Here is a 56,813-nt window from a genome sequence, read left to right as displayed (position 1 = left end):
GGGCCGCCGGGAGGTCGCTGACCGGCTCGGGGGCGGCGGGCTCCGGCTCCTCCTTCGGCGTGACGCTGCCCAGCGAGCCGAAGGTGGGGCGGCTCTCCGGCTGCCGTACCGGAGCCGGCTCCTCACGCTTGGCGGAGGACGAGCCGAGCACGTTGTCCCGGCGGGCCGGCGGCTGGCCGCCGTCGAAGCCGGCGGCGATCACGGTGACCCGGACCTCGTCGCCGAGGGCGTCGTCGATGACCGCGCCGAAGATGATGTTGGCCTCGGGGTGGGCGGCCTCGCTGACCAGCTGGGCGGCCTCGTTGATCTCGAACAGGCCGAGGTCGGAGCCGCCGGAGATGGACAGCAGGACCCCTCGGGCGCCGTCGATGGAGGCCTCGAGCAGCGGGGAGGAGATCGCCATCTCGGCCGCGGCCACCGCGCGGTCGTCGCCGCGGGCCGAGCCGATGCCCATGAGGGCCGAACCGGCCTCGGACATGACCGACTTCACGTCGGCGAAGTCGAGGTTGATCAGGCCGGGGGTGGTGATCAGGTCGGTGATGCCCTGTACGCCGGAGAGCAGCACCTGGTCCGCGGACTTGAACGCGTCGAGCACGCTGACCTGGCGGTCCGAGATGGACAGCAGCCGGTCGTTGGGGATCACGATGAGGGTGTCGACCTCTTCGCGGAGCTCGGCGATGCCGTCCTCGGCCTGGTTGGCGCGGCGCCGTCCCTCGAAGGTGAACGGGCGCGTGACCACGCCGATGGTGAGGGCGCCCAGCGAGCGCGCGATGTTGGCCACGACGGGCGCGCCGCCGGTGCCGGTGCCGCCGCCTTCACCGGCCGTCACGAAGACCATGTCGGCCCCCTTGAGGACCTCCTCGATCTCCTCGCGGTGGTCCTCGGCGGCCTTGCGGCCCACGGCCGGGTTGGCGCCGGCGCCGAGTCCGCGGGTGAGTTCGCGGCCGACGTCGAGCTTGACGTCGGCGTCGCTCATCAACAGCGCCTGTGCGTCGGTGTTGATGGCGATGAACTCGACGCCCTTGAGACCGACCTCGATCATCCGGTTGATGGCATTGACACCACCGCCGCCGACACCGATGACCTTGATGACTGCGAGGTAGTTCTGCGGTGCTGCCACGTCGAAGGCCTCTCGCCTCGAATTACGTCGCCGTCGCCGAGCGGTTGCCCGCACTGTGACGGCAGATGCCGAATGGGACGGTCCGAACGCCGACCCGAACCCTAACCCTGAAGTTTAGGGTTACCAGTGTGTCTGTTCCCTGGACTCTTCCGAACAGGACACTAAGTCGACAAGTGGCGCACGTTCAACGAACACGCCGAACCTCCCGTTTTTCTTTTCACCCTATGTGATCAGCCATAGCGCTGCCCAACCAGGGTGCTGGCCTGCACGGATGCGCGTCAACTCCCTGATGACGCAGGGGCGGTGGGAACCGAGACGTCGAAGTGCCGCGCGCCGGGGGCCGCTTTCATCAGCGCGGTGAGCGCCCGGGCCTTCTGCACGCCCTGTTCGCCGCTGCCCCAGACGACGATGCGGCCACCGCTCAACTCCAGGGAGATGTCGTCATAGGTACGGACCTTGACGGTGCGTGTCTGCCGGGCGACCGCCCGGGGAATGCGCCCGGCGACCCCGACCGCCTCGCGCACCAGGCGGCCCTCGTCGAACCGGCGCAGGCTCGCCGCCGAGGAGGCCGTGCGGGAAAGCGACAATTGAAGGACCGGAACGTCTTTCGGCGCCTGCGAAACCGTGGCGAATCGGACACCTTCGGCGTCGACTTCCACGAACTTCCCGGCCTTTTCCTCGACCAGGACGGCGGTCCGCTCGACCACATTCAGCCCGATTCCGTGGGGCCAGGAGCGGACGACCTCAACCGTGTCAATTCGGGGCAATTCTCTGCGCAGTCGCGCCGCGACCGCGTCGGTGTCGACGGAGATCAACGGCGCCCCGACGGGCACTTCGGCGGCCGCGCGCACCTGCGCGGGGGTGAGGACGCGGGTGCCGGAGACGGACACGCGCTCCACGCGCGTCCACTCGGAGCCGTAGAGGATCCACAGGGAGCCGGCGGCGAGCAGCGCCACGAGCACGGCCAGGATGACGATCGTACGAAGGCGGAGCCGGCGCAGGCGCCTGAGCCCGCGGGCCAGGGGCGGGCCGGACGACTCCTGCTGGCGTTCACCGCGCTCGGCGGTCGTCGGTCCGGCCACGCTGCAAGCCCCTTCGTTCATATGGTCCTAACGGCGCGAGGCGATCGCCTCGTACACCATGCCGACGAGCAGCTCGTCGGCGTCCCGGCGGCCGAACTCGCTCGCCGCGCGGGACATCTGGTACAGCCGGTGCGGGTCGGCGAGCACGGGCAGCACATGGTGCTGCACCCACTCCGGGGTGAGTTCCGCGTCGTCGACCAGCAGACCGCCGCCGGCCTTGACCACCGGCTGGGCGTTCAGCCGCTGCTCGCCGTTGCCGATGGGCAGCGGAACGTAGGCGGCCGGCAGTCCGACGGCGGAGAGTTCGGCGACGGTCATCGCGCCCGCGCGGCAGAGCATCATGTCGGCCGCAGCGTACGCGAGGTCCATCCGGTCCAGGTAACTTACCGGGATGTAGGGGGGCATGCCCGGCATCTGGTGCACCTGCGGCAGTTCGTTCTTGGGGCCGACCGCGTGCAGGATCTGGATGCCCGCCTGCTGGAGCCGGGGCGCGGCCTGCTGCACCACCTCGTTGAGCCGGCGGGCGCCCTGCGAGCCGCCGGAGACCAGCAGCGTGGGCAGGTTGGGGTCGAGGCCGAACATCGCGCGGGCCTCGGGCCGCATGGCGGCGCGGTCCAGGGTGGCGATGGAGCGGCGCAGGGGGATGCCGATGTAGCGGGCCCCGCGCAGCTTGCTGTCCGGGGTGGAGACGGCGACCTGGGCGGCGTAGCGCGAGCCGATCTTGTTGGCCAGTCCGGGGCGGGCGTTGGCCTCGTGGATCACGATGGGCACGCCGAGCCGCTTGGCGGCCAGGTATCCGGGCAGCGCGACGTAGCCGCCGAAGCCGACCACGGCGTCGGCCTTGGTGCGCTCCAGGATCTGCTCGGTGGCCTTGATGGTGCCGCGCAGCCGGCCCGGGACGGTGATCAGCTCGGGGGTGGGCTTGCGCGGCAGCGGCACCGCCGGGATCAGCGCGAGCTCGTAGCCCCGCTGCGGGACCAGCTTGGTCTCCAGGCCCCGCTCCGTGCCAAGGGCCGTGATCCCCACGGTCGGGTCCTGCCTGCGCAGGGCGTCCGCGAGGGCGAGCGCGGGCTCGATGTGGCCCGCGGTACCTCCGCCGGCGAGTACGACATGCACCGAAATTCACCGCTCTCCGGACGAGCGCGCCGCCGAGGCGCGCCGTCGCATCGTGTTCCATCTCCGAGGCTCGGCCCCGGACTCCCGCCCGGACGCCCCCTCGGGCTTCCGGCCGGTCCTCCGGTCCGGCTTCCGGCCCGTCCTGCGACCGGAGGCCGGGCCTCCCGCCCGCTTTCTACCAAAGCGGGGCTGCCGCATGGCAAGTGCCGCCCGCGCAGCGGGCTCGTCGCGCGCGAAGGCGATCAGCAGCCCGATGGCGAACATGGTCGGCAGCAGGGCGGACCCTCCGTAGGAGAACAGCGGGAGCGGGACGCCGGCGATCGGCAGCAGGCCGAGCACCGCACCGATGTTGATCACCGCCTGCGCGGTGATCCAGGTGGTCACACCTCCCGCGGCGTACCTCACGAAGGGGTCCTCCGTGCGTCCGGCCACGCGGATACCCGCATAGCCTAGAGCCGCGAACAGGGCGAGCACCGACAGCGTCCCGGCCAGGCCCAGTTCCTCACCGGTGACGGCGAAGATGAAGTCGGTGTGGGCTTCGGGCAGTTGGCCCCATTTCTCCACACTCGCACCGAGTCCGGAGCCGAAGATCCCGCCGGAGGCGAGCGCGTAGATGCCGTGCACGGCCTGCCAGCACCTGCTCGCGTCGCCGGAGCCGACGCAGGCGAACCGGTCCAGCCGGTTGGGGCTGGTCTTGATCAGGACGGTGCCGATCACGGCGGCCATCGACAGCACGCCCACGAACAGCCGGGTCGGCGCGCCGGCCAGCCAGAGCAGGCCGAACAGGATCGCGGTGAGGATGATCGCGGTGCCCATGTCGCCGCCGAGCATGATCAGGCCGAGCAGCATGAAGGCGACCGGCACGAGCGGCACCAGCATGTGCTTCCACTGCGTGAGCAGCCGCCGCTCCTGCTTGCGCGCGATCAGGTCCGCGCCCCACAGCACCAGCGCCAGCTTGCCGATCTCGCTGGGCTGGATCTGGAAGGAGCCGCCGAGCGAGATCCAGTTCTGGTTGCCGTTGACCGACATCCCTATCCCCGGCACCTGCACCAGCGCCATCAGGAACACGGCGCCCGCGAGGATCGGATAGGCCAGCGCCCGGTGCAGTTTCACCGGCATCCGCGAGGCGGCCACCATCAGCCCGGCCCCGATCACGGCGGCGAGCAGCTGCTTGCGGAAGAAGTACGAGCCCGGCAGCGCCATCTGCAGCGCGGTGATCTGGGAGGCCGAGTAGACCATCACCAGGCCGAGGACGGTGATCAGCAGACTGCCGCCGAGGATCAGGTAGTACGCGGTGAGCGGCCGGTCCCAGGCCTTGCGGGCCCGGATCACCAGGCCGCGTACGGTCCCCGCGCGACCGCCCCGGGCGGCGGCGGGCCGCTTGACGGTCCGCTGCACGGGCGGCCGGCCGGTGCGGCTGCCGGGGCTAGCGGGCATCTGCGCCTCCGCTGTACGTCGGCCGTGAAGGTCGCACGCGTCCCTCCCAGGGTCCCCCGGCAGCGGCAGGCGGCCGGGTCAGGCGCCGAGTTCGCGTACGGCCCGAGCGAACGCGTCGCCGCGCTTGTTGTAGTTGGCGAACATGTCCATGGAGGCGCAGGCCGGGGCCAGCAGTACCGTGTCGCCGGGCCGGGCGAGCCGCCGGGCCTCCTGGACGGCCTGGAGCATCGCCCCAGTGTCGGTCCGGTCGAGGTCCACGACGGGGACTTCGGGGGCGTGTCGCGCGAGGGCCTCGCGGATCAGGGCGCGGTCGGCGCCGATGAGGACGACGCCGCGCAGCCGCTTGGCCGACTCTGCGGCCAGTTCGTCGAAGGTCGCGCCCTTCGCGAGCCCGCCCGCGATCCACACGATCGACTCGTACGCCGCCAACGAGGCCTGTGCCGCGTGCGTGTTGGTGGCCTTGGAGTCGTCGACGTAGGCGACGCCGTCGACGTCGGCCACGTGCGCGATGCGGTGGGCGTCCGGGGTGAAGGACCTCAGGCCGTCCCGGACCGCCTTGGCGGGCACGCCGTAGGCGCGCGCGAGGGCCGCGGCGGCAAGGGCGTTGGCGATGTTGTGCGGGGCGGGCGGGTCGACGTCGGAGACCTCGGCGAGCTCCTGGGCGTTCTTGTACCGGTTCTCGACGAAGGCGCGGTCGACCAGGATGCCGTCCACGACGCCGAGTTGGGAGGGGCCGGGGGCGCCGAGGGTGAACCCGACGGCGCGGCAGCCCTCCTCGACGTCCGCCTCGCGCACCAGGTCCTCGGTGGCCTTGTCGGCCGTGTTGTAGACGCAGGCGACCCGATTGCCCTCGTAGACGCGGCCCTTGTCGGCGGCGTAGGCCTCCATGGAGCCGTGCCAGTCGAGGTGGTCGGGGGCGAGGTTGAGGACGGCCGCGGAGTGGGCGCGCAGGGAGGGCGCCCAGTGCAGCTGGTAGCTGGAGAGTTCGACGGCGAGGACGTCGTACTCCTCCTCGCCGAGCACGGCGTCGAGCAGGGAGACGCCGATGTTGCCGACGGCGGCCGTGCGCAGGCCCGCCGCCCTGAGGATGGAGGCGAGCATCTGCACGGTGGTGGTCTTGCCGTTGGTGCCGGTGACGGCGAGCCAGGGGGCAGCCTTCCTGCCGTCGTGGCCGCGCAGCCGCCAGGCCAGTTCCACGTCGCCCCAGACGGGCACGCCGGCCCGCCCGGCGGCGAGGAAGAGCGGCTTGTCCGGCTTCCAGCCGGGCGCGGTGACGATCAGCTCCGTGCCCTCGGGCAGGGTGTCTCCGTCACCCAGGCGCACGGTGACGCCGAGGGACTCCAGTTCGGCCGCCTGCGCCCGGGCGCGCTCGTCGTCGCCGTCGTTGACGACGGTGACCTTCGCGCCGAGGCCGTGCAGCACCCTGGCCGCCGGGATCCCGGAGACCCCGAGTCCCGCGACGGTGACGTTCTTACCCTGCCAGTCGGTCACTTGTCCGCTGCCCATCCCGCGTAGAAGAGGCCCAGTCCGACGATGACACAGATGCCCTGGATGATCCAGAAACGGACCACGACGAGCACTTCGGACCAGCCCTTGAGCTCGAAGTGGTGCTGGAGTGGCGCCATCCGGAAGACGCGCTTGCCGGTGAGCCGGAAGGAGCCGACCTGGATGACCACCGACATGGTGATGAGCACGAACAGGCCGCCCAGCAGCGCGAGCAGCAGCTCGGTGCGGGAGCAGATCGCCAGGCCCGCGAGCACGCCGCCGAGCGCGAGCGAGCCGGTGTCGCCCATGAAGATCTTGGCCGGGGAGGTGTTCCACCACAGGAAGCCGAGGCAGGCGCCCATCAGCGCGGAGGCCACGACCGCGAGGTCCAGTGGATCGCGCACCTCGTAGCAGGCGTTGGGGTTGGTCAGGGTCATCGCGTTGGCGCAGGACTCCTGGAACTGCCACACGCCGATGAAGGTGTAGGCGCCGAAGACCAGCACGGAGGCGCCGGTGGCCAGACCGTCGAGGCCGTCGGTGAGGTTCACGCCGTTCGACATCGCGAGGATCATGAACAGCGCCCAGATCACGAACAGCACCGGGCCGATGGTCCAGCCGAAGTCGGTGATGAAGGACAGCTTCGTGGAGGCGGGGGTGTTGCCGCGGGCGTCGGAGAACTGCAGCGCGAGCACCGCGAAGGCGATGCCGACGATCAGCTGGCCGGCCATCTTCGCCTTGGCGCGCAGACCCAGCGAACGGCGCTTGACGATCTTGATGTAGTCGTCGAGGAAGCCGACCAGGCCCATCCCGACCATCAGGCCGAGCACCAGCAGCCCCGAGTAGGTCGGGGCGTAGCCGGTGATCACCTTGGACAGGAAGTACGCGGCGACCGTCGCCAGGATGAAGGCGATGCCGCCCATGGTCGGCGTACCGCGCTTGCTGGCGTGCTCGCGCGGGCCGTCGTCGCGGATGTACTGGCCGTAGCCCTTGCGGGCCAGCAGCTTGATCAGCAGCGGCGTGCCGACCAGCGTGAGGAACAGGCCGATGACTCCCGCGAACAGGATCTGCTTCATCATCGGCCGGTGACCTCACCCTCGGCACCGGTCTGAAGGAGCGCCTGGGCAACGCCCTCAAGACCGACCGAACGGGACGCCTTCACGAGTACGACGTCCCCCGGGCGCAACTCGCTGCGCAACAGGTCGATCGCCGCCTGTGCGTCGGACACGTGCACCGACTCCTCACCCCACGAACCCTCGTTATATGCGCCCAGTTGCAGCCAGGACGCTTCCCTGCCCCCGACCGCGACGAGCTTGCTGACGTTGAGCCGGACGGCGAGCCGTCCGACCGCGTCGTGCTCGGCGAGCGCCTCGTCCCCGAGCTCGGCCATCTTGCCGAGCACCGCCCAGGTCCGCCGCCCCTTGCCCATCGCCACGAGCGCGCGCAGGGCGGCCCGCATGGACTCCGGGTTGGCGTTGTAGGCGTCGTTGACGACGGTCACGCCGTCCGGGCGCTCGGTGACCTCCATCCGCCAGCGGGAGAGGGAGCCCGCCGCGGAGAGCGCGGTGGCGATCTCCGTTGCGGACATGCCCAGCTCATGGGCGACGGCGGCCGCGGCGAGCGCGTTCGACACGTGGTGCTCACCGTACAGGCGCATGGTCACATCGCTTGCACCGGAGGGTGTGTGAAGCCTGAAGGAGGGCTGTCCGCTGTCCGTGAGTCGCACGTTCTCGGCGCGTACGTCCGCTTCGGCCGACTCTCCGAAAAGGATCACCTTCGCCTTGGTACGGGAGGCCATGGCCCGGACCAACGGGTCGTCGGCGTTGAGGATCGCCGCGCCGCCCTCCTCGGCCGCCGGCAGGCTCTCCACGAGCTCGCCCTTGGCCTGGGCGATCTGCTCGCGGCCGCCGAACTCGCCGATGTGGGCGGAGCCGACGTTGAGCACGACGCCGATCTTCGGCGGGGTCAGTTCGGTGAGGTAGCGGATGTGGCCGATGCCGCGGGCGCCCATCTCCAGGACGAGGAAGCGCGTCTCCTGCGTGGCGCTGAGCGCGGTCAGCGGCAGCCCGATCTCGTTGTTGAGCGAGCCGGGCGTGAACACGGTCGGCGCCTTGGTCCGCAGCACCTGCGCGATGAGGTCCTTGGTGCTGGTCTTGCCCGCCGAGCCGGTCAGCGCCACGAGGGTCGCGCCGAGCCGGGTGACGACGTGGCGGGCGAGGGCGCCGAGGGCGTTCTGCACGTCCTCGACGACGATCGCGGGCACGCCGACGGGGCGGGAGGCCAGCACGGCGACGGCGCCCGCCTCGACGACGGCGGCGGCGAAGTCGTGGCCGTCCACGCGCTCGCCGGTGAAGGCGACGAAGAGGCTGCCGGGCACCGCCTCGCGGGAGTCCCGGACGACGGGCCCGGTGACCTGGACGGACGGATCCGGTATGTCGTGCGTCTGCCCGCCGACGACTGATGCGATCTCGGCGAGGGAGAGGGCGATCACAAGTTCATCCCCTGGGTCTTGAGGATTTTCATCCCTGGGTGTTCTGGATGGCTTCGCGGAGCACCTGGCGGTCGTCGAAGGGACGCACCACCCCGGCGATGTCCTGGCCCTGCTCGTGGCCCTTGCCGGCGACCAGCACGGTGTCGCCGGGGCGCGCCCGGCCCACGGCGGCGGCGATCGCGGCGGCCCGGTCCTCGAACAGGAGCACCTCGCCGCGCTGGTGCGCGGGCACCGAGGCGGCGCCCTCGAGCATGGCCGCGAGGATCGCGAGCGGGTCCTCGGAGCGGGGGTTGTCGGAGGTCAGTACGGCCGTGTCGGCGTACCGGGCGGCGGCGGCGCCCATCGGGGCGCGCTTGGTGCGGTCCCGGTCGCCGCCGCAGCCGAGCACCACGTGCAGGCTGCCCTTGGTGACCTTGCGCAGGGCCTTGAGGACGGACTCCACGGCGTCCGTCTTGTGCGCGTAGTCGACGACCGCGAGGTAGGGCTGCCCGGCGTCCACGCGCTCCAGGCGCCCCGGCACGCCGGGCACGGCGGCGATGCCGTCGGCGGCGGCCTGCGGGTCGAGTCCGGCGGCGGCCAGCGCGACGACGGCGGCCAGGGTGTTGGCCACGTTGAACGGGCCGGGCAGCGGCGACCTCGCGGAGATCCGCTGCCCCTCGGGGCCGAGCACGGTGAACGTGGAGTCCATCGGGCCGACGTGCACGTCCTGCGCGCGCCAGTCGGCGTCGGGGTGCCCCTCGGCGGAGTAGGTGATCACGGGGACGGTGGCCTCGGCGGCGAGCCTGCGGCCGTACTCGTCGTCGTGGTTGACCACGCCGAGCCGGCTGCGCAGCGGCGTGAACAGCTGCGCCTTGGCCTGGTAGTAGTCCTCCATGCCGGAGTGGAACTCCATGTGCTCCGGGCTGAGGTTGGTGAACACCGCGATGTCGAAGACGCAGCCGTCCACCCGGCCGAGGACGAGGGCGTGGCTGGAGACCTCCATGGCGACCGCCTCGACACCGCGCTCGCGCATGAGGGCGAACAGGGCCTGGAGGTCGGTGGCCTCGGGGGTGGTGCGCTCGGACTTGACGCGCTCCTCGCCGATGCGCATCTCGACCGTGCCGATCAGCCCGGTGGACTTCGCGGTGCGCAGGCCGCCCTCGACGAGGTAGGCGGTGGTGGTCTTGCCGGAGGTGCCGGTGATGCCGATCTGGAGCAGGTCGCGGCCCGGCTCGCCGTAGACGGCGGCCGCCAGCTCGCCCATCCGCCCGCGCGGGTCGTCGGTCACCAGGACCGGCAGGCCGGTCGCGGCGGCGCGCTCCGCGCCGGCCGGGTCGGTGAGCACGGCGACCGCGCCGAGGCTCGCCGCCTGGGTGACGAAGTCTGCGCCGTGGGCGCGGGCTCCGGGCAGGGCCGCGTACAGGTCGCCGGGGCGCACGGCGCGCGAGTCGTGGGTGATGCCGGTGACCTCGGCGGCGCCCTCCGGCTGCTGGGCACCCAGCCGTCCGGCGAGCTCCGCGAGGGGTGTGGCGGAGACCTGGGCCGGTCGCGGCGGTCCCGGATATGTCACGGAAGCGCCCTTCTGGGTGGTTTGGGACTGATCAGCGTGTGGCACGGCGGTGAGCGTACCGGGCGTACCCGCCCCGGAGCGAAGCGAGGGCCTGGGCGGGGGCGGGAGCGAGGGCCCTTCGCCGGGCCCGGGGGTGATCGTTGTCACGGGCTGGTTCCTGGTCGGTCGGTGCGAGGGGTGCGCGACGCGGCGCCGGTCATGGCTTGAAGTCGACGGGCAGGTTCGCGGGCGGGGCACCGGTCGGCGGCACCTGGAGCGTCTTCAGCGCGAACTCCATGACCTGCTTGTAGATCGGTCCGCAGATCTGGCCGCCGAAGTAGCTGCCCTTGGTGGCGTTCTGGATGGCGCAGTAGACGGTGATGCGGGGGTTGTCGGCGGGCGCGAACCCGGCGAAGGAGGAGGTGTAGCCCCGGTATCTGCCGGTGGCCGGATCCACGCGGTTGGCCGTACCGGTCTTGCCCGCGACGCGGTAGCCGGGGATGCGCGCCTTGATGCCGGTGCCCTGCTCGTCGTCCACCACGGACTCCAGCATCTGGGCGATCTCCTTCGCCGTCCGCGCGCTCACCACCCGGGTCCTCGCGGGCTTCTCGGCGGGCGTGAAGCGGCCGTCGGGGCCCTTGGTGCCGCGCACCAGCGTCGGCTGGATCCGCACCCCGCCGTTGGCGATCGTCGAGTAGACGGACGCGGCCTGGAGGGCGTTCATGGAGAAGCCCTGGCCGAAGGGGATCGTGTACTGCTGCGAGGTGGACCACTGGCCGGCGGGCGCGAGGATGCCCCTGGTCTCGCCGGGGAAGCCGAGCCCGGTCGGCTGGCCGATGCCGAACTTGCGCAGATAGGAGTAGAGCACCTGGTTGGCCTCCGGCTGGCTCTTGCCGAGCTGTCCGGTGGCCAGGATGGTGCCGATGTTGCTGGACTTGGCGAGCACTCCGTTGAGCGTGAGGTACCAGGTGTCGTGGTCGACGTCGTCCTGGAAGAGCCGGTCGCCCCGGTGCAGGCGGTTGGGCACGACGACGTGCGTGAGCGGCGTGGCCGCGCCCTCCTGGAGGACGGCCGCCATCGACATGACCTTGGCGGTGGAGCCGGGCTCGAAGGCGTCCTGCACGGCGGCGTTGCCCAGCGCGGCCGGGTCGGCGTGGGTGAGGTCGTTGGGGTTGAAGCCCGGGGAGTTCGCCATGGCGAGGATCTCGCCGGTGCGGGTGTCCTGCACGATGACGTACCCGCGGTCGGCGCCGGACTTCTTCACCTGGTCGGTGATGGCGTTCTGCGCGGCCCACTGGATGTCGCGGTCGATGGTGAGCTCGACGTCGGAGCCGGGCACCGCGGGCGTCTCGGTGGAGCCCGCGGTGGGCACCTCGCGCCCGCCGGACTGGGCGTAGCGGACCTGCCCGGGCTTTCCGGTCAGCTCGGCGTTCAGCTGCTGCTCGACACCGCCGCCGCCCTTGCCCTCGGCGTTGACCCAGCCCAGTATCCCGGCGGCGAGGTCCCCGTTGGGGTACACCCGCTTGCTGCTGGGGTCGGAGAAGACCCCGGCGAGGACGTTGACCGTGGACTTGTCGGTGCGGGACTTCTTGATCAGCGCGGCCTTGAGGTCCTTGATCTGCTTCCACACCTGCGGGGTCTGCCGACGGGCCAGCAGCACGTAACGGGTGTTCTGCGTGCGGAGCTTCCTGGTGAGCGCGGCCTGGTCCTGGCCGAGGATCGGGGCGAGCAGGGCGGCCGCCTGCTCGGGCCCGTCGCCGATCTTGAGCTCGTCGCGGGTGAACATCGTCGGGTCGGCCGTGATGTCGTCGGCGTCCACGCTGGTCGCCAGGGCCACGCCGTTGCGGTCGGTGATGCCGCCGCGCTCGGCGGCGATGGTGTGCACGACGTAGCGGTTCTCGTCGGCCTTGGCGGCGTACGCGCTCGCGTCGACGGCCTGCACCTGGAGCAGCCGTACGGCGAACGCCAGCAGCACCAGGGTGAGCGCGAGGGCGATCATGCGCAGCCGGGGGCGGGGGCTGCCCAGCCGGAGCACGCGCGTGGGCGGCGGCCGCCAGGCCTGGCTCGGGCGGCGGGCCGGGCGGGCGCCGGAGCCGGGACGCTGCCGGGTGCCGGGGCGGGCGGGCCTGGCGGGTCCGGGCACACGGCGGCGCGGCGGTTGCCTGTCGGACACTTCCGTCACCTGCCGGGGGTCGGGGTCGTGGCGGGCTGGGGGGCGAACGGGACGGGCGGCGCGGCGGGCTGGTCGCCCGGCTGCTCGCCGGGCTGGTCGCCCGGCTGCTCGCCGGGCTGGGCGGCGGGCGTCTGCGCGGTCCGGGCGGTCCCCGGCGCGGCGGCGGGTGAGCCCGGCGACTCCTGCGAGCCCGGCGGTACGGCGGCCGGGGTGCCGGTGGGGGACGCGCCGTCCGCGGGGAGCGCGCCGTCCGCGGCCGTGGCGCCCTGCGTGGCCGTGGCGCGGTCCGTGGCCGCGGGTGGGGACGGCAGGCCCGGGGACGGCTGGGCCGACGCGTCCTCAAGGGCCGACTGGTCGGCCGCGGCCGGCGAGGGGACGCCCCGCACCTTGCCGTCGGGACCCAGGAAGACGGGGTCGCCGCCGGGCACCATGCCCAGTTCGCGGGCGCGGCGCTGGAGGGCGTCGGGGGCGGAGTAGGAGTCGATGTCCCGCTGGAGGGCCTGTTCCTCGTCGGTGAGGTTCTTGGTGTCCTTCTTGAGGTCGTCGAGCTGGAAGGCGCCTTCGCTGAGCGCGGAGTTCAGGACCAGCAGACCGATGAGGCCACCGCCGAGGAGGAGCACGACGAGGAGGACGAAGGGGGTGCGGGCGGCCTGTCGCCGGTTCGCCGGGAAGAGCCGCGCCAGCCGTGCGGCCCGGCCCCTCAGTTCGGGTTTCCTGCTCACCTGTCCCCCTGCTTCACTCGACGTCCTCCCTGATGCGCTCGGCGCCGCGCAGCCGGGCCGGCGCCGCCCGCCGGTTCTCCGCGATCTCTTCCTCGCTGGGAAGTTCGGCACCGCGCGTGAGCAGCTTGAGCCGCGGCTGGTAGCGCTCGGGGACGATCGGGAGCCCGGGGGGCGCGCTGGAGGCGGCGCCGGCCGCGAACACCTGCTTGACCAGGCGGTCTTCGAGCGATTGGTACGACAGTACGGCGATCCGCCCGCCCACGGCGAGCGCCTTCACGGCGGCCGGGACCGCCCGTTCCAGCACGGCGAGTTCGCCGTTGACCTCGATGCGCAGCGCCTGGAAGGTGCGCTTGGCCGGATTGCCGCCGGTGCGCTTGGCGGCCTGCGGCAGCGCGTCGCGGATCAGCTCCACCAGCCGGGCGCTGTTGGTGAACGGCTCCTTCTCGCGTTCGCGCACGACCGCGGCCACGATCCGCTTGGCCTGCTTCTCCTCGCCGTAGGCGCGCAGGATGCGGACCAGTTCGCCGGGCGGGTAGGTGTTGAGGACCTCCGCCGCGCTCATGCCGGTGCTCTGGTCCATGCGCATGTCCAGGGGCGCGTCCTGGGCGTAGGCGAAACCGCGGTCCGCCTCGTCGAGCTGCATGGAGGAGACCCCGAGGTCGAACAGGACGCCCTGCACGCGCGGGACGCCGAGCCGGTCCAGTACGGCGGGCAGCTCGTCGTAGACGGCGTGCACCAGGGTGGCCCGGTCGCCGAAGGGCGCCAGGCGCTCGCCGGACAGGCGCAGCGCCTCCTTGTCCCGGTCCAGGGCGACGAGCCGGGCCTCGGGGAAACGGGTGAGCAGCGCCTCGCTGTGGCCGCCGAGGCCGAGGGTGCAGTCGACGGCCACCGCTCCCGGCCGCTCCAGGGCGGGCGCCAGCAGGTCCAGGCACCGCTGGAGCATCACGGGGACGTGTCGGCTGTTGCTCAAGGGGCCCTCTCAGCTCCGGCGCGGGCCGTACGCACCGCCGGGTCCCCGACCGCGGGAAGCGGTGGGCCTGCCGGCGCCGGAAGCGTCGGCCGGCCGGGAGCGGGAGGAGGCCGAGCCGTACGTACGCGCCGCGCACGTGGGGAGACCTCCGGGCGGGTGCCGGGGCCTCCGGGAAATGCAGGTCAGCAGGGAGAGCCGCCCCTCCCGCTTCGCGTCACTTTAGTCCACCCTGTCTCCCGGTCAATCAACCGGCCTGCGCGTCGCCCGGCAGAGCGCCGGCCACACGGCGATTCACCGTGATTCACACGGACGGGTGCGGGTTTGCCCTGTGTGTGGAGTCGCTCACAACAAGCCACCATGGGGTTCTTTGTCCCTTCCGTCAGCGCGCCCCCGGAGGGTGGGACTTGTAACGTCATGGGTATGACGACTTCCGCATCAGTTCCCGCCGGATCCGAGGGCGCCATAAAGGGCGGCTCCGTCACCGACCGCCTGGTCGAGGCCAACGAACGGTACGCCGACGCGTTCACCGACCCGGGCATGGACGCCCGGCCCGTGCTCCAGGTGGCCGTGGTCGCCTGCATGGACGCCCGTATCGACCTGCACGCCGCGCTCGGCCTGAAGCTCGGTGACTGTCACACCATCCGCAACGCCGGCGGTGTGGTCACCGACGACGTGATCCGCTCGCTGACCATCAGCCAGCGCGCGCTCGGAACCCGCCGCGTGGTGCTCATCCACCACACCAACTGCGGCATGCAGACCATCACCGAGGACTTCCGGCACGACCTGGAGATGGAGGTCGGGCAGCGGCCGTCGTGGGCCGTGGAGGCCTTCCGGGACGCCGACCAGGACGTGCGGCAGTCGATGCAGCGGGTGCGCACCTCGCCGTTCCTCCAGCACACCGACGACGTGCGGGGCTTCGTCTTCGACGTCAGGACCGGCCGGTTGCGCGAGATCGACCCCTCCTGAACCGCGGGCCCACCCGGAGACCAGGCACCCGGCACGCCGCCTTCACCTGCAAAAGGTCGTAAGACCCGACATATCGCAGCCAGTTGTCCACAGGCGAGTGACACGAATCGGTAACGGCGGCAAGAATGCGGGGTGTGGCATCGCGCGGAACCGTTCTCGTGTGGTGTCCGTGTTTCGGGGTGGGCCGGTCCGCACAGCAGAGCGTCGGCCCGGAAAGAGGCCGAGGAGGGCCGGGTGACGACCTATGACGATCGAGCGAGCCTCACTGATCTGACAGCCACCGCGGAGCGGGTCCGCGCTTCGGTGGAAGGAGTGATCGAGGGCAAGCCCGAGGTCGTACGGCTTTCGCTGACCGTGCTGCTCGCCGAGGGGCATCTTCTGATCGAGGATGTCCCCGGGGTGGGCAAGACGATGCTCGCCAAGGCGCTGGCACGGTCCATCGACTGCTCGGTGCGGCGCATTCAGTTCACGCCCGACCTGCTGCCGTCGGACATCACCGGCGTGTCCATCTGGGACCAGCAGCGCCGGGACTTCGAGTTCAAGCCGGGCGCCGTCTTCGCGCAGATCGTGATCGGCGACGAGATCAACCGCGCCTCGCCCAAGACCCAGTCCGCGCTGCTGGAGTCCATGGAGGAGCGCCAGGTCACCATCGACGGCCAGACCTACGAACTGCCCAGCCCCTTCATGGTGGTGGCCACGCAGAACCCGGTCGAGATGGAGGGCACCTACCCGCTGCCCGAGGCCCAGCGCGACCGCTTCATGGCCCGCGTCTCGGTGGGATACCCGAGCGTCGAGGCCGAGTTGCAGATGCTCGACGTGCACGGCGGCGTCTCCCCGCTGGAGGACCTCCAGCCGGTGGCGCACGCCCACGACATCGTCAAGCTGGTCGAGGCGGTGCGCGGCGTCCACGTCGCCGAGGCCGTCCGGCGGTACACCGTGGACCTGGTCTCCGCCACCCGCTCGCACCCCGACCTCAGACTCGGCGCCTCACCGCGCGCCACGCTGCACCTGTTGCGCGCGGCCAAGGCGTCCGCCGCCCTGAGCGGCCGGGAGTACGCGCTGCCGGACGACGTGCAGGCGCTCGCCGTCGCCGTCCTGGCCCACCGTCTGCTGCCCACCGCGCAGGCCCAGCTGAGCCGCCGCACGTCCGAGCAGGTCGTCGAGGAGATCATCCAGCACACCCCGGTGCCGGCCGCGGCGGAGCCCGGCGGTCTCGGATCCAGGCACACCACGCCGGAGTTCGGCCGGACACGGCCGCGGAGGCTGTGATGGCCGGCGCGGGCACGCCGTACGCCCAGGACGACCGGGACGGCGGGGGCGGGGTCCGCACCGCGCTGTCCGGTCTGACCACGCGCGGACGCTCCTTCCTGGCGGCCGGGGCCGCCGCCGCCGTCTGCGCCTACGTCCTCGGGCAGAGCGACCTGCTGCGGGTCGGTCTGCTGCTCGCCGCGCTGCCGCTGGTCTGCGCGACCGTGCTGTACCGCACGCGCTACCGGGTCGCCGCCGGCCGCCGCCTGGCCCCCGCGCGGGTGCCCGCGGGCAGCGAGGCGCGGGTGCACCTGCGCATGGACAACGTCTCCCGGCTGCCCACCGGGCTGCTGATGCTCCAGGACCGCGTGCCGTACGTGCTCGGGCCGCGCCCCCGCTTCGTGCTCGACCGGGTCGAGCCGGGCGGCCGGCGCGAGGTGTCCTACCGGGTCCGCTCCGACCTGCGCGGCCGCTATCCGCTCGGCCCGCTCCAGCTGCGCCTGACCGACCCGTTCGGGATGTGCGAGCTGACCCGCTCCTTCTCGGCGTACGACACCCTGACCGTCGTCCCGCGCGTGGAGCCGCTGCCCCCGGTCCGGCTGAGCGGCGAGGCCAGGGGGTACGGCGACGGACGGCAGCGTTCGCTGGCGCTGGCGGGCGAGGACGACGTCATCCCGCGCGGGTACCGCTACGGCGACGACCTGCGGCGCGTGCACTGGCGCTCCACCGCGCGCTACGGCGAGCTGATGGTGCGCCGCGAGGAGCAGCCGCAGCGCGCCCGCTGCACGGTGCTGCTGGACACCCGGGCCGTCGCCTACCGCGGCGCGGGACCGGACTCGGCCTTCGAGTGGGCGGTGTCGGGCGCCGCGTCCGTGCTGGTGCACATGCTGGAGCGGGGCTTCTCGGTGCGGCTGCTGACGGACACCGGCGACTCGGTGCCCGGCGAGGGCGGGGACGGCTTCGCGGGCAGCGGGCAGGAGTCGGCGGACGCGGCCGGGCTGATGATGGACACCCTCGCGGTGATCGACCACTCCGACGGCGCGGGCCTCTCGCGCGCCCACGACGTGCTGCGCGGCGGCAACGAGGGGCTGCTCGTGGCCTTCCTCGGCGACCTGGACGAGCAGCAGGCCGCCCTCGCCGCGCGGATGCGGCAGCGCAGCGGCGGCGCCGTCGCCTTCGTACTGGACAGCGCGGCCTGGACACGGGAGGCCACCGACGTGCCCGGCCCGGGCGGCGCCGGCGGCGAGGAGCGGCTGCGGATGCTGCGCGAGGCGGGCTGGACGGTGGTGCCCGTCCCGCGCGGGGCCGCACTGGACGAGGTGTGGCGCCAGGCCGACCGCACCCGCACGGGCGTGGCCGCGGGCGTCACGACGGGCGGCGCGGGCGGGACGGACGGCGGCACGGCCGGCGGGGCGGGTTTCGGGGAGGCACGGGTATGAGCGGGCGGACACGGCTGGCGCTGTGCGCCGCGGCGGCCACGCTGATGGCGGCGTGCTCGCTGCTGCCCCTGGTCTCCCCCGGGACCTGGATCGTGCAGGCCGCGCTGATGCTGGCGGTGCAGTCGGCCGCCGGCGCGGCGGCCCGGCGGGTGCCGCTCGCCCGGCCGCTGACCGTCGCGGCCCAGGCGCTGGTGATGCTGGTGCTGCTCACCCTGGTCTTCGCCCGCCCCCAGGCCTTCCTGGGGCTGGTCCCCGGCCCGGAGGCCGTACGGCACCTGGTCGAGCTGCTGCGCCAGGGCGGCGAGGACGTGGGCCGGTACGCGACGCCGGCGCCCCTGTCCGACGGCATCCGGCTGATGCTCGTCGGGGGCGTGCTGGTGATCGGGCTGATCGTCGACACCCTCGCGGTGACCTTCCGCACCGCCGCCCCGGCCGGCCTGCCCCTGCTCGCCCTGTACTCGGTGGCCGCGGGACTGTCCGGCGGCCACGGCGCGCACTGGCTGTGGTTCCTGGTCGCGGCGGCGGGCTATCTGACGCTGCTGCTGGCGGAGGGCCGCGACCGGCTCGCGCAGTGGGGCCGGGTCTTCGCCGGGGCCGCGCGCACTCCGGGCGGGGACCCGGGCGGGGCGGTGGCGCCGGTGCGCACCGGGCGCCGCATCGGCGCGGTGGCGCTCGGCATCGCGCTGGTCGCGCCGCTCGCCCTGCCCGCCATGGAGGGCGGCCTGCTGGGCCCCGGCGGTACGGGAGCCGGCCCGGGCAGCGGCGACGGCGGCACGATCTCCGCGGTGAACCCGCTGGTGTCCCTGCGCGACAGCCTCAACGTGGACGAGGACCGCACGGTCATGTCCCTGCGCACCACCGCCACCGACGCCTCCGGCCTCTACCTGCGGATCGTGTCCCTGGACGACTTCGACGGCACCACCTGGAAGCCCTCCCAGCGGCACATCGTCGGCGTGCCCGACCCCTTCCCCACCCCGGCCGGACTCGACGGCGGCGTCAAACGCGCCGAGATCACCACGACCGTCTCCGCCGCCGACTGGTACGCCCAGGACTGGCTGCCCATGCCGTACCCGCCGAGCGGGGTGCGGATCGACGGCAGTTGGCGCTACGAACCGGTGGGCATGACCCTGGTCGGCGACCACGGCCAGAACACGCGCGGGCTGACCTACCGGGTGAGGAGCCTCGACGTACAGCCCACGGCGCAGCAGCTCGCCGCGGCCCCGGACCCGGCGCCCGCGCTCAGGCGCGAGTACACCAGGATCCCCAAGTCCCTTCCGCCCGTGGTCGCGCAGACCGCGCGCGCGGTGACCGAGGGGACGGCCAACCACTACGAGCAGGCGGTCAAGCTCCAGGACTGGTTCGCGCTGAACGGCGGCTTCCAGTACGACACCCAGGTCGAGGTCGGCAGCGGCTCCCAGGCCATCGCCAAGTTCCTCAAGGACAAGCGCGGCTTCTGCGTGCACTTCTCCTTCGCGATGGCGGCGATGGCCCGCACCCTCGGCATACCCGCCCGGGTCGCCGTGGGCTTCGCGCCCGGCACCCCGCAGGGCGACGGCACCATCGCGGTCGGCCTGAAGGACGCCCACGCCTGGCCCGAGCTGTACTTCGAGGGCATCGGCTGGACCCGCTTCGAGCCGACCCCGACCCGGGGCACGGTCCCGTCGTACACCCAGTCCAGCACCCCGGGCACCACTCTGCCCGACCAGGTGCGGCCCTCGGCGGGCGCGAGCAGCGAGCCCTCCGCCGCGCCCTCGGCGAGCCAGAGCTGCTCGCCGGAGCTCAAGCGCCTCCAGGAGTGCTCCGGCCCGTCCGCGCAGGCCGTGCTCTCCCCGCACGACGGCGGCAGCGGCTGGCCCACGGCTCTGGCGTGGACGCTCGGCGCGCTCGCCGTCGTCCTGCTGCCGCTGTCACCCCTGCTGTGGCGCAGGCGCACCCGGTCCCTGCGGCTCGGCGCGCACGGGCGCGGTGACGCGGACACCGTGCCGCACACCCTGGCGGTGTGGCAGGAACTGACCGACACCGCCTGGGACTTCGGGATCCTTCCGGACGACTCGCACACCCCGCGCAAGGCGGCCGCCCGCATCGTCCGTCTCGGACACCTCGACCCCGTGGCCGCGGCCTCGGTGCACCGGGTGGCCGAAGCGGTGGAACAGGTCCTCTACGCGCCCCGGCCGCGTCCGGTCGCCGGGCTCGCGCAGGAGGTGCGCCGCGCCACCGACGGCCTGCGGAGCACGGCCTCCCGCGGCGCCCGGCTGCGCGCCGCGCTCGCCCCGCGCTCGACCGCCCGCCTGGCCTGGGCGGCTTCGGCACGGTGGGAGGCGGCGCGGACCCGTGCGGTGGGCATGCGGCGGGCGGCCCTTCGGCGGATGACGCCACGGCGGGGGGCCGGGCAGGCGGAGGCCGAGGGGGGCTGAGCGCGGGACATGAGTGAGGGGGCGACCGCTGAACGCGGTCGCCCCCTCGCCATGTCCTGGGGTGATTGCCCTCGGCCGGTCCCCGGCCGGCGGGACTGCCGGGTGCGGGTCAGTGACCCTGCTCGTCCCGGCGGCGCTGCCAGCGCTGCTCGATACGGTCCATCATGGAGCGCCTGGGCCGGGCCTGACGGCGGGCGTGCGGACCGCCCACGGCCTGCTCACCCGGCTTGGGCGCCTTGCGCCAGCCGGTCACGACCAGCACGGCGCACGCCAGCATCGCCAGGAAGCCCACCACGCTCACCCAGATCTGCTGGACGATCACACCTGCCATGAGGAGCGCGATACCGACGAGGAAGCCCGCAGCCGCCTGGTAGACCCGCCGCCGGGTGTACGTACGCAGCCCGCTTCCCTCGAGCGCCGACGCGAACTTGGGATCTTCGGCGTACAGCGCTCGCTCCATCTGCTCGAGCATGCGCTGCTCGTGCTCCGAGAGCGGCACGGAGTCCTCCTCATCGTGCAGTCGCCGGGGCGACCCGGGGGGTCCCTTCAGGATAGGCAGGGAATCGCCCCCGTGAAACCCGCCCCTCTGCGCCAATTGGCCAACCGGAATCCGCCATGACCGTCCCGGCTCGCTGAGGCTTCCATTCCCCGGCGGCCGGTCCGTCATGCCGGACGGTCTCCCTCGATCATACGGCCCCACATCCCGGATCGGGGGGGCTGTGGCGCAGTCGGCACCTCGCCCCGCGTGCGGGCGACCGGGGGCCGGTGGCCGGTGGCCGTCAGAGGCTGGCCAGGACGTGGAGCTGGGTGGCCACCGAGTGGAAGGCCGGGAGCTCGGCCGCCGCGGACTCCAGCTGGAGGAGGGCGTCCAGGGCGCCGGGCTCGGTGTCGACCAGGACGCCGGGCACCAGGTCGGCGAAGACCCGTACGCCGTGGATGGCGCCCACGCGCAAGCCCGCGCCCTCGGCCAGGGCCGTCAGCTGCTCGGCGGTGAAGCGGCGCGGGACCGGGTCGCCCTCGCCCCAGCGGCCGTCAGGGTCGCCGAGGGCCTGGCGGGCCTCCTTGAAGTGGCCGGCCAGGGCGCGGGCGAGCACGGCGCCGCCGAGGCCGGCGGCGAGCAGGCTGAGCACGCCCTCGGGGCGCAGCGCGGCCACCGCGTTGCGCACGCCCTCGGCGGGGTCGTCGACGTACTCGAGGACGCCGTGGCACAGCACCGCGTCGTACCCGCCGCGCTCGACCACGTCGAAGAGGCCGTGGGCGTCGCCCTGCACACCGCGCACGCGCTCGGCGACGCCGGCCTCCGCGGCCCGGCGCTCCAGGGCGAACAGGGCGTTGGGGCTGGGGTCGACCACGGTGACGCGGTGGCCGAGGCGGGCCAGGGGCACGGCGAAGTTGCCGCTGCCGCCGCCGGTGTCGAGGACGTCCAGCGACTCCCGGCCGGTGGCCTTGACCCGGCGGTCCAGGGCGTCCTGAAGGACCTCCCAGACCACGGCGGTGCGCAGAGCGGCGCGGGAGACGGGCGGGCGCATCGGGTCCGGCACGGCAGTTGACTCCTCGAGGCGGCACCGCCTCTTGCACGGCGGAGCGATCGGGCTGCCTTCCCGGCCCCGGAAGCGGGTGGAGGGAAGGCCTCATGCGCCTCCACCCTATTGCCTCCGGTGCGCCGTCTGCCCCCTGGCCGGGCTCAGCCCGCGTCGGGCATCTCGCGCGGGACGCCGTGCCCGGTGCGGGGGGCGCCGGGCTCCTCGGCGTCCTGGCGCGGCTGGGGCAGCACGGGCTGGAGCACCAGTATGCGCTCGACGAGGCGGATGAACATCGCCACGTCCCGTATCAGGTCGTCGGCGTCGCGGCGGCCGGCCGCGCCCGGGATGCCCGCCTCGGCGCGGGCGCGGCGCCGGGCGCCCGAGGCGAACAGCGCGCTCCACTCGGCGAGTTCGGGCGCGATTTCCGGGAGCACTTCCCAGGCGCTCCGGATCCGGGCCCGGCGCCGGGGTGTGGGCTCGGGCCGTCCGCGTGCGGCGAGCACGGCGGCGGCGGTGCGCAGGGCGGCGAGGTGCGCCGTCGCGTACCGCTCGTTGGGCGTTTCGAGGACGGTCGCCTCGTCGAGTCCGGCGCGGGCCTGGGCGAGCAGGTCGAGCGCGGCGGGCGGGGCCGTGGTCCGGCGGAGCACGGGGTGCACGTCGCTCGCCGGGCCGGTCAGTGAGGGGGCAGGGCCGGTGGCGCGGCGCCGGCGCGCGGCGGCTGCGGACGAATTGGCCATGACGATCCTCCTGTCGTCAGTGTCACGGCACTGGTGCCGTATGTCCCCATCGTGGGGTATGGCACTGACAATCCGTTCTGACCTGGCCTTTTGCTTCGATCGGAGGTTCGAGGTAGTTTTTGCACTGACCAGTCAGTTCAAAAAGTCCGGGGTGCGCTGAGCGGCGGTCCCGGCAATCCCAGGGGAGGGAAGGCCGTGGACGGTCTCGGCGTCGCGGCGCGCGACTTCGGACTGCGCGGGCCCCGCGGCTGGGCGTTCCGGGGCATCGGCATCGACGCCGGCCCCGGTTCGCTGATCGCCGTCGAGGGCCCGTCCGGGTCCGGGCGCACGTGTCTGCTGCTCGCGCTCACCGGGCGGATGAAGCCCACCGAGGGAGTGGCCGACGTGGGCGGGTTCAAACCGCCCCGGCACATGGCCGGGCTGCGCCGGGCGGCCGCGCTGGCCAACGTGGCCGGCGTCACCGATCTCGAACCGGCCCTGACCGTCGGCGAGCACCTGCGGGAACGGGCGCTGATGGAGCGCCGGTTCGGGGCCTCGCCGCGCGGGCTGCTGCGGCCGCGGTCCGAGCGCAGGGCGGAGACGAAGCTGCTGATCGACTCGGCGCTCACGGCCGCCGGACTCGACGTGGAGGCGCTGCCCAAGGGTCCGCGCACCGCCGTGCGCGATCTGGAGCGCCTGGAGGAGCTGCGCCTGTCGGTGGCGCTGGCGTTGATGTCCGGGCCGCGGCTGCTCGGCGTCGACGACACCGACTTCAAGCTCTCGGACGCCGAACGGGACCAGGCCTGGGCGCTGTTGAGGTCCATCACCGAGTCGGGGACGACCGTGCTCGCGGTGTGCAGCGAGGCCCCCGGCGACGCGGTCACCGTGTCGACCCGACCGGCGCCCGCGAGGAACACGAAGGCCGGCCCCGGTGAAGAGAACACCGGGACCGGGACCGGCGAGGAGAAGGGGGCGGCCGATGCGCTCGCCGAAACTGGCCGCGCTTGAGCTGCGGCGCTTCGGACGGGGGAAGCTGCCGCGGGCCGCGCTGGTCGCGCTGCTGGTGCTGCCCCTGCTGTACGGCGCGCTGTACCTGTGGTCCTTCTGGGACCCGTACGGCCGCCTGGACCGCATCCCGGTGGCGCTGGTCGACGACGACACCGGGGCGACCGCGGACGGCAGGCGGCTCACGGCCGGCGACGACCTCACCGAGCGGCTGATGAAGAGCGAGGTCTTCGACTGGCACCGGGTGAGCGCCGCCGAGGCCCGGCGGGGCGTCGAGGACGGCACCTACTACCTGTCGCTGACCATGCCCGCCGACTTCAGCCGGCGCATCGCCTCCAGCTCCGGCAAGTCCCCCGAGACCAGCGCCCTCCAGGTGCGGACGAACGACGCGAACAACTACATCGTCGGCCAGATCTCCAAGACGGTGTTCAACGAGGTGCGCACCGCGGCCTCCACCAAGGCGTCGCGGGGCTTCCTGGACAAGATCTTCATCTCGTTCTCCGACATCCACGGACAGACGGTCGAGGCCGCCGGCAGCGCCGACAAGCTCACGGGCGGCCTCGGCAAGGCCGAGAAGGGCTCCAAGGACCTCGCCGACGGGCTGAGCGAGGCCGGCAGGGCGTCCGGGAAGCTGTCCAAGGGCCTCGCGAAGCTGAACGGCGGGGCGGCCACCCTGGAGGACGGCTCCGCCCAGGTCGCCGACGGCACACAGGCCCTGGCCGACCGGGTCGACGCGGCGAACGCCGAGGTGGGCCCGTTCCTCAAGGGCCACGAGAAGGCGATCGGCGACACCGCGCGGCTGGTGGCGGACTCCGCGAAGACGGTACGGCACAACCTGGACACGCTGGTGAGGAGGGCGCCCGGCGCGGCCAAGGGCGCCCACGCGGCCGCCGCCGCCCTGGACGACGTCTACACCCGGCGCTGCGAGCAGCCCACGCTGCCCGACGCCGCCTGCGCCGACCTGAAGAAGGCCAGGCAGGCCGCCATGGACGTGGCGGCGATCGCCGACGACGTCAACGCGCTGATCGCGGACGACGACGGCGACCTGAAGAAGCTCGACACCGACCTCGCCACCCTCCAGACGCAGGCCCAGGCGCTGGCGGACCGCGCGCCGCACCTGTCCGAGGACCTCGCCGACGCCGTCGGGAAGGTCGACAAGCTGAACGAGGGCGCCGGCCGGGTCGCCGCGGGCGCCAGGAAGCTGCACACCGGGCTCGGCACCGCCGTCACCGGCGCCTCGGGCCTGGACAAGGGCATCGGCAGGCTCCAGTCGGGCGCCGAGGTCCTCAACGGCGGCATCTACAAGCTCGCCGACGGCTCCGGGAAGCTGGCCGGCGGCCTGCACGACGGCGCGAAGCAGATCCCCGACTACGACAAGCCGGACCGCGACCGGCGCACCGGCGTCATGGCCGACCCGGTCCAGCTGGCCGCCCGCGACCTGCACCACGCGCCCAACTACGGCACCGGGTTCGCCCCGTACTTCATCCCGCTGTCGCTGTGGGTGGGCGCCATGGTGTCGTACATGGTGATCGCGCCGATGAACCGGCGCGCGCTCGCCGCGGGCGCCTCGGCCTGGCGGATCGCGCTCGCCGGCTGGCTGCCGGTGGTCGTGATCGGGGTGCTCCAGACGGCCGCCCTGATGGCGGTGCTGCACTGGGCGATCGGCCTGGAGATGACCCGCGCGGGAGGCACGATCGCCTTCCTCTTCCTGGTGGCGGCCTGCTTCGGGGCGATCGTGCAGTGGCTGAACGCGCGCTTCGGTCCGGCGGGCCGGATCCTGGTACTGGCGCTGCTGATGCTCCAGCTGACGTCCGCCGGGGGCACCTACCCCGTGCAGACCAGTCCGGCCTTCTTCAACGACCTGCATCCCTTCCTGCCGATGAGCTACATCGTCGACGCGCTGCGCAGGCTGATCACCGGCGGCGGACTCGGCCCGGTGTGGCTGGCCTGCGCGGTGCTCACGGCCTTCACCGCGGCCTCGCTCGCGCTGACCGCGCTGTCGGCCCGGCGGCGGCAGGTGTGGACCCTGGACCGGCTGCATCCGGAGCTGAGCCTGTGATCACGCCGTCGACCTCCCCTCCCGCCCCCTCGAAGGAGCCGGTTGCTGTGAGAATCGGGGCCATGGAAAGCAGCAGCGCCACGCCGGGCGGCGGCCGCACCCGCCGCGAGGCCACCCGGCAGAGGCTCTACGAGGCGGCCGTCACGCTCATCGCCGAGCAGGGCTTCTCCGCCACCACCGTGGACGAGATCGCCGAGCGGGCCGGGGTCGCCAAGGGCACGGTGTACTACAACTTCGCGAGCAAGTCCGTGCTGTTCGAGGAACTGCTGCGGCACGGCGTGGGCCTGCTCACCGCGTCCCTGCGGGAGGCGGCGGAGCGCACCGCGCGGGAGGGCGGCACCAGGGTCGACGCCCTGGACGCGATGGTCCGGGCCGGGCTCGTCTTCATCGACCGCTACCCGGCCTTCACCCAGCTGTACGTGGCCGAGCTGTGGCGCACCAACCGGGCGTGGCAGTCCACGCTCATGGTGGTGCGGCAGGAGGCGGTCGCCGTCGTGGAGGGCGTGCTGCGCGAGGGCGTGGAGGGCGGCGAGTTCAGCGAGGAGATCGACGTACCGCTGACCGCGGCGGCGCTGGTGGGCATGGTGCTGGTGGCCGCGCTCGACTGGAAGTCCTTCCAGCCGGAGCGCTCCCTGGACGACGTGCACGCGGCGCTGTCCCGGCTGCTCCAGGGGCGGGTGAGCGGCGCCCGCTGAGGTGTGTGGCGGGGGCGCCCGCTGAGGTGTGTCCGGGAGGGGAACGCGGGACGGCCCCGCGGCGCCGTCGGCGTCGCGGGGCCGCTGCCTCCCCCCGTTGTCCCCGGTACTCCCCCGGGTTCTCCCCCGTTGGGCCCCCGTCCGGTCGTTCTACGGGTTCCCCCGTGTCTCGCTCCCGCCGGCCTGGGCCGGCGGAAGGAGCGGTCGAGGGCCGCGCCGTTCCGCCGCCCCGTGTCGGCGGTGCCGGCGCCGCGCCCCTTCCCGTGCCACCACTCTCCCGTCCGCGCCGCCCCGCCCCCATCCGCGCGCGTACTCATCTCACCGGCTAGGTACGGATACTCACCCCTGGGCGTTCGTCCCCGGGCCCGCGTACTCGCCGCGTCGGAAAGGCGCTGGTCAGCGGGGCCGGGGCGGGGACTGTCAGCGGTGGTCGATAAAGTCGCGGGCATGGCACGGATTGCGGTGATCGGCGCGGGACTGGGCGCGATGGCGGCTGCCGCCCGGCTGGCCGTCGCGGGCCACCGGGTGACGGTGTACGAGCGGGGGGACACCTACGGCGGAGCGGTGCGCCGCTTCGAGCGGGACGGCTTCGCCTTCGACACCGGCCCCGCCCTGCTCCCGCTGCCCGCGGTCCACCGCGACCTGTTCGTCAAGACCGGCAGGGAGCCCCTGGAGGACGTGGTCGAGCTGGTCCAGGTCGACCCCTCCTCGCGGCACGTCTTCGCGGACGGCACCGCGGTGTCCCTGCCGAACGCCTCCCGCGCGGGAGTCGTCGCCGCGCTGGACGAGGCGCTCGGCGAGGGGGCGGGCCGGCGCTGGGGCGACTTCCTGGTGCGGGCGCGCGAGGCCTGGGACCGCACCCGCCGGCCGCTGCTGGAGGAGCCGCTGTGGCCCGACTGGCAGGTGCTGGCCGGGCGGGAGCCGTATCCGGCGGTCCCGCACAGGCGCCTGCTGCGCACCCGCCGGGCGGGCACGCTCGCCGAGACCGGAGCCTGGGAGCTGCGCGACCCGCGCCTGGCCGCCCTGCTGGAGAGCCACGCGCTGGCGTACGGCCTCGACCCGCGCACCGCCCCGGCGAGCGCGGCCGTACTGCCCTACATGGAGCACGCCTTCGGCACCTGGTACGTGCGCGGGGGCCTGCGCGAGCTGGCCCGCGCGGTGTACGAGCGGTGCACGGCCCGCCGCGTCGAGTTCGTCCTCGGCGCCGAGGTCACGGGCATCGCGGAGAAGGACGGCCGGGTCGCCGGCGTCGAGCTCGCGGACGGCACAGCGGCCGGGGCGGACTTCGTGGTGGCCGGGGTGGCCCCCGCCGTGCTGGCCCGGCTGACCGGCGGCGCGGCGCTCCGGCCGGCTCACGGGGTGGCGCCGCAGGCGGGTGCGCCGAGCCGGCTGACGGTGCTGCTGGCGCTGCGCGGCGGGCGGCCCGGCGGCACCGCGCACCGGACGGTCGTGCACACCGAGGACCGCGAGGCCGAGCTGGACGCGCTGTTCGGGGCGGCCCCGGCCCTGCCCGCGCGGCCCACGGTCACGGTGCTGCGCCCGGACGATCCGGAGCTCGTCCCCGACGCGGAGCACGAGGCGGTCACGCTCACGGCCACGGTCCCGGCCTTCCCCGCGGACCGGGACGGGTCAGGCGCGCGGGACTGGGGGCGGCAGGCCGACCGGATGATCGAAGTCGCCGGGCGAGCCGTCCCGGGGCTGCGCGAGCGGGTCCTGTGGCACGAGGTCCGCACCCCGGCCGACGTCGAGCGGGACACGGGCGCCCTGGGCGGCGCCGTTCCCGCGCCGGCGCTCGCCGCGGCACAGGGACGGCTGCTGCACCCGGCCAACTCCACCGGCTGGGAAGGCCTGTTCACCGTGGGCGGCTGGTCGCACCCCGGGGGCGGGCTGCCGCACGCCGGGATGTCGGGCGCGCTGGTGGCCGGACTGATCGTGGAGGGACCGGAGTTCCGCGGCTCCCAGTGAGCCCGCGCCTTCAGAAACGGTACTGCTCGTCGAACCCGGCGCCGCCGTGCTGCTGCTGGGGCTGCCCCTGGCCGTTGCCCTGGTAGGGGTAGGCCTGCTGCTCGGGCGGCAGTTCGCCGCCGTAGGTCTCGTCGCTGCGCTGCTGCGGGACCCACACCCCGCCGGCCGGGGTCTGACCGCCGTAACCGCCGGTGGCGTACGGGTCCTGGGTGCCGTAGTCCTGCTGGGCGTAGCCCTGCTGACCGCCGTAGGACGTGTCGTAGGAACCGGTGCCGTAGCTCTGCGTGCCCGTGTACGGGTCGGAGTAGGCGGCGTACTGCTGCTGGCCGGTGGTGTCGTAACCGTAGCCCTGCTGGCCGTAGCCGGAGTAGTCGTAGGCGTAGGCCTGGTCGGCGCCCTGGGCCGCGGTGGCGTACTGGTCCTGGGGCTGGGCCGCGCCCGCGTAGGAGGTCTGCGCGCCGGTCTGCTGGGTGTGGTCGCCGTAGATGCCGTAGGAGCCGGTGTCGTCGGGCAGGGGCTGCGGCTCGTAGACGGCGGTGGCCTCCGCGGCCGTGGGCTCGGCGGGGCGGACGGGGGTGAAGACGTCGTCGTTGTCGTAGTCGTCGTCGTGGCCGTACGGCGGGCCGTCGTGGCCCTGCGCGGGGTCCGTGCCGTCCGCGTCGGCCCGGGCCCGCTCGGCGGCCTCGAGGTCGGAGACCTCCAGGGTCGGGTCGTGGCGCTCGCCCTTGCCGCGGCGGCGCTTGCTGCCCTCCGCGCCCGGCTCGCGCTCGGGGTGCCGGACCGCCCAGCCGGCCGCGAAGCCGCGGCGGAAGGACAGCGTGACGTAGGTCTGGCCGACCGCGAACGCGGCCGCGCCCAGGCCGATGACGATGACGGACGGCATGAGGACGCCGAGCACCACGCCGAGGAAGCCGGCGAAGGCGAGCAGCCGCCAGCGCAGCCGCGCCTTGTACTGCAGCAGCACCTCGCCGAGCAGCCACAGCGCGACGATTCCGAACGCGATGTAGAGGACCGTCCAGCCCATGTACGCCCCTCTCCCAGTGACCGCTACGCAGTGTGTCGTACGCGGGTGCGGCCGGTCTAGGCCCGCGGCGGGTGGTGCAGGCCCAGGTTCTCGTAGATTTCCAGGGTCGCCGTGGAGTTGTTGAGCGTGATGAAGTGCAGTCCGGGGACTCCCTCGGCCAGCAGTCGCGCGCAGAACTCCGTGGCGAACTCGATCCCGGTCGAGCGTACAGCCGCAGGATCGTTCTTCGCTGTGAGGATCCGCTCTTTCAGACGGTCCGGGATGGCGGCGTTGCTGAGCTGGGGCAGCCGCTCGAGCATGCGGACGCTGGTGACCGGCATGACCTCGGGGATGACCGGGGTCTCGCAGCCGGCCGCGGCGACCCGGTCGCGCAGCCGCAGGTACGACTCCGGCTGGAAGAACATCTGTGTGATGGCGTAGTCGGCGCCGGCCCGGCACTTGTCGACGAAGTGCCCGACGTCGGTCTCCCAGTCCGCCGAGCGCGGGTGCATCTCGGGGAAGGCGGCGACGCCCACGCAGAAGTCGCCCGACTCCTTGATGAGCCGCACGAGTTCGGCCGCGTACGTCAGCCCGCGCGGGTGCGGCACCCAGGCGCCCATCGGGTCGCCGGGCGGGTCGCCGCGCACGGCGAGCATGTTGCGGATCCCGGCGTCGGCGTACTGGCCGATGATGTTGCGCAGTTCGGCCACCGAGTGGTTGACCGCCGTGAGGTGGGCGACCGGGGTGAGGGTGGTGTCGGCGACGATCTGCTCGGTCTCCTTGACCGTGCCGGCGCGCGTGGAACCGCCCGCGCCGTACGTCACGGAGACGAAGTCCGGCGCGACCGCCTCGACCCTGCGCAGCGCGCTCCACAGGTTCCGCTCGCCCTTGGGGGTCTTCGGCGCCGAGAACTCGAAGGAGTACGTCGTCTTGCCTGCGGCGAGGATGTCACGCACGGTGCGCGCGCGATCAGTCCTGGTGGATGCGGTTCCGAGGGCCATAGTCGCAGGTTATCCAGGGGGCGGCGGTCCCCCAACCGGGCACCGGAAATTTGCCGGAATTGTCGGCCTGTTGTCCACCCTTCGGACACCGGTGCCCGCTATGGGCCGGTCGGCATCCCTCCGGCGTCCACCAGGCGAGACGCGAACGCCGTACCCCACCCGTCGCACTTCACCCGTCGCACTCCACCCGCCGTAAGCCGCCTGCCCTACTGCGCCTGCCGCAGCCACCTGGCGAACTCGGCCGCCGCCGCGCCGGGGTCCTCGGCCTCGGTGATCGCGCGGACCACGACGACCCGCCGGGCCCCGGCCGCCAGCACCTCGTCCAGGTTGCCCAGGTCGATGCCGCCGATGGCGAACCAGGGGCGGTCGGTGCCCAGCGAGGCGGTGTGGCGGACCAGGCCGAGGCCGGGCGCGGGGCGGCCGGGCTTGGTGGGCGTGGGCCAGCAGGGCCCGGTGCAGAAGTAGTCCACGCCCTCCTGCGCGGCGGCCGCCTCGGCCTCCGCCTCGGAGTGGGTGGAGCGGCCTATCAGGACCGCCTCGCCGAGTATCGCCCGCGCGGCGGGGACGGGCAGGTCGCCCTGGCCGAGGTGCAGCACGCCGGCGCGGGCGGCGTGGGCGACGTCCGCGCGGTCGTTGACCGCGAGCAGCCTGCCGTGGCGGGCGCAGGCGTCGGCGAAGACCTCCAGGTGCTCCAGCTCCTCGGCGGCCTCCATGCCCTTGTCCCGCAGCTGCACGATGTCGACCCCGGCGGACAGCACGGCGTCGAGGAACCCGGGCAGGTCGCCCTGGCGCCTGCGCGCGTCCGTGCACAGGTAGAGCAGGGCGCCGGCGAGGCGGTCGCGTGCGGTGGCCGTGGCGGCGTCGGACATGGGTGGTTCCCCCCGGATCTGCTGTGCGGTGTTGCGGCCGGGCGCCGGCCCGGCCGCGGCCCGGGGGCCACGGCGCGGCGGCCGGCGCCGGACGGTCGCCCCGGCCTGGCGGTTGCCCCGGCCGGCGCCATTGCCCTGACCGGGCGGTTGCTCCGATCAGGCGGTCGTCCAAGCGGTCGTCGCGGTCAGACGGCGAGCGCCTGGGCGCGGCGCTTCACCTCCGTGCCGCGATTCTCGCCGAGCGCCTGCGCGGGGGTGCCGGGCAGGGTCGGGTCGGGGGTGAAGAGCCACTCGATCATCTCTTCGACCGTGAAGCCGTCGTCCCTGAGCAGGGTCAGGGTCCCGGACAGGCCCTTGACCACCTTGTCCCCGTCGATGAAGGCGGCGGGGACGTGCAGCGCGCGGTTCTCCCCGCGGCGTACGGCGATCAGCTGGCCGTCCTTGACCAGCTGCCGCACGCGCGTCACCTCGACGCCCATCTGTTCGGCGATGTCGGGGAGGGTGAGCCAGGCGGGGACGAGAGCATCGATCTTTGCGTCAATCTCGGTCACGGCAACAAGCCTGCCATCTGCCACTGACAGTCGGAAGCCGGGCCCGCCCACCCGGGGGGCGCGGCGGCCGCCCCGGGCCCGCGCGGCACCCGCGCGGGGGCTCAGGCCGTGGCCGCCTTCAGGGGCCGCGACGGGTCGGTGAGCAGTCCGGCGTCCATCGGCGTGCCGGACTCGATCAGCCGGCGGCCCTGGGCGAGGTCGCGCGGCCGGCCGACCGCCAACAGGGCGACGAGCCGGCCCTCGCGCAGCCAGCACACCGTCCAGGCCGGGCCGGTGGGGTCGCCACGCCAGAGGGTGGTGTCGGCGTGCCGGTGGTGGCCCGCGTACTGCACGAAGCGGCCGAACTGCTCCGACCAGAAGTAGGGCACCGGGTCGTAGACCGCGGGGCCGGGGCCGACGATGTTGGCGGCGACCGTGCGCGGGCCCTGGAGGGCGTTGTCCCAGTGGTGGATCATCAGGCGCTCGCCGTACCGGCGCGAGGGGAAGGAGGCGCAGTCGCCGACCGCGTACACCTGCGGCGCGGAGGTGCGCAGGTGGTCGTCGGCCAGGACGTCGCCGTGCTCACCGAGCGCGATGCCGGAGCCCGCCAGCCACGCGGTCGCGGGGCGCGCGCCGATGCCGACGACGACGGCGCCCGCGGGCAGCCGCGTGCCGTCGTCGAGGACCACCGCGCCGGGCTCGACGCGCTCCACGCGCGCGCGGGTGCGCAGTTCGGTGCCGCTGTCGGCGTACCAGGCGGTCATCGGGGCGGCGACCTCGGCGGGCAGCGCCCCGGCCAGCGGCCGGTCCGCGGCCTCCACGACCGTGACGGCGCAGCCCGCCCCGCGCGCGGCGGTGGCGAACTCGGCGCCGATCCAGCCGGCCCCGACGACCACGATGTCGTGCTGCTCGGCGAGGACCGGGCGCAGCCGTTCGGCGTCGTCGAGGGTGCGCAGCAGGTGCACCCCGGGCACGCCCTCGGTGCCCGGCAGCCGGACCGGTTCGGCGCCGGTGGCCAGGACCAGCACGTCGTACGGCACCGGTCCCGCGGAGGTGTCGAGGACGTGCGCCTCGGGGCGCAGGGCCAGCGCCTCGCAGCCGAGCCGCAGTTCGAGGCCCAGCGCCTCGAAGTCGACGTCGAAGGCGGACCCCTCGGCCTTGCCGAGCAGTACGGCCTTGGACAGCGGCGGCCGGTCGTAGGGCTGGTGGGGTTCGGCGCCGATCATCGTCACCGTGCCGGTGAAGCCCTGCTCGCGCAGGGCGACCGCGGTCTGCACGCCGGCCATCCCCGCGCCCACGACGACCACGCGCCGCGGCTGTGACGTGCCCTGTTCCTGCGTCTGGTCGCTCACCTGATCACCATAGTCAAGTGACGATTCGTCAGTCAGGGGGCGTGCGGGGTGACCTCCTCCACAGCACCCGTCCCGCGGCCCGGCGGAGGCTGCCGCGCCGTGGCGCGAGGCCGCCTTACGGGAGGGCTCCCGCGCGGGCTAGGGTGGCCACCGTACAAGCACTCGCGGGAGCCCGGACGCACCGGGCTGAGAGGGAGGCTGGCGGCCTCCGACCGTACGAACCTGATCCGGGTCATGCCGGCGAAGGGAGGGGCTGGACGCCCATGTCGTCTTCACGTACGTCAGACGTCCTCGTCGTCGGGGGCGGGATCATCGGGCTGGTGACGGCCTGGCGCGCGGCGCAGCGCGGACTGTCCGTGACCGTGGCGGACCCCGAGCCGGGCGGCGGGGCCGCGCAGGTGGCGGCCGGGATGCTCGCGGCGGTCACCGAACTGCACTACGGCGAGCAGACGCTGCTCGGTCTGAACCTCGCCTCGGCCGCCCGCTACCCGGACTTCGCCGCCGAGCTGACCGAGCTGACCGGTCACGGCCTCGGCTACCGCCGCTGCGGCACGCTCGCCGTGGCGCTGGACACCGACGACCGGGCCCACCTGCGTGAACTGCACGCCTTCCAGCGGGAGTCGGGGCTGGAGTCCGAGTGGCTGTCGGGGCGGGAGTGCCGGCGCCTGGAGCCGATGCTCGCGCCGGGGGTGCGCGGCGGGCTGCGGGTGGACGGCGACCACCAGATCGACCCGCGCCGGCTCGCGGCCGCCCTGGTGGCCGCCTGCGAGCGCGCGGGGGTGGTCTTCCACCGGGAGTGGGCCGAGCGGCTGACGGTCACCGCCGGCCGGGCCACGGGCTGTGTGCTGCGCGACGGCACGGCGTCCTCGGCCGGGCAGGTGGTGCTGGCCGCCGGCAGTCTCAGCGGGCGCCTGGCGGGCGTGCCGGACGAGGCGCTGCCGCCGGTGCGGCCGGTGAAGGGCCAGGTGCTGCGGCTGAGCGTGCCCCGCCGGTACGCGCCCTTCCTGAGCCGCACCGTGCGGGCCGTGGTGCGCGGCAGCCACGTCTACCTGGTGCCGCGCCTGGACGGCGAGCTGGTCGTCGGGGCCACCAGCGAGGAGCTGGGCTGGGACACCACGGTGACCGCGGGCGGGGTGTACGAGCTGCTGCGGGACGCGCACGAACTGGTGCCCGGGATCACCGAGCTGCCGCTGACGGAGACCCGCGCGGGACTGCGGCCCGGCTCCCCGGACAACGCGCCGCTGCTCGGCCCGGCCGCGCTGGAGGGGCTGCTGCTGGCCACCGGCCACTTCCGCAACGGGGTGCTGCTCGCACCGGTCACCGGGGACGCGATGGCGCAGGTGCTGACCACCGGCGAGCTGCCCGACGTGGCCCGCCCCTTCACCCCCCGGCGCTTTCGCGCCGCCGCCCTCTCGGAGCAGCCCGCGTGAACATCTCCGTCAACGGTGAGCCGCGCCGCGTCGCGCCCGGCACCGCTCTCGACGCCGTCGTGCGCGCCCTGACGGCGGCGCCCTCCGGGGTGGCCGCCGCGCTCAACGAGACCGTCGTCCCGCGCGGGCGGTGGTCCGCCACGGTCCTCGCCGAGGGCGACCGTGTGGAAGTGCTGACCGCCGTCCAAGGAGGCTGACCCATGGCCGACGATCCCCTGGTCCTCGGTGACCTGTCCCTCACCTCACGGCTGATCATGGGCACGGGCGGGGCGCCCAGCCTGGACGTGCTCGAACGGGCCCTGGTCGCCTCCGGCACCGAGCTCACCACGGTCGCTATGCGCCGGGTGGACACCTCCGTGCACGGCTCCGTGCTGTCGGTGCTTGAGCGGCTGGGCGTCCGGGTGCTGCCCAACACCGCGGGCTGCTTCACCGCGGGCGAGGCGGTGCTGACGGCGCGGCTGGCCCGGGAGGCGCTGGGCACCGGCCTGATCAAGCTGGAGGTCGTGGCCGACGAGCGGACGCTGCTGCCCGACCCGGTCGAGCTGCTGGACGCGGCGGAGACACTGGTCGACGACGGCTTCACCGTGCTGCCGTACACGAACGACGATCCGGTGCTGGCCCGCAGGCTCCAGGACGTGGGCTGCGCGGCGGTCATGCCGCTGGGCTCGCCCATCGGGTCCGGGCTCGGCATCCGCAACCCGCACAACTTCGAGCTGATCGTCGAGCACGCGCGCGTGCCGGTGATCCTGGACGCGGGCGCGGGCACCGCCTCGGACGTGGCGCTGGCGATGGAGCTGGGCTGCGCGGGTGTGATGCTCGCCTCGGCGGTGACGCGGGCCAAGGAGCCGGTGGTGATGGCCGAGGCGATGCGCCACGCGGTGGAGGCGGGACGGCTGGCCCGGCTGGCGGGCCGCATCCCCAAGCGGCACTTCGCCCACCCCTCCTCCCCCACCCACGGCACCGCCGACCTGGACCCGGAGCGCCCGGCGTTCTAGGTCGCGGCCCCGCGGGCGGTGCCGTGCGCGGCGGGGGCGGGAAGCGTCACAGGTCGGCTGCAGTCGCGGGGCGATCCTGGCCGGAAGGCGTGCCTGTCGGCGGCTGCTCGTAGACTCGCCTGCGTGGATACGACCCTTCAGGACCCGCTCGTCGGGCGCGTGCTCGACGGCCGCTACCGCGTGGACGCGCGCATCGCGGTCGGCGGGATGGCCACGGTCTACCGGGCCCTGGACACCCGCCTGGACCGCGTGCTCGCGCTCAAGGTGATGCACCCGGCGCTCGCGGCCGACGGCTCCTTCGTCGAGCGGTTCATAAGGGAGGCCAAGTCGGCCGCCCGCCTGGACCACCCGAACGTCGTGCAGGTCTTCGACCAGGGCGCCGACGGGTCGTACGTCTACCTGGCCATGGAGTACGTCTCCGGGTGCACCCTGCGCGACGTGCTGCGCGAGCGCGGGGCGCTCCAGCCGCGGGCCGCGCTGGACATCCTGGAGCCGGTGCTCGCCGCGCTCGGCGCCGCGCACCGCGCGGGTTTCGTCCACCGCGACATGAAGCCGGAGAACGTCCTGATAGGGGATGACGGCCGGGTCAAGGTGGCCGACTTCGGACTGGTGCGGGCCGTGGACACGGTGACGAGCACCACCGGCGCGGTCCTCGGCACCGTCTCCTACCTCGCGCCCGAGCAGATCGAGCACGGCACCGCCGATCCCCGGGTCGACGTGTACGCGTGCGGGGTCGTGCTGTACGAGATGCTGACCGGCGGCAAGCCGCACCAGGGCGAGAACCCGGCCCAGGTGCTCTACCAGCACCTGCACGAGGACGTGCCGCCGCCCTCGGCGGCCGTGCCGGGCCTCGCCTTCGAACTGGACGACCTGGTCGCCCAGGCCACCGCCCGCACCCCGGACGTGCGCCCGCAGGACGCGGTGGCGCTGCTCGCGCTGACCCGCGAGGCCCGCGCTGCGCTCGGCCCGGACCAGCTGGACGCGGTGCCCCCGCAGGCCCTGACCGCGGAGCACGACAACGCCGACGACCGTACGAGCGTCATCCCGCGCGCGCTGACGATGCCCCGCCCGCTGCCGGTGAACGAGCCGGAGGACGAGCGGTCCCGGGCGCACGCGCCGTACGCCGGGCCCGCCGGGGACCCCCTCGACCGGACCAGCCGCCTGGAGGTCGCGCCCGCGCCCGGTGCCGCACCCCGGCGGCCGGACCGGCGGCCCCGCCGCGGCCTTCTCACGCTCGTCGCCGCCGTGCTGCTGGTGCTGGGGCTCGGCGGAGGCGTCTGGTACATCAATTCGGGTCAGTTCACCAAGGTCCCGCCGCTGCTGGCGAAGACCGAGGCGCAGGCCCGCGACCGGCTCCGGGCGGCGGGCCTGGAGGTAAAGGGTGTCAAGCACGCCTACAGCGACACGGTCGCGCGCGGCACGGTCATCGGCACCGACCCCACGGCGGGCGCCCGCATCCGCAGCAACGACTCCGTGACGCTGACGATCTCCGACGGCCCCGAGACGGTGAAGGTGCCCGACCTCCAGGGGCGCCCGCTGGACCAGGCGCGGGACCTGCTGAAGAAGGCCGGGCTCGAGCCGGGCATGGTGAACCGTGCCTTCAGCGCGGACGTCGACAAGGGATCCGTGATCGACACCGACCCGCCCTCGGGCACATCGCGGCACGCGGGCAGCGCGATCGCGCTCACTGTCAGCAAGGGCCGCCCCGTGGACGTGCCGGACGTCACCGGGGAGGACCTCGACCAGGCGAAGTCGGACCTCCAGGACGCGGGCCTGAAGGTGACGGTCTCCTCCGAGCAGGTGAACTCCGAGTTCGACAAGGGCCAGGTCGCCCGGCAGACCCCGGCGGGCGACAGCCGGGCCGCCGAGGGCGACACGGTGACGCTGACCCTGTCCAAGGGCCCGGAGATGGTGGAGGTGCCGGACGTGACCGGGGACAGCGTCGACGACGCCAAGAAGGCCCTCCAGGACGCCGGCTTCAAGGTCGAGGAGGACCGCGGTCTGCTCGGACTGTTCGGCGACACGGTCAAGAAGCAGTCGGTGCGGGGCGGCGACAAGGCCCCGAAGGGCTCGACCGTCACCATCACGATCCGCTGAGAGGAGCGCGCCGTGTCCTCCGTGCCCTCGCCCGGCCGTGTGCGCAACCCCGTCGGCAGCCATGTGCCCGTCGCCGGAGGACTGCACACCGTGGGACTCTCCTACGCCCGTGAGCTGGGCGCGGAGACCGTGCAGGTGTTCGTCGCCAACCCGCGCGGGTGGGCCACGCCCGCCGGCAGTCCACGGCAGGACGAGGCGTTCCGCACGGCCTGCGCCGAGGAGTCGATACCGGCGTACGTCCACGCGCCGTACCTGATCAACTTCGGCTCGCACACCGAGGCGACCGTGGAGCGGTCCGTGGAGTCGCTGCGGCACTCGCTGCGGCGGGCACGCGGGATCGGCGCCCTGGGCGTGGTCGTGCACACGGGCAGCGCGACCGGCGGACGGGACCGTGCCGTGGCGCTGCGGCAGGTGCGGGAGCGGATGCTGCCGCTGCTCGACGAGCTCACCCACGACGACGACCCGTACCTCCTGCTGGAGTCCACCGCGGGCCAGGGCTCCTCCCTGTGCTCGCGCACCTGGGACTTCGGCCCGTACTTCGAGGCGCTGGACGCCCATCCGATGCTGGGCGTCTGCCTGGACACCTGCCACGTCTTCGCGGCCGGGCACGACCTGGCCGGACCCGGCGGCGCGCACCGCACACTGGACGAGCTGGTGGAGACGGTCGGCCCGGGCCGGCTGAGGCTGATCCACGCCAACGACTCCAAGGACGTGGCCGGCGCCCACAAGGACCGGCACGCGAACATCGGCGCCGGTCACATCGGAGAGGACGCCTTCCGCGAGCTGATGACCCACCCCGCCACCGAGGGAGTCCCGCTGGTCATCGAGACCCCCGGCGGCAAGGAGGGCCACGCGGCGGACGTGGAGCGCCTGAAGAAGCTCAGGGACGCCTGAGCGGGCGCGCGCGGCCGCCCGCGGGTCAGAGCTCGGGGCCGTCCCCCGGTTCCTCCTGATAGGAATAGCGCTGTTCCTTCCAGGGGTCGCCGATGTTGTGGTAGCCGCGCTCCTCCCAGAAACCGCGGCGGTCGGCGGTCATGTACTCCACCCCGCGCACCCACTTCGGCCCCTTCCAGGCGTACAGGTGGGGCACGATCAGGCGCAGCGGAAAGCCGTGCTCGGCCGTGAGCAGCTCGCCGTCCTTGTGGGTGGCGAACAGGGCGCGCTCGGAGGCGAAGTCGGCGAGACGGAGGTTGGAGCTGAAGCCGTACTCGGCCCAGACCATCACATGGGTGACGTTCGGCGCCGGCGGGGCGATGTCCAGGATGGTGCGGGCGGGGACGCCGCCCCACTCGGCGCCGACCATGCTGAACTTCGTGACGCAGTGCAGGTCGGCCACGACCGTGGTGTACGGCAGGGCGGTGAGCTCCTCGTGGGTCCAGCAGTGCTTCTCGCCGTCGGCGGTGGCGCCGAAGACCCGGAACTCCCAGCGTTCGGGCCGGAACTTCGGCACGGGCCCGTAGTGGGTGACCGGCCAGCCCCGCTGGAGCCGCTGTCCCGGCGGGAGATCCGGCCGTGCCGCTCCTGACGACACTGTTCCCGGCGCGTCCCCGGACGCGCCTTCCACCGGCTGACCCATGCCTCCATCCTGACAGACGGGAGGGGGTGCACATGACCAGCCGGGGATCGATTCGGGCAACTCGTACTAAGTGTGAACTTACTGGACGGGTGTGCGCGCCGGTGAAATCATGCGGCGCAGCCTGCCAGTCCCCCCTCCCGCGCGGAAGGAGCCTCTGCGATGCAGGGCGACCCCGAGGTCATCGAATTCCTCAACGAGCAGCTCACCGGTGAGCTGACCGCGATCAACCAGTACTTCCTGCACGCGAAGATGCAGGAGAACAACGGCTGGTACAAGCTCGCGAAGTACACCCGGCACGAGTCGTTCGACGAGATGAAGCACGCCGAGGTGCTCACGGACCGGATCCTGTTCCTCGAGGGCCTGCCCAACTACCAGCGGCTGTTCCACGTGCGGGTGGGCCAGACGGTCAAGGAGATGTTCGAGGCGGACCGGCAGATCGAGGTCGAGGCCATCGACCGGCTGCGGCGCGGGATCAAGGTGATGCGCGACAAGGGCGACATCACGTCGGCCAACATCTTCGAGGACATCCTCGCCGACGAGGAGCACCACATCGACTACCTGGACACCCAGCTGGAGCTGTTGGACAAGCTCGGCGAGGCGCTCTACCTCGCCCAGGTGATCGAGCAGCCGGAGACCTGAGCCGCCCCTAGGCGGCTTCGGGGAGGCCGCCCGCCTCGTCGAGCCCGGCGGGCACCGGGCCGTCCTGGCCGGCGAGTTCGTGGCGGGGGCAGGCGCCCCGCCCGAGGAGCGCCTGGATGCGGCGTACGCAGGAGCCGCAGTCGGTGCCCGCCTTGCAGGCGGAGGCGATCTGGCGCGGGGTGCGGGCGCCGCCCGCCGCGTGCTCCTTGACCTGCTGCTCGGTGACGCCGAAGCAACTGCAGACGAACACGCGGTTCACCTCCCACCGGGATCGGTTCAGTGGCGCCGCCCCGACTTTTCGGTGAGGCAAACCTAACCTTACTCGTCCCGCGGGGATCGCAAAAGCGCGAGGGGCGCGGATCCGGTGTGATCCGCGCCCCAGGCGACGCGTCCTACTGGTCCCGGTACATCTCCGCGACGAGGAACGCCAGGTCCAGCGACTGGCTGCGGTTCAGCCGCGGGTCGCAGGCCGTCTCGTAGCGCTGGTGCAGGTCGTCGACGAAGATCTCGTCGCCGCCGCCCACGCACTCGGTGACGTCGTCGCCGGTGAGCTCCACGTGGATGCCGCCGGGGTGGGTGCCGAGGCCCTTGTGGACCTCGAAGAAGCCCTTGACCTCGTCGAGCACGTCGTCGAAGCGGCGGGTCTTGTGACCGGAGGCCGCCTCGAAGGTGTTGCCGTGCATCGGGTCGGTCACCCAGGCCACGGTGGCGCCGGAGGCGGTGACCTTCTCGACCAGCTCGGGGAGCTTGTCGCGGATCTTGTCGGCGCCCATGCGGACGATGAACGTCAGCCGGCCCGGCTCGCGGTCGGGGTCGAGGCGGTCGATGTACTGCAGCGCCTCCTCGGCCGTCGTGGACGGGCCGAGCTTGATGCCGATCGGGTTGCGGATCCTCGACGCGAACTCGACGTGCGCGTGGTCGAGCTGCCGGGTGCGCTCACCGATCCACACCATGTGCGCCGAGACGTCGTAGAGCTGCCCGGTGCGCGAGTCGACCCGGGTGAGGGCGGACTCGTAGTCGAGCAGCAGCGCCTCGTGCGAGGAGTAGAACTCGACGGTCTTGAACTCCTCCGGGTCCGTGCCGCAGGCCCGCATGAAGTTGAGCGCGCTGTCGATCTCGCGGGCGAGCTGCTCGTAGCGCTGGCCGGAGGGGGAGGACTTCACGAAGTCCTGGTTCCAGGCGTGCACCTGGCGCAGGTCGGCGTAGCCGCCGGTGGTGAAGGCGCGCACCAGGTTCAGCGTGGAGGCGGAGGCGTGGTACATCCGCTTCAGCCGCTCCGGGTCGGGCACGCGCGCGGCCTCGGTGAAGTCGAAGCCGTTGACGGAGTCGCCCCGGTAGGTGGGCAGCGTCACGCCGTCGCGGGTCTCGGTGGGCTTGGAGCGCGGCTTGGAGTACTGGCCGGCGATCCGGCCGACCTTGACCACCGGCACCGAGGCGGCGTACGTCAGCACGGCGCCCATCTGGAGCAGGGTCTTGAGCTTGTTGCGGATGTGGTCGGCGGACACCGCGTCGAACGCCTCGGCGCAGTCGCCGCCCTGGAGGAGGAACGCCTCTCCCCTGGCGACGGCCGCCATCCGGGCGCGCAGCTGGTCGCACTCGCCCGCGAAGACGAGCGGCGGATACGACTCGAGGTCCGCGATCGCTGCGCGCAGAGCCTCGGGGTCGGGGTACTCGGGCTGCTGCGCCGCGGGCAGGTTTCGCCAGGTGTTGCCAGCGCTCGCGCTGGTCTTAGCGTTCACGGTCACCTCCTCAACATTACGGGGTCGCCCGGGACGTCCATCCATCTGCCCATCAAATGAGACGGACCGTCCGTCAGGAGGTACCGGCGCCGACGTCGAGCTGATTGCGGTCGACGTTGATGGTCACCCCGCCCCAGGTCTCCTTCCTGTTCCCCGCGTACTGGTGGATGCGCTGGTGGTCGGACCACAGGGCGGCCGGCAGGGTGGGGTCGGCGGTGGTGTCCTCGTCGTTCCAGCGGGCGAAGTGGATCACGTCGGGCAGGGTGGTCTTCGTGGCGTTGGCCACGAGGTCGGCGACGAGGGAGGAGACGCTGCCGTAGGCGCCGGAGCGGTAGCCCAGCTCGTGCAGCCGGCCGGTCCAGGCCTTGAGGTAGCCGAGCACCTCGGCGGTGGTGTCGGCGCCGCGGTCGTATGCCTCGAGGTCGTTGTAGATCACCGTGCCCTTGCCGAGCCCGAGCGCGCCGGCCTGCGCGGCGGCGTCCTCGGCGGCGGCCCTGCCCTGGGGCGCCGGGTCGGTGATGGGGGCGCAGGCGCTCCCGCAGCTGCTGGTGCTCGACTGGGGGCCGACGTAGAGCGGGAAGAAGCGCCAGCCGGCCGCGTACTGGGTCTGCACCCACTGGGCGGTCAGCTTCTCCTGGGAGCAGGCGCGGTTGACGCCGCCGATGTAGATGCCGATGGCCGCGTACGGCGAGGCGCTCCTCCAGGTGCTCATCGAGGTCTGGCCGGGCGCGGTGCAGGCGTCGAAGCCCTTGCCCTGGTGGGTGGTGGCGACGGCGGGGACGGTGAGCGCGGCGGCGGCCACGGCGGGCTTCTCGGTCCGGGCGGCGGCCACGGGCAGTCCGGCGCTGTCCAGGACCCGCCGGATGCCGTCGCGGTCGGCGCCGTAGGCGGCGGTCACGGCGATCCCGTCCACGGTGGCCCGGTAGACGTGGTCGGTACGGTTCTCCGTCACCGCGCTCTTGGTGGGCATGGCGGCGGGCCGCACCCACAGCGACTCGGTGCGCCCGACGGCCCGGGCCGGGCAGTCCTGCCGGTCGCCGGGGGTGCCGAGGTAGACGGCGTGCCGGTCGAAGCGCACGCAGGCCGTGGGATCGCGGTCGAGGTCGACGACCTGCCAGTCGGCGGGGACGGTGAAGGTGTGGCCGCGGTAGGCGACGGCCTTGGTGGCGCCGTCGGCCGCGGTGCGGGCGGCGGCCGGCGAGCCGGCGCCCGGGGCCGCGCCCGCGGTCAGGGCCGTGCCGGCGGCGAGAGCGGTGAGCGCGCGCACGGCTCGCCGCGGTCGGGACGGTCGTGGTGCGGACATGGTGTACTCCTCGGTCGGGCGCGGGCGTGCGCCGCCGTCCGCCGAAGCGGGACCGGCGCGGGGTGACGGACGCCCTCCTTCCACCCGGCGCGGGCGGCGGAAACCGTCGTGTGGTGCGTACGGGCGAAGCGGGCGGGGCCCCGTGCGCGGCGGTGGATGGGGTAGGGTGCGGGGCATGTTCGCGCACTCGACCCAGAACCAGAACTGGTGGTGGACCGCTTTCCCGGCGGCCCGCTGACTGCGCGTATCCCACTTCGCGAAGGCCGCCCGAGGGGCGGCCTTCGGCGTTTCACGGAGTCCTGGCCGTTCCCCGGCAGAACGGAAGAGGACCCATGGACCTGGCACAACTGGCGCACGACACCCGCCCCTTCGCCCTGCTCCGCCGCCGCACCCCCGGGCACGACCAGGACCTGGTCGAGGTGTTCCTCGGCCCGGCCGGCGCCCGCGACCGGCTGGCGGAGCTGCCCGACGAGTGCCTGGCGCTCGTGCCGTTCCGGCAGATCCGCGAGCGCGGCTTCGACGTCCGCGACGACGGCACGCCGCTGACGGTGCTGACACCCGAGGAGCGGCACACCGTCCCGCTGGCCGAGGCGCTGGAGCAGCTGCCCGCGCACGAGGTGCGGGTGACGGGCGGCGGCTTCGACGTGGGCGACGAGGAGTACGCGGAGATCGTCGGGCGGGTGCTGCGCGAGGAGATCGGCGCCGGCGAGGGCGCGAACTTCGTGATCCGGCGGACGTACGAGGGCCGGATCGACGGGTTCGGCAGGGCCGACGCGCTGGCGCTGTTCCGGCGGCTGCTGGAGGGCGAGCGGGGGGCGTACTGGACGTTCGTCGTGCACACCGGGGAGCGGACGCTGGTGGGCGCCAGTCCCGAGGCGCACGTGCGGATGTCGGGCGGCACGGTGGTGATGAACCCGATCAGCGGGACGTACCGCTATCCGGCCGGGGGGCCCACGGCCGGGCACCTGCTGGACTTCCTCGCCGACGGCAAGGAGATCGAGGAGCTGTCGATGGTCGTCGACGAGGAGCTCAAGATGATGTGCACGGTCGGCGACATGGGCGGGACCGTCGTCGGCCCCCGGCTGAAGGAGATGGCCCACCTCGCGCACACCGAGTACGAGCTGCGCGGGCGGTCGTCCCTGGACGTGCGCGAGGTGCTGCGGGAGACCATGTTCGCGGCGACCGTGACCGGCTCGCCGGTGCAGAACGCCTGCCGGGTCATCGAGCGGCACGAGTCCGGCGGGCGGGGCTACTACGCGGGCGCGCTCGCCCTGCTGGGCCGGGACTGTGGCGGCGCGCAGACCCTGGACTCCCCCATCCTGATCCGCACCGCCGACATCGACGCGTCCGGGCGGCTGCGGGTGCCGGTGGGCGCCACCCTGGTGCGCGGCTCGGACCCGGCGGGCGAGGTCGCCGAGACGCACGCCAAGGCGGCCGGCGTGCTGGCGGCGCTGGGCGTGGCGCCGGCCCGGCCGCGCGCGGAGCGTGCGCTGCCGGGCCTGGCCGAGGACCCGCGGGTGCGGGCGGCGCTGGACGGCCGGCGTGCCTCACTCGCCCCGTTCTGGCTGCGGATGCAGGAGCGCTCGGCGCGGCTCGCGGGCCACGCGCTGGTCGTCGACGGCGAGGACACCTTCACGGCGATGCTCGCGCACGTCCTGCGGTCCTCGGGCCTTCGGGTGACGGTTCGCCGCTACGACGAGCCCGGGCTGCGGGAGGCGGTCCTCGCGCACGAAGGACCGGTGGTCCTCGGTCCCGGCCCCGGCGACCCCTCGGACCTGTCCGACCCGAAGATGCGCTTCCTGCGCGTCCTGACCACCGAGGTGCTCCGCGAGCACCGGCACGGTGTGCTCGGGGTCTGCCTCGGGCACGAGCTGATCGCGGCGGAGCTGGGCCTGCCCATCGTCCGCAAGGAGGTGCCGTACCAGGGCGCGCAGAGCGCCGTCGGCCTGTTCGGGCGCACCGAGACCGTCGGCTTCTACAACAGCTTCGTGGCGCACTGCGACGACGAGGCGTGCGCGGAGCTCGCCGCGCACGGCGTGGAGGTGAGCCGGAGCGCGGCCGGCGAGGTGCACGCCCTGCGCGGGCCGCGGCGCGGGCCGGGCGCGGGCGGGAACACGTTCGCCGGTGTGCAGTTCCACCCGGAGTCGGTGCTGACGCTGAACGGCGCCGCGATCGTGGCGGAGATGGTGGAGCACGTCGGTCAGCTGCGCGGCACCAGCACGTTCTCCGAGCGGCGGCCCGCCTTGTAGTCGAGGACGTTGCGCACCGTGGTGTCGACGATCTGCCGTACGGCGTCCTCGGTGTAGTAGGCCTGGTGGGAGGTGACCAGCACGTTGGGGAAGGTGACCAGGCGGGCCAGGGTGTCGTCCTCGATGGGCTGCAGGGAACGGTCGACGTAGAACAGGCCCGCCTCGGCCTCGTAGACGTCGAGCCCGACGCCGGTGAAGCGGCCCTCGCGCAGTTCGGCGACGAGGGCCGCGGTGTCGATCAGGCCGCCGCGGCTGGAGTTCACCAGGATCGCGTCGTCCTTCATGGTCTTCAGGGCGGCCGCGTCGATGAGGTTGTGCGTCTCGGGCATCAGCGGGACGTGCAGGGAGACCAGGTCGGACTCGGCCAGGAGCTGGTCGCGGGAGACGTACTTCATGCCGAGTTCCATGCAGGCGGGGTTCTCGGCGACGTCCCAGCCGAGCAGCCGCATGCCGAAGCCGTGCGCGATCCGGGCGAAGGCCTCGCCGATCTTGCCGGTGCCGATCACTCCGGCGGTGCGGCCGTGCAGGTCACGGCCCATCAGCCCGTCGAGCCGGAAGTCGAAGTCGCGGGTGCGGATGGAGGCGCGCACGACGCGCCGGTTGACGGCGAGGGCCAGGGTCCAGGCGAACTCGGCGACCGCGTACGGCGAGTAGTACGAGACCCGGGCGACCGTCATGCCGAGCCGTTCGGCCACGCGCAGGTCGATGTTGTTGAAGCCGGTGGAGCGCTGGGCGATCAGACGGGTGCCGCCCGCCGCGAGCGTCTGGAGGACGGGGGCGCCGAGGTCGGCGTTGACGCTGGAGGAGACGATCTCGTAGCCGGCGGCGATGGGGGCGGTGTCCTCGTTGAGGAAGACGTCCAGGCAGCGGATCTGGTGGTGGTCCCGGAAGGCGTGTTCGATCAGGGGCTTCTCGTCGGCCTGCACTCCGAAGGCCAGGATCTCCATCACCGCTCCCGTGGTCGTGGGTATGGGCCGAGAATACGGCCCATACCCAGGGGATGCCGGTTCAGCCGAAGAAGACCCCGGCCTCCTCGTACAGCTTCGGGTCCACGGTCTTCAGCCTGGCCGTGGCCTCGGCGATGGGCACGCGCACGATCTCGGTGCCGCGCAGGGCGACCATCCGGCCGAAGTCGCCGTCGTGGACGCAGTCGACCGCGTGCAGCCCGAAGCGGGTGGCGAGCCAGCGGTCGAAGGCGCTCGGGGTGCCGCCGCGCTGGATGTGCCCGAGCACGGTGGTGCGGGACTCCTTGCCGGTGCGCCGCTCGATCTCCTTGGCCAGCCACTCGCCGATCCCGGACAGCCGCACATGCCCGAAGGAGTCGCGCGAGCCGTCCTTGAGGACCATGTCGCCGTCCTTGGGCATGGCCCCCTCGGCGACGACCACGATCGGGGCGTACGACGCCCGGAAGCGCGAGGTGATCCAGGCGCACACCCGGTCGAGGTCGAAGCGCTGCTCGGGGATGAGGATGACGTTGGCGCCGCCGGCGAGCCCCGAGTGCAGGGCGATCCACCCGGCGTGGCGGCCCATCACCTCGCAGACCAGCACCCGCATGTGGGACTCGGCGGTGGTGTGCAGGCGGTCGATGGCCTCCGTGGCGATGCCGACCGCGGTGTCGAAGCCGAAGGTGTAGTCGGTGGCGGACAGGTCGTTGTCGATGGTCTTGGGCACGCCGACGCAGGGCACGCCGTACTCGTCGCTGAGCCGGGCGGCCACGCCAAGGGTGTCCTCGCCGCCGATCGCGACGAGCGCCTCGACCTCCTGCTTGGCGAGGTTGTCCTTGATGCGCCGGATGCCGCCCTCCTGCTTGAGCGGGTTGGTGCGCGAGGAGCCGAGGATCGTACCGCCGCGGGGCAGGATGCCGCGCACGGCGGGGATGTCGAGCCGGACGGTGTCGTTCTCCAGGGGGCCGCGCCAGCCGTCCCGGAAGCCGACGAACTCGTAGCCGTACTCCTGCACGCCCTTGCGGACCACGCCCCTGATGACGGCGTTGAGCCCGGGGCAGTCGCCGCCTCCGGTCAGTACTCCGACGCGCATGGAAATGTCCCTTCGCCGCGGTTGCCTGGTGACGGTCACGCTAGGGGTGACGCGGGTCACTTCCGGCCAGCGAAAAGGTCCAATTCCGGTTGAATATCCGGTAGTTGATCGGGGTGATTCCACTCGAAAGAGTGGCTCTGGCGCGTACGCGGATTTACTCGCCGTCCAGTCCGCGTTCTATGGCGTACCGCACCAGCTCGACGCGGTTGTGCAACTGGAGCTTGCCGAGGGTGTTCTGCACGTGGTTCTGCACCGTGCGGTGGGAGATGACCAGCCGCTCGGCGATCTGCCGGTAGCTCAGCCCCTTGGCGACCAGGCGCAGCACCTCGGTCTCGCGGTCGGTGAGCCGGGGCGCCTTCGGCTCGTCGGCGTCCGCGGCCGGCACCGGCTCGGCGGCCAGCCGGCGGTACTCGCCGAGGACCAGGCCCGCCAGGCCCGGGGTGAACACCGGGTCGCCGGCGGCCGTACGGCGCACCGCGTCCAGCAGTTCCTGCGTGGAGGCCGACTTCAGCAGATAGCCGGTCGCGCCGGACTTCACCGCCTCCAGGACGTCGGCGTGCTCCCCGCTCGCCGAGAGCACCAGGACCCGCAACGCCGGGTTGTGGCCCACGAGTTCCTTGCACACCTGCACACCGGGCTTGACCGGCAGGTTGAGGTCCAGGACCAGGACGTCGGGCGCGGTGGCCCTGGCGCGGCGCACCGCCTGCTCGCCGTCCCCGGCGGTGGCGACCACCTCGAAGCCGGACTCGGCCAGGTCCCGGGCGACCGCGTCGCGCCACATGGGGTGGTCGTCGACCACCATCACCTTGATGCTCAACTCCGCTCCGCCTTCCCCGTGGAGACCTTCGGTACCTTCAGCTCGACTTCCGTGCCCTGCCCGGGGACCGACAGCAGTTCGGCGCTGCCGCCGAGGTCGCGCAGCCGCCCCCGGATCGACTGGGCCACCCCGAGCCGCCCCTCCCCCTCGGCCTGGGCGAGCCGCCCCTCGGGGATGCCGGGGCCGTCGTCCCGTACGGTCACCACGATCTCGCTAGGCTCGTCCTCGACCAGGATCCAGGCCCGCGCGTCCGCCCCCGCGTGCCTGCGCACATTGTCCAGGGCGGCGCCGGCTGCGGCGGCCAGCTCGCGGGCCGCCCGCGCCGGCAGCTCCACCGGCGCGCCCGGCTCGGCGAGGCTGACCCGCGCCCCGGCGTACCGCGCGAGCAGCGGGCGCAGATCGACGGTCCCGGAGTCCTCCGGCTCCTCGACCAGGCGTACGACCGCGCCCTCGGCCGCGTCCTCGGAGACCCTGGAGGGCGGCACCAGGCCGCCGGCGACCAGGGTGCGCAGCGCCACCTCCTGCTCCCCCGCGAGCCGGCCCAGCTCGGCCGCCTCGCCGCCGATGACCGCGCCGCGCCGCTGCACCATCGCCAGCACCTGGAGCACGCCGTCGTGGATGTCCCGGGCCAGGCGCTCGCGCTCACGGGTCGCGGCCTCGATCTCCAGGGCGCGGGCGAGGGTGCGCTCGGAGGCGCGGGCGACCTCGACGACGTAGCCGATGGCGATGGAGGCGACCCAGACCAGGACCACGTTGTGCACGGTGTCGCGGGCCGGGCTGCCGCGCTCGGCCAGGTTGGCGGCGGCGACGACGGTCGAGGCGACGGCGGCCCAGCGCCAGCCGCCCTTGACGGCGAAGGCCAGCACGGAACCCGCCGTCCAGATCGACGGCAGCGTCGGTCCGCCGTCCACGATCCGGGCGTGGGCGTCGGCCACCGGGGTGAGCAGGATGCCGGCGACCGCCAGGGTCAGGTCGAGGGCGAGGAACGGCTTGGTGCAGGCGGCCGCGCTCGCGACCCGGGGCAGGGTGGCGAGCGTCCACACGAACAGGACGCAGAAGTACGCGACGGCGATCCCCGGGCGCGGGAAGCGGTCGTAGGCGGTGGCGAACAGGCCGACCGCGTAGAACATCGTCAGCACCCGGTAGCCGGCGAGCGCACGCCACAGCGGCTGCTCCACCGACATCCTCATGACACGCTCACGCCTGGGCATGCCCCCCCTTTATGTCGACCGCGGCTCGCCTACTCCGCGTTCTTCTCCTTCTCGGCCTGCTCCCTGGCGGCCGCGTCCAGGGCGGCCTTCGCCGCCTTGCCGGCCTCCTTCTCGGCCTTGGCCGCCTCCGCGATCTGCCGTTTGGCCGCCGTCGCGTACATGTCGACGTACTCCTGGCCGGAGAGTTTCATGATCTCGTACATGACCTCGTCGGTCACCGCGCGCAGGACGAAGCGGTCGTGCTCCATGCCCTGGTAGCGGCTGAAGTCCAGCGGCTTGCCGATGCGGATGCCCGGGCGCATCAGCTTGGGCACGACCTTGCCGGGCGGCTGGATCTTCTCCGTGTCGATCATGGCGACCGGGATGACCGGCGCCCCGGTGGCCAGCGCCACGCGCGCGAGGCCGCCGGGCTTGCCGCGGTACAGCCTGCCGTCCGGCGAGCGCGTGCCCTCCGGGTAGATGCCGAACAGCTCGCCGCGCTCCAGCACCTCGATGCCGCTCCTCACCGCCGCCTCGCCCGCGCCGCGCGCGCCCGAGCGGTCCACGGGCAGCTGCCCGACGCCCTTGAAGAAGGCGGCCGTGAGGCGGCCCTTGACCCCGGGGGTGGTGAAGTACTCGGCCTTGGCGATGAAGGTGACCTTGCGGTCGAGCACCGCGGGCAGGAAGAACGAGTCGGAGAACGACAGGTGATTGCTCGCCAGGATGGCGGCGCCCGCGACCGGGATGTTCTCCAGGCCCTCCACCCAGGGCCTGAAGGCGAGCTTCAGCGGCCCGCCGATGGCGACCTTCATCGTGCCGTAGAACAACCGAGTGCCTTCCTGTGTGTGTCGATCAGACCATAACCCCAAGCGGGCGCCCAGGGAGCCGACGGCCCTGGTCGGTGTCAGTGCCGTCGCGTACGGTGAAGTACCTGCACTCGTCGGCGTGCCCGCGGCCGGCGTGCCCGGCCCCCTTCCACGAACAGGAGACCGACGTGCCGGTCCTCCCCGGAGCCGAGCCGTACCGCCATGAGGGCGGGGAGGTCGGCGTGCTCCTCTGCCACGGCTTCACCGGCTCCCCGCAGTCGCTGCGCCCCTGGGCGGAGTACCTGGCCGGACGCGGTCTGACCGTCTCCCTCCCGCTGCTGCCCGGGCACGGCACCCGCCGCGAGGACCTGCGGATCACCGGCTGGCAGGACTGGTACGCGGAGGTGGACCGCGAACTGCGCGTCCTGCGCGGGCGCTGCGCGCACGTCTTCGTGGCCGGCCTCTCCATGGGCGGCGCCCTGGCCCTGCGGCTCGCCGCCCGGCACGGCGACGACGTCGCCGGCGTGATCGTGGTCAACCCGGCCGGCAAGGTGCACGGAGCGGCCGCGCGCGTGCTCCCGGTCGTCCGCCACTTCGTGCGCACGAGCAGGGGCATCGCGAGCGACATCGCCAAGGAGGGCGTCGCCGAACTCGGCTACGACCGGGTGCCGCTGCACGCCGCACACTCGCTGCGGATCTTCTTCCGGCTGCTCGACGGCGAGCTTCCGCAGGTCACCCAGCCGCTGCTGCTGATGCGCAGTCCCCGCGACCATGTGGTGCCCCCGGCCGACTCGGCGCGCATCCTGGGCAGGGTCTCCTCGGTCGACGTGACCGAGGTCCTGCTGGAACACAGCTACCACGTCGCGACGTTGGACCATGACGCGGACCGGATCTTCGAGGAGAGCCACGCCTTCATCGGCCGGCTCGCACCCAGTGTCGGCAAGGAAGGGACGTCCGCAGGTGGCTGAGCACGACTCCGACCGCGAGGGACGCGAGGGGCGCGAGGGTCATGAGGGCCGGGAGAGCCGTGAGCCGGCGGAGTCCCTGGGCTCCCTGGGTTCCGGCGCGGACGCGGGCCCCGACCCGGACGGGAAGTCCGGGCAGGCCGAGGGGCCCGGCGCGGCGCTGCCCGAGCCGCCGGAGCTCCCTTCCGCCGGGCCCTCCCCCGCCCCCGCCCCGCAGGAGGGCGTCCCCTTCGACGAGGAGGCCGCCTGGGCGGCGATCGTCGCCGGGTACGGCGAGGAGCCGCCGGACCCGCCCGGCACACGCCCCTACCGGCCCGTCGAGGACCTGAAGCTGCCGGACTTCCCGCTCGGCCCGGGCACCGACCCGAACACCGGCCCGGGCACGCCGCCGTCCGGCACGCAGCCCGGTGCGGACGGCGGCCCCGCGAGCGCCGCCCCCGGGACGAACGACTCGGCGCCCCGCACGGAACCGCCGGCCGAGCGGCCGAAGGAGGACCGGCCGGCCCCGGCACGGCCGCTCGGCGGCTCCGTCTCCTTCGCGCCCGGGGTCGGCCCGCGCGACTACACGCCGCGTGAGCCGTCCGACGAGGACTTCGACGAGGACGACGAGGGCCACTTCGTGCCGCCCGAGCCGCCGCCGCTGCCCGATTCGGACGTGACCTCGAAGTTCGCGTGGCTCGCGGTGATCGGCGGTCCCGTCCTGCTGCTGCTCGCCGTGCTGTTCGGCTGGGACATGACGTGGTGGCTCACGACGCTCGGCATCGGCGGCTTCCTCGGCGGCTTCGCCACGCTGGTGACGCGCATGAAGCCGGACGACGAGGACGACGACCCGGGGCGCGGCGCCGTGGTCTGAGCCGCGCGCCCGCGCCCGCCTGCTTCTACTTCGCCGCGGGCACCCTGAGGGCGGCCAGGACCGGGAAGTGGTCCGTGGCCGCCCTCAGGTCGCTGTCGTGTACGCCGAGGTGGCCCACCGGGACGCCGCAGCCGAGGACCTCGATGCCCGGGGTCGCGAAGACGGCGTCGATGCGCTGATGGGGGTCGCCGGGCGTCCAGGTGTACTCGGCGCCCCAGGGGGCCACGGCCCGGCAGTCGCGCAGACCGGCGGCGATCCGGGCGAAGGCGGGCCCGTCCGGCCGCTCGTTGAGGTCGCCGCCCGCGATCGCGTGCTCGACGCCCATCCCGGCGAGCCGGTCGAGGAGCATGCCGCTCTGGTCGTAGCGCTCGTCCCTGTCGAGCGACAGATGGCAGCTGACGACGCCCAGCCGGGCGCCCGCGAACCGTACGACCGCGGTGGCCAGGCCCCGCCGGTGCAGTCCGGGGGTGAGCGGCAGCAGTACGTCCTCGGTGCGCTCGACGGTGGCGCGCAGCGAGCACAGGATCGCCGGGCCGGCGGCCGTGGCGCCTCCGGTGAGGATCATCAGCCCGGAGGCCGCCGCCAGCTTCGCCAGTTTCTTGCGCCAGCGGAAGAAGCGGGGGGCCTCCTGGACGAGGACCAGGTCCGGGGCGCAGGCGGTGATCACCCGGGCGAGCGCCGCCGTGTCGTCGCGCAGGGAGCGGACGTTGTAGCTCAGGACGCGGAGGAGGGCCGAACCGTCGGGCTCGGTGCGGGAGTTCGGGAGCGGCTCCATGTGGATCAATGTACGCCCAGGGGCCCGGGCGCGAGGTTCGTGCGACGCGCGGCCCCCGGCCCGTGGTGGCTCCGGCTCGCCGCGCGGTTCCCCGCGCCCCTGGGTGCCAGCGGTCGCCCGTGGCTCAGGACGTGCCCGTCACATGATCGGGTCGGGCTCGCGGGCGAGGTCCGCCGCGCCGACCAGTCCCGCCTTGTTGCCGAGCTGGGCGGCGATCACGTCGGCGACCGGGCGCCAGTTGCCGCCGACCAGCCAGCGCTTGTACGACTTGCGGATCGGCTCCAGGACCAGCTCGCCCTCGTCGGACAGGCCGCCGCCGACGATGAAGGCGGACGGGTCGAAGAGGGAGGCCAGGTCGGCGAGGCCGGCGCCGACCCAGCGGGCCAGCTCGCGGTAGGAGTCGACGGCGACCGGGCAGCCCTGACGGGCGGCCATGGAGATGTGCTTGCCCTCGATGCCGTCGGGGGTGCCGTCGCCGAGCGCGAGCAGCACCTCGGCGCGCTCGGGGGTGGCGTTGGCGCGCTGCTTGGCGTACCGCACGAGGGCGCGGCCCGAGGCGTACTGCTCCCAGCAGCCCTGCGAGCCGCAGCCGCACAGCAGGCCGTCGGGGACCATCCGGATGTGGCCGAACTCGGCGGCCACGCCGAAGTGGCCGCGGCGCAGCTTGTTGCCGATGATGATGCCGCCGCCGAGGCCGGTGCCCAGGGTGATGCAGATGACGTTGCGGTGGCCCTTGCCGGCACCGAACTTGTACTCGCCCCAGGCCGCGGCGTTCGCGTCGTTCTCCACGACGACCGGGAGGCCGACGCGGGCCTCGACCTTCTGCTTGAGCGGCTCCTGGCGCCAGTGGATGTTGGGCGCGAAGTAGACCGTCGAGCGCTGCCGGTTGACGTAACCGGCCGCGCCGATGCCCACGCCGACGATCTCGTGACCGGCACGCGCTCCCTCGACGGCGGAGGCGATGGCGTCCACGATGCCTTCGGCCGTGGCCGGGGTCGGCACCTTGAAGGTCGAGAGGATGTTGCCTTCCTCGTCGACCACGCCGGCCGCGATCTTCGTGCCGCCGATGTCGACGCCGATGGTGAGTCCCATGAATCCCTCAGTTTCGGTCGAGCCCCGCTACGGCCAACCGTACCCGAGGCCCTGCCCCCAGATTCGCGTCGTCCGCCCGCCGGACGGCCCGGGCGGCGGCGCTCAGGGCGCCCGGCGGCCGGTCAGTCGAGGTCGATGCGTTCGCCGCCGCCGGTGCCCTCGCCGCGGTCGCGGCGCTCGTCGAGGTCCCTCAGGTCCTCGGCCGCGCCGCCGGCGCCGGACGTCCAGCGGCGCTCCTGGCCCTGTACGGCCGAGCGGTAGGCGGCGAGCAGTTCGCCGCCGGCCGCCGCGAGGTGGTCGAAGACGTCCGGGTTGCGTTCGATCACGGGCTCGACGGCCGCCCTGGCCTGCTGCACCACCTGCCGGACCACCTGCTGGGCGGCGGGTCCCGCGACCGAGCCGAGCAGCGGCGACTGGAGGGAGGACAGCTTGCCGGCGACGGTGTCGACGAGCTTGCGCAGCTCCTCGGCGGCCGAGCCGGGCGGCGGTCCGTACCGGTCGCGGCGCCGGTTCTTCTCCGCCTGGAGGTCCTCGGCGCAGGCCGTCGCCCAGGCGTCGGCGTCGGTGGCCCGGACTTCCTCACCGCTTTGCCGGGCGGCGCCGTCGGACGCGTCGCCGGCCGGTGTGCGCTCTTCGCTCATGGCGGGCTCCTGACTACGTTTCGTCCTTACGACGTTACCCGAACGGCGGTAGGCGCCTCACCTCGCGCGCGGCCGGGGCGTCACCTCTCCCGGGGCCACAGGGAGGCGTCCGGGGTGAAGCGGATGCGCAGCACGCCGTCGCGCAGGGCGGCGCCGTCGACGGTGCAGCGGCGCAGGGCGGAGGGGAGGGGCACGATGCGCCGGAAGGGCCCCGCGGTGATCCCCAGTTCCTCGCCGCGCCGGACGAGGTCCAGTTCGTCGCGGACGGCGCCGGGCAGCGGGATGTGCCAGACGAGCACGCCGTCCTCGGCGAGCCGGTCGGTGACGGGCCACTCGGCCGGGGTGGTCGCCGGGTTGACGCCGGGCAGGGCGAGCACGGCCAGGTCGTCGATGCCGCGCGGGTCGCGGCCGAGGTGGGCGGCCGGGTGGACCTCGTACGTCTCGCGCCACTCGTCGAGGGCCTTGCGCTGCTGGGCGACCGGGCCCGCGAGCCAGGAGCCGGCGGGGGCCTCGGGCAGCACCCGGCTGGCGACCACGGACTCGACGGCGAGGCCGCGCAGGGCCAGGCCCAGGGCGGTCCCGGCCAGGGCGTCGGCGCCGGCCGGGCCGGGTTCGGCGACCAGGCGCACGGTGGTGCCCGGGTCGGCGACGACCGCTTCGGCGGCGGCCAGTTCGAGGTCCCAGCGGGCGGCCGTCTCGTACAGCCACTCCGCGGGCATGGGGACGCCGGCGAGCCGGCCGAGGACGGGCCGCAGGGCGCGGGCCGCCTGCCGCTCGGGGGGCAGGAGGCGGCGCAGGTAGCGGCGCAGTTCCTCGGGGAGGGCGAGCAGGGCGAGGGCCTGCGGGGCCGGCGGCAGGTCGACCACGAGCAGTTCGAACCGTTCCGACAGGGCCGCGTCCCGCAGCGCGCGCAGCAGGGCGAGTTCCCCGGCGCCGGGCAGCGGGGTGACCTCCTCGGCGTCCAGCCGGGAGGCGCCGAGCAGGTCCAGGACGCTCGCGGCGCGCTCCTGGAAGGCGGTGAGGTCGTCCCGGAAGGCGGCGCTCGCGTCGGGACGCCAGGCGGTGAGGTTCGCCGTCACCTCGGCCGGGGCCGCGCCCGTGGGCGTCCCGAGGACCGCGCCCAGGGTGTCGGTGCGGTCGGCGCCGAGCAGGAGGGTGCGGGTGCCGTCACGGGCGGCGGTGAGTGCGGTGGCGGCGGCGGCCGTGGTACGGCCGCCGCCGCCGGGGCCCGTGATCAGGAGGGTGCGCATGAGAGGGAACGGTAACGGAGGCGGACGCGGGGGCGCGTTGCCGGCCGCCGGGCCACCCGCGCCGGGGGCGGCAAGCTAGCGCCCGGACTCCACCCGCTTCTTCAGGCCCGCCAGGGCGCGGTCGATGATGACCTTCTCGGCCTTGCGCTTGATCATGCCCAGCATGGGGATCTTGACGTCCACGGTGAGGCGGTACGTCACCTCGGTGGCGCCGTCGCCCACGGGCCGCAGGAGGTAGGAGCCGTCCAGGGAGCGCAGCATCTGGGACTTGACCAGCGTCCAGGAGACCTCGTCGGCGCCGGTCCAGGTGTAGGCGAGGGTCTGGTCGTCCTTGATGGCGCCGGCGTCCATCACCAGGCGGACCTGCTCGGCGCGGCCCCGGTCGTCGGTCTTGAGGACCTCGGCCTCCTTCACCTCACCGGTCCAGTCCGGGTAGCGGGCGAAGTCGGCGATCACCTCCATCACGTCGGCCGGTGCCGCATCGATCGTGATGCTCGAGCTGGTGTGTTCCGCCATCGCCGTGGCTCCTCCAGATGCGGGCCGGTAGTGCGGCCGTCGTACGGCCGGGTGGTGCGGTCGTGGTGCGCACGTGTGTGCAGCGTGAAGGCTACCGCGCGGCCCGCCGCCGGTTCCCACCCCCACCTGCGCGATCGGCCGGAACGTTCACCACCGCAGCACCCACGGCCGGCCGGTGCCGGCGAAGTGGCCCACGTTCACGCACTCGGTCGCGCCGATCCGCATGCGGCGCACCAGCGGCTGGTGGACGTGGCCGAAGAGCGCGTACCGGGGGCGGGTGCGGCGGATGGCGTCCAGCAGGGCGCGGCTGCCCCGCTCGAAGCGGCGGGCGACGGTGTCGTAGACGAGTTCGGGCACGTCCGGCGGGATGTGGGTGCACAGCACGTCGACCTCGCCGACCGCCTCGATCTTGGCCGCGTACTCCTCGTCGCCGATCTCGTAGGGCGTGCGCATGGGGGTGCGCAGGCCGCCGCCGACGAAGCCGAAGACGCGGCCGGCGATCTCCACCCGCTGTCCGTCGAGCACGGTGGTGCCCTCGCGGGCGTACTCCTTCCACAGCGGGGGCATGTCGACGTTTCCGTAGGTGGCGTACGTCGGGGTGGGGAAGGCGGCGAACAGTTCCGCGTACTGCTTGCGCACGGCCTGCTCGATGAGCCGGGCGCGGTCGCCCTCGACGCCGGCCCACAGCCGCTTGCCGAACTCGCGGGCCTCGGCGAAGCGGCGGGCGGTGCGCAGCTCGACGATGCGGTCGGCGTTCTCCACGCCGAAGAGGTCGGGGAAGATGCCGCGCGAGTGGTCGGCGTAGTCGAGGAAGAGGATCAGGTCACCCAGGCAGACGAGGGCGTCGGCGCCTTCGCCGGCTTTGGCGAGATCGCGCGCGTTGCCGTGCACGTCGCTGACCACGTGGATACGGGTGCTGCCGTCGCCGGGCGGAGTG

Annotated in this window: 52 protein-coding genes and 1 riboswitch (2 of these 53 running past the window's edge); of the genes, 18 read left to right on the top strand and 34 right to left on the bottom strand. The window is 73.4% G+C overall.

Annotated features, from left to right (window positions below; all coding sequences use genetic code 11):
* The 11 genes from ftsZ to rsmH all read right to left on the bottom strand — a co-directional run.
* Positions 1-1,120: the 5' portion of a cell division protein FtsZ gene (gene ftsZ / locus IE217_RS01265; RefSeq protein WP_190175780.1), read on the bottom strand. 77 nt of this gene lie to the left of the window's left edge; only the first 1,120 of its 1,197 coding nucleotides appear in the window; it begins with the start codon at positions 1,118-1,120; its stop codon lies off the left edge, out of view.
* A gap of 278 nt (positions 1,121-1,398) precedes the next feature.
* On the bottom strand, positions 1,399-2,202 hold the full coding sequence (locus IE217_RS01260) for a cell division protein FtsQ/DivIB (protein WP_190175779.1): 804 nt from the start codon (positions 2,200-2,202) through the stop codon (positions 1,399-1,401).
* 27 nt (positions 2,203-2,229) lie between these two features.
* Entirely contained in the window at positions 2,230-3,318 is a 1,089-nt protein-coding gene (gene murG / locus IE217_RS01255) for an undecaprenyldiphospho-muramoylpentapeptide beta-N-acetylglucosaminyltransferase (protein WP_190175778.1), read from the bottom strand.
* Between the two features lie 6 nt (positions 3,319-3,324).
* Positions 3,325-4,755, bottom strand: coding sequence for a putative lipid II flippase FtsW (gene ftsW, locus IE217_RS01250; RefSeq protein ID WP_190175777.1), 1,431 nt, complete (start codon positions 4,753-4,755; stop codon positions 3,325-3,327).
* Between the two features lie 78 nt (positions 4,756-4,833).
* Positions 4,834-6,261, bottom strand: a complete 1,428-nt coding sequence (gene murD, locus IE217_RS01245) for a UDP-N-acetylmuramoyl-L-alanine--D-glutamate ligase (protein WP_190175776.1) — start codon at positions 6,259-6,261, stop codon at positions 4,834-4,836.
* The gene (gene mraY, locus IE217_RS01240) at positions 6,243-7,313 is read right to left on the bottom strand and encodes a phospho-N-acetylmuramoyl-pentapeptide-transferase (RefSeq protein ID WP_190176080.1); all 1,071 of its coding nucleotides are present in this window, start codon (positions 7,311-7,313) and stop codon (positions 6,243-6,245) included. Before mraY ends, murD begins: the two co-directional genes overlap by 19 nt.
* Complete coding sequence (locus IE217_RS01235; protein WP_190175775.1) at positions 7,313-8,728, bottom strand: UDP-N-acetylmuramoyl-tripeptide--D-alanyl-D-alanine ligase; 1,416 nt, start codon at positions 8,726-8,728, stop codon at positions 7,313-7,315. Before IE217_RS01235 ends, mraY begins: the two co-directional genes overlap by 1 nt.
* A 28-nt stretch (positions 8,729-8,756) precedes the next feature.
* Entirely contained in the window at positions 8,757-10,424 is a 1,668-nt protein-coding gene (locus tag IE217_RS01230) for a UDP-N-acetylmuramoyl-L-alanyl-D-glutamate--2,6-diaminopimelate ligase (protein WP_373297940.1), read from the bottom strand.
* A gap of 49 nt (positions 10,425-10,473) precedes the next feature.
* Entirely contained in the window at positions 10,474-12,429 is a 1,956-nt protein-coding gene (locus IE217_RS01225; RefSeq protein ID WP_308432680.1) for a peptidoglycan D,D-transpeptidase FtsI family protein, read from the bottom strand.
* A 5-nt stretch (positions 12,430-12,434) separates the two neighbouring features.
* Positions 12,435-13,151, bottom strand: coding sequence for a cell division protein FtsL (ftsL, locus tag IE217_RS01220; protein ID WP_190175772.1), 717 nt, complete (start codon positions 13,149-13,151; stop codon positions 12,435-12,437).
* Between the two features lie 13 nt (positions 13,152-13,164).
* Positions 13,165-14,121, bottom strand: a complete 957-nt coding sequence (rsmH, locus tag IE217_RS01215) for a 16S rRNA (cytosine(1402)-N(4))-methyltransferase RsmH (protein WP_190175771.1) — start codon at positions 14,119-14,121, stop codon at positions 13,165-13,167.
* Positions 14,122-14,541: 420 nt separating this feature from the next.
* Here rsmH and IE217_RS01210 point away from each other — a divergent pair, with 420 nt between their 5' ends.
* The 4 genes from IE217_RS01210 to IE217_RS01195 all read left to right on the top strand — a co-directional run bounded on the left by IE217_RS01210 (position 14,542) and on the right by IE217_RS01195 (position 20,188).
* The gene (locus IE217_RS01210) at positions 14,542-15,087 is read left to right on the top strand and encodes a beta-class carbonic anhydrase (RefSeq protein ID WP_190175770.1); all 546 of its coding nucleotides are present in this window, start codon (positions 14,542-14,544) and stop codon (positions 15,085-15,087) included.
* A gap of 234 nt (positions 15,088-15,321) precedes the next feature.
* Complete coding sequence (locus IE217_RS01205; RefSeq protein WP_190175769.1) at positions 15,322-16,356, top strand: AAA family ATPase; 1,035 nt, start codon at positions 15,322-15,324, stop codon at positions 16,354-16,356.
* Entirely contained in the window at positions 16,356-17,774 is a 1,419-nt protein-coding gene (locus IE217_RS01200) for a DUF58 domain-containing protein (protein ID WP_190175768.1), read from the top strand. Before IE217_RS01205 ends, IE217_RS01200 begins: the two co-directional genes overlap by 1 nt.
* Positions 17,771-20,188 carry a transglutaminase TgpA family protein gene (locus IE217_RS01195; RefSeq protein ID WP_190175767.1) on the top strand — a complete coding sequence of 806 codons (2,418 nt, stop codon included), beginning with the start codon at positions 17,771-17,773 and terminating at the stop codon, positions 20,186-20,188. The genes IE217_RS01200 and IE217_RS01195 overlap by 4 nt, the downstream gene beginning before the upstream one ends.
* Before the next feature lie 109 nt (positions 20,189-20,297).
* Here IE217_RS01195 and IE217_RS01190 read toward each other — a convergent pair whose 3' ends face one another.
* From IE217_RS01190 to IE217_RS01180, 3 genes are all read right to left on the bottom strand, one after another.
* Positions 20,298-20,687, bottom strand: a complete 390-nt coding sequence (locus tag IE217_RS01190) for an SCO2097 family morphological protein (protein WP_190175766.1) — start codon at positions 20,685-20,687, stop codon at positions 20,298-20,300.
* Positions 20,688-20,967: 280 nt separating this feature from the next.
* The gene (locus tag IE217_RS01185; RefSeq protein ID WP_190175765.1) at positions 20,968-21,729 is read right to left on the bottom strand and encodes a methyltransferase; all 762 of its coding nucleotides are present in this window, start codon (positions 21,727-21,729) and stop codon (positions 20,968-20,970) included.
* A gap of 143 nt (positions 21,730-21,872) precedes the next feature.
* Positions 21,873-22,448, bottom strand: a complete 576-nt coding sequence (locus tag IE217_RS01180) for an SAV_6107 family HEPN domain-containing protein (RefSeq protein ID WP_190175764.1) — start codon at positions 22,446-22,448, stop codon at positions 21,873-21,875.
* A gap of 195 nt (positions 22,449-22,643) precedes the next feature.
* Between IE217_RS01180 and IE217_RS01175 the strand changes: the two genes are divergently transcribed.
* From IE217_RS01175 to IE217_RS01160, 4 genes are all read left to right on the top strand, one after another.
* Complete coding sequence (locus IE217_RS01175; RefSeq protein WP_190175763.1) at positions 22,644-23,435, top strand: ATP-binding cassette domain-containing protein; 792 nt, start codon at positions 22,644-22,646, stop codon at positions 23,433-23,435.
* Positions 23,407-25,491: a YhgE/Pip domain-containing protein gene (locus IE217_RS01170; protein ID WP_190175762.1), complete on the top strand. Its 2,085-nt coding sequence runs from the start codon at positions 23,407-23,409 to the stop codon at positions 25,489-25,491. The genes IE217_RS01175 and IE217_RS01170 overlap by 29 nt, the downstream gene beginning before the upstream one ends.
* A 62-nt stretch (positions 25,492-25,553) precedes the next feature.
* On the top strand, positions 25,554-26,186 hold the full coding sequence (locus IE217_RS01165) for a TetR/AcrR family transcriptional regulator (RefSeq protein ID WP_190175761.1): 633 nt from the start codon (positions 25,554-25,556) through the stop codon (positions 26,184-26,186).
* Between the two features lie 447 nt (positions 26,187-26,633).
* Positions 26,634-28,151 carry a phytoene desaturase family protein gene (locus tag IE217_RS01160; RefSeq protein WP_190175760.1) on the top strand — a complete coding sequence of 506 codons (1,518 nt, stop codon included), beginning with the start codon at positions 26,634-26,636 and terminating at the stop codon, positions 28,149-28,151.
* A 10-nt stretch (positions 28,152-28,161) separates the two neighbouring features.
* Here the strand turns inward: IE217_RS01160 and IE217_RS01155 are convergent, their stop codons facing one another.
* The 5 genes from IE217_RS01155 to IE217_RS01135 form a co-directional block, all read right to left on the bottom strand.
* Positions 28,162-29,175, bottom strand: a complete 1,014-nt coding sequence (locus IE217_RS01155; protein ID WP_190175759.1) for an SCO2102 family sporulation regulator — start codon at positions 29,173-29,175, stop codon at positions 28,162-28,164.
* A 56-nt stretch (positions 29,176-29,231) separates the two neighbouring features.
* On the bottom strand, positions 29,232-30,155 hold the full coding sequence (gene metF / locus IE217_RS01150) for a methylenetetrahydrofolate reductase [NAD(P)H] (protein ID WP_190175758.1): 924 nt from the start codon (positions 30,153-30,155) through the stop codon (positions 29,232-29,234).
* Positions 30,156-30,361: 206 nt separating this feature from the next.
* Positions 30,362-31,024, bottom strand: coding sequence for a thiamine phosphate synthase (thiE, locus tag IE217_RS01145; RefSeq protein ID WP_190175757.1), 663 nt, complete (start codon positions 31,022-31,024; stop codon positions 30,362-30,364).
* A 185-nt stretch (positions 31,025-31,209) separates the two neighbouring features.
* Positions 31,210-31,575, bottom strand: a complete 366-nt coding sequence (locus tag IE217_RS01140; RefSeq protein ID WP_190175756.1) for an Rv2175c family DNA-binding protein — start codon at positions 31,573-31,575, stop codon at positions 31,210-31,212.
* Positions 31,576-31,676: 101 nt separating this feature from the next.
* Positions 31,677-32,906 carry an NAD(P)/FAD-dependent oxidoreductase gene (locus IE217_RS01135; protein WP_190175755.1) on the bottom strand — a complete coding sequence of 410 codons (1,230 nt, stop codon included), beginning with the start codon at positions 32,904-32,906 and terminating at the stop codon, positions 31,677-31,679.
* A gap of 154 nt (positions 32,907-33,060) precedes the next feature.
* Positions 33,061-33,172, top strand: a riboswitch (TPP riboswitch).
* Here IE217_RS01135 and thiO point away from each other — a divergent pair.
* The 5 genes from thiO to IE217_RS01110 all read left to right on the top strand — a co-directional run bounded on the left by thiO (position 33,170) and on the right by IE217_RS01110 (position 38,322).
* Positions 33,170-34,336, top strand: coding sequence for a glycine oxidase ThiO (gene thiO, locus IE217_RS01130; protein WP_190175754.1), 1,167 nt, complete (start codon positions 33,170-33,172; stop codon positions 34,334-34,336). (Overlaps the previous riboswitch by 3 nt.)
* Complete coding sequence (gene thiS, locus IE217_RS01125) at positions 34,333-34,533, top strand: sulfur carrier protein ThiS (RefSeq protein ID WP_190175753.1); 201 nt, start codon at positions 34,333-34,335, stop codon at positions 34,531-34,533. Before thiO ends, thiS begins: the two co-directional genes overlap by 4 nt.
* 3 nt (positions 34,534-34,536) lie before the next feature.
* Positions 34,537-35,331 (top strand): thiazole synthase, encoded by a 795-nt coding sequence (locus tag IE217_RS01120; protein ID WP_190175752.1) that lies wholly within the window; start codon positions 34,537-34,539, stop codon positions 35,329-35,331.
* A 123-nt stretch (positions 35,332-35,454) separates the two neighbouring features.
* Positions 35,455-37,428, top strand: coding sequence for a Stk1 family PASTA domain-containing Ser/Thr kinase (gene pknB, locus IE217_RS01115; RefSeq protein WP_190175751.1), 1,974 nt, complete (start codon positions 35,455-35,457; stop codon positions 37,426-37,428).
* Between the two features lie 12 nt (positions 37,429-37,440).
* Positions 37,441-38,322, top strand: a complete 882-nt coding sequence (locus IE217_RS01110) for a deoxyribonuclease IV (RefSeq protein WP_190175750.1) — start codon at positions 37,441-37,443, stop codon at positions 38,320-38,322.
* Between the two features lie 25 nt (positions 38,323-38,347).
* On the opposite strand, the gene IE217_RS01105 is transcribed toward IE217_RS01110, so the two are convergent.
* Positions 38,348-39,004, bottom strand: a complete 657-nt coding sequence (locus tag IE217_RS01105; RefSeq protein WP_189703020.1) for a sulfite oxidase-like oxidoreductase — start codon at positions 39,002-39,004, stop codon at positions 38,348-38,350.
* Positions 39,005-39,163: 159 nt separating this feature from the next.
* On the opposite strand from IE217_RS01105, the gene bfr reads away from it, so the two are divergent.
* Positions 39,164-39,643 carry a bacterioferritin gene (gene bfr / locus IE217_RS01100; protein WP_190175749.1) on the top strand — a complete coding sequence of 160 codons (480 nt, stop codon included), beginning with the start codon at positions 39,164-39,166 and terminating at the stop codon, positions 39,641-39,643.
* Positions 39,644-39,650: 7 nt separating this feature from the next.
* Here the strand turns inward: bfr and IE217_RS01095 are convergent, their stop codons facing one another.
* From IE217_RS01095 to IE217_RS01085, 3 genes are all read right to left on the bottom strand, one after another.
* Positions 39,651-39,902 (bottom strand): (2Fe-2S)-binding protein, encoded by a 252-nt coding sequence (locus IE217_RS01095; protein ID WP_190175748.1) that lies wholly within the window; start codon positions 39,900-39,902, stop codon positions 39,651-39,653.
* Between the two features lie 133 nt (positions 39,903-40,035).
* Positions 40,036-41,388 (bottom strand): class II 3-deoxy-7-phosphoheptulonate synthase, encoded by a 1,353-nt coding sequence (locus tag IE217_RS01090; protein ID WP_190175747.1) that lies wholly within the window; start codon positions 41,386-41,388, stop codon positions 40,036-40,038.
* A 67-nt stretch (positions 41,389-41,455) separates the two neighbouring features.
* A complete protein-coding gene (locus tag IE217_RS01085; RefSeq protein ID WP_190175746.1) occupies positions 41,456-42,685 on the bottom strand; it encodes a glycoside hydrolase domain-containing protein in 1,230 nt (409 codons plus the stop codon).
* Here IE217_RS01085 and IE217_RS35300 point away from each other — a divergent pair.
* Positions 42,684-42,923: a trp operon leader peptide gene (locus IE217_RS35300; RefSeq protein ID WP_373297938.1), complete on the top strand. Its 240-nt coding sequence runs from the start codon at positions 42,684-42,686 to the stop codon at positions 42,921-42,923. The genes IE217_RS01085 and IE217_RS35300 overlap by 2 nt on opposite strands.
* A gap of 94 nt (positions 42,924-43,017) precedes the next feature.
* A complete protein-coding gene (locus IE217_RS01075) occupies positions 43,018-44,934 on the top strand; it encodes an anthranilate synthase family protein (RefSeq protein WP_190175744.1) in 1,917 nt (638 codons plus the stop codon).
* On the opposite strand, the gene IE217_RS01070 is transcribed toward IE217_RS01075, so the two are convergent.
* The 5 genes from IE217_RS01070 to IE217_RS01050 all read right to left on the bottom strand — a co-directional run bounded on the left by IE217_RS01070 (position 44,886) and on the right by IE217_RS01050 (position 49,790).
* Positions 44,886-45,881 (bottom strand): 2-hydroxyacid dehydrogenase, encoded by a 996-nt coding sequence (locus IE217_RS01070; protein WP_190175743.1) that lies wholly within the window; start codon positions 45,879-45,881, stop codon positions 44,886-44,888. The genes IE217_RS01075 and IE217_RS01070 overlap by 49 nt on opposite strands.
* A gap of 61 nt (positions 45,882-45,942) precedes the next feature.
* Complete coding sequence (locus IE217_RS01065) at positions 45,943-46,971, bottom strand: 6-phosphofructokinase (RefSeq protein ID WP_190175742.1); 1,029 nt, start codon at positions 46,969-46,971, stop codon at positions 45,943-45,945.
* Positions 46,972-47,125: 154 nt separating this feature from the next.
* Positions 47,126-47,773 carry a response regulator gene (locus IE217_RS01060; protein WP_190176079.1) on the bottom strand — a complete coding sequence of 216 codons (648 nt, stop codon included), beginning with the start codon at positions 47,771-47,773 and terminating at the stop codon, positions 47,126-47,128.
* An 11-nt stretch (positions 47,774-47,784) separates the two neighbouring features.
* Entirely contained in the window at positions 47,785-48,999 is a 1,215-nt protein-coding gene (macS, locus tag IE217_RS01055) for a MacS family sensor histidine kinase (RefSeq protein ID WP_190175741.1), read from the bottom strand.
* A gap of 29 nt (positions 49,000-49,028) precedes the next feature.
* A complete protein-coding gene (locus IE217_RS01050; protein ID WP_190176078.1) occupies positions 49,029-49,790 on the bottom strand; it encodes a lysophospholipid acyltransferase family protein in 762 nt (253 codons plus the stop codon).
* 182 nt (positions 49,791-49,972) lie between these two features.
* Between IE217_RS01050 and IE217_RS01045 the strand changes: the two genes are divergently transcribed.
* Positions 49,973-50,752 carry an alpha/beta hydrolase gene (locus IE217_RS01045; RefSeq protein ID WP_190175740.1) on the top strand — a complete coding sequence of 260 codons (780 nt, stop codon included), beginning with the start codon at positions 49,973-49,975 and terminating at the stop codon, positions 50,750-50,752.
* Between the two features lie 157 nt (positions 50,753-50,909).
* The gene (locus IE217_RS01040) at positions 50,910-51,602 is read left to right on the top strand and encodes a hypothetical protein (RefSeq protein WP_373297946.1); all 693 of its coding nucleotides are present in this window, start codon (positions 50,910-50,912) and stop codon (positions 51,600-51,602) included.
* A gap of 25 nt (positions 51,603-51,627) precedes the next feature.
* On the opposite strand, the gene IE217_RS01035 is transcribed toward IE217_RS01040, so the two are convergent.
* From IE217_RS01035 to IE217_RS01010, 6 genes are all read right to left on the bottom strand, one after another.
* Positions 51,628-52,377, bottom strand: coding sequence for an endonuclease/exonuclease/phosphatase family protein (locus IE217_RS01035; RefSeq protein WP_190175738.1), 750 nt, complete (start codon positions 52,375-52,377; stop codon positions 51,628-51,630).
* A 138-nt stretch (positions 52,378-52,515) separates the two neighbouring features.
* The gene (locus IE217_RS01030) at positions 52,516-53,469 is read right to left on the bottom strand and encodes an ROK family glucokinase (RefSeq protein WP_190175737.1); all 954 of its coding nucleotides are present in this window, start codon (positions 53,467-53,469) and stop codon (positions 52,516-52,518) included.
* A 122-nt stretch (positions 53,470-53,591) separates the two neighbouring features.
* Positions 53,592-54,110: a DUF5304 family protein gene (locus IE217_RS01025; RefSeq protein ID WP_190175736.1), complete on the bottom strand. Its 519-nt coding sequence runs from the start codon at positions 54,108-54,110 to the stop codon at positions 53,592-53,594.
* A gap of 80 nt (positions 54,111-54,190) precedes the next feature.
* Complete coding sequence (locus IE217_RS01020; protein ID WP_190175735.1) at positions 54,191-55,360, bottom strand: ArsA family ATPase; 1,170 nt, start codon at positions 55,358-55,360, stop codon at positions 54,191-54,193.
* Positions 55,361-55,435: 75 nt separating this feature from the next.
* Positions 55,436-55,876 (bottom strand): SRPBCC family protein, encoded by a 441-nt coding sequence (locus IE217_RS01015; RefSeq protein ID WP_190175734.1) that lies wholly within the window; start codon positions 55,874-55,876, stop codon positions 55,436-55,438.
* 147 nt (positions 55,877-56,023) lie between these two features.
* Positions 56,024-56,813: the 3' portion of a metallophosphoesterase family protein gene (locus tag IE217_RS01010; RefSeq protein ID WP_190175733.1), read on the bottom strand. Its footprint extends 8 nt past the window's final position; the window shows 790 of its 798 coding nt (coding positions 9-798); its start codon lies off the right edge, out of view — the gene reads right to left on this strand; its stop codon occupies positions 56,024-56,026.

Origin of the sequence: Streptomyces naganishii JCM 4654, assembly GCF_014650575.1 — a bacterium.
In the GTDB taxonomy this organism is placed as follows: Bacteria; Actinomycetota; Actinomycetes; order Streptomycetales; family Streptomycetaceae; genus Streptomyces; species Streptomyces naganishii.
The sequence above is the reverse complement of the archived record's forward strand: the minus strand, read 5'-3'. Positions and strand labels throughout refer to the sequence as shown.

Coding starts and splice junctions, on each gene's coding strand:
- thiE (WP_190175757.1), bottom strand. CDS start 31,024: ATGTCCGACGCCGCCACGGCCACCGCACGCGACCGCCTCGCCGGCGCC.
- ftsW (WP_190175777.1), bottom strand. CDS start 4,755: ATGCCCGCTAGCCCCGGCAGCCGCACCGGCCGGCCGCCCGTGCAGCGG.
- IE217_RS01120 (WP_190175752.1), top strand. CDS start 34,537: ATGGCCGACGATCCCCTGGTCCTCGGTGACCTGTCCCTCACCTCACGG.
- IE217_RS01060 (WP_190176079.1), bottom strand. CDS start 47,773: ATGGTGGTCGACGACCACCCCATGTGGCGCGACGCGGTCGCCCGGGAC.
- thiO (WP_190175754.1), top strand. CDS start 33,170: ATGTCGTCTTCACGTACGTCAGACGTCCTCGTCGTCGGGGGCGGGATC.
- bfr (WP_190175749.1), top strand. CDS start 39,164: ATGCAGGGCGACCCCGAGGTCATCGAATTCCTCAACGAGCAGCTCACC.
- IE217_RS01155 (WP_190175759.1), bottom strand. CDS start 29,175: ATGGGCTGGACGGTCCTCTACATCGCGTTCGGAATCGTCGCGCTGTGG.
- IE217_RS01200 (WP_190175768.1), top strand. CDS start 16,356: ATGGCCGGCGCGGGCACGCCGTACGCCCAGGACGACCGGGACGGCGGG.
- IE217_RS01170 (WP_190175762.1), top strand. CDS start 23,407: ATGCGCTCGCCGAAACTGGCCGCGCTTGAGCTGCGGCGCTTCGGACGG.
- IE217_RS01165 (WP_190175761.1), top strand. CDS start 25,554: ATGGAAAGCAGCAGCGCCACGCCGGGCGGCGGCCGCACCCGCCGCGAG.
- IE217_RS01020 (WP_190175735.1), bottom strand. CDS start 55,360: ATGCGCACCCTCCTGATCACGGGCCCCGGCGGCGGCGGCCGTACCACG.
- IE217_RS01035 (WP_190175738.1), bottom strand. CDS start 52,377: ATGGAGCCGCTCCCGAACTCCCGCACCGAGCCCGACGGTTCGGCCCTC.
- IE217_RS01030 (WP_190175737.1), bottom strand. CDS start 53,469: ATGGGACTCACCATCGGCGTCGACATCGGCGGCACGAAGATCGCGGCC.
- mraY (WP_190176080.1), bottom strand. CDS start 7,313: ATGAAGCAGATCCTGTTCGCGGGAGTCATCGGCCTGTTCCTCACGCTG.
- murD (WP_190175776.1), bottom strand. CDS start 6,261: ATGGGCAGCGGACAAGTGACCGACTGGCAGGGTAAGAACGTCACCGTC.
- IE217_RS01160 (WP_190175760.1), top strand. CDS start 26,634: ATGGCACGGATTGCGGTGATCGGCGCGGGACTGGGCGCGATGGCGGCT.
- metF (WP_190175758.1), bottom strand. CDS start 30,155: ATGGCCCTCGGAACCGCATCCACCAGGACTGATCGCGCGCGCACCGTG.
- IE217_RS01050 (WP_190176078.1), bottom strand. CDS start 49,790: ATGAAGGTCGCCATCGGCGGGCCGCTGAAGCTCGCCTTCAGGCCCTGG.
- IE217_RS01075 (WP_190175744.1), top strand. CDS start 43,018: ATGGACCTGGCACAACTGGCGCACGACACCCGCCCCTTCGCCCTGCTC.
- IE217_RS01085 (WP_190175746.1), bottom strand. CDS start 42,685: ATGTCCGCACCACGACCGTCCCGACCGCGGCGAGCCGTGCGCGCGCTC.
- IE217_RS01025 (WP_190175736.1), bottom strand. CDS start 54,110: ATGAGCGAAGAGCGCACACCGGCCGGCGACGCGTCCGACGGCGCCGCC.
- IE217_RS01015 (WP_190175734.1), bottom strand. CDS start 55,876: ATGGCGGAACACACCAGCTCGAGCATCACGATCGATGCGGCACCGGCC.
- IE217_RS01210 (WP_190175770.1), top strand. CDS start 14,542: ATGACGACTTCCGCATCAGTTCCCGCCGGATCCGAGGGCGCCATAAAG.
- macS (WP_190175741.1), bottom strand. CDS start 48,999: ATGCCCAGGCGTGAGCGTGTCATGAGGATGTCGGTGGAGCAGCCGCTG.
- IE217_RS01180 (WP_190175764.1), bottom strand. CDS start 22,448: ATGGCCAATTCGTCCGCAGCCGCCGCGCGCCGGCGCCGCGCCACCGGC.
- IE217_RS01195 (WP_190175767.1), top strand. CDS start 17,771: ATGAGCGGGCGGACACGGCTGGCGCTGTGCGCCGCGGCGGCCACGCTG.
- IE217_RS01070 (WP_190175743.1), bottom strand. CDS start 45,881: ATGGAGATCCTGGCCTTCGGAGTGCAGGCCGACGAGAAGCCCCTGATC.
- IE217_RS35300 (WP_373297938.1), top strand. CDS start 42,684: ATGGTGTACTCCTCGGTCGGGCGCGGGCGTGCGCCGCCGTCCGCCGAA.
- IE217_RS01065 (WP_190175742.1), bottom strand. CDS start 46,971: ATGCGCGTCGGAGTACTGACCGGAGGCGGCGACTGCCCCGGGCTCAAC.
- IE217_RS01105 (WP_189703020.1), bottom strand. CDS start 39,004: ATGGGTCAGCCGGTGGAAGGCGCGTCCGGGGACGCGCCGGGAACAGTG.